Genomic DNA, 57,671 nt, shown 5'->3' on the forward strand with positions numbered 1-57,671 from the left:
ATCGATATTTGATTTTCAGGAGCATGCGAAAGATGAACCGATTCTCAAGCTTGTCGATGAAATTGAGGGACGGTTTGGCAAGGGGATTATAAAACGTGGTGTAGATTTAGGGAAACGTTCCTCCTATCAATCACAAACAAGCTTTAGTAAAGATTTTTTAGATGACCATGAATGAGAAAGAATGAAAGTAGGTGTATCTATGCAATACAAGGAGTATGGGGATGCTAACAATCCTTTCATGATGTTTATTCATGGAGGGGGCGTTGGAGGGTGGATGTGGGATCAGCAAGTTCACCATTTTTCCCATTATCACTGTGTTATACCTGAGCTAATGACACACCATCCATTTTCCATTGAACAAAGTGCGAAAGAGCTTCTTCTGCTTATTGAGAAAAAAGCCAAAGGGAAGCCTGTTATAGTAATTGGTTTCTCTTTAGGAGCGCAAATCGCTATTCAAATGCTAAGTCTACAGCCTAGTTTAATCGATTTTACGATCATCAATAGTGCGCTCGTGATACCCTCTCCTACTGTAGAAAGGATGCTTCAACCGTTTATTCGGCTGTCATTTCCGCTTATAAAAAATAAAACATTTGCGAAACTTCAAGCAAAAGCCCTGTACATTCAAGAAGATTATTTTGAGCGTTACTATCAAGAGAGTGCCACGATGAAAGTAGATACATTGATTCAAATTTTGCGAGAAAATATGTCGTTTTCCATCCCAGCTGACTTTAACAAAGCTCAAGGAAAGATCCTAATAACTGTGGGAGAAAAAGAGAAAAGCAACATGAGAAAATCTGCTAAAGCACTTGTGCGAAGTCATCCAAATAGCAAGGGTGTGTTATTGAAGAACATCGGTCACGGCGTCTCATTAGCCCAGCCTGCATTTTTTAATCGCTTTGTAGAGAATTGGATTAAGGATGGTCAATTACCTGAAGGGACAGTTATCTGGTAGGGGAACCCCATTACGAATCGTCATCCATAATGGAGTTGATGTATGGATCATTGAAAATAGTGAGGATATAAGTGTTTATGCTGCAATATCCATTGCTTCATCTCTATCATCATTTCTTCGTAGCTAGGGACAATAAATGAAAAGTCATTTCTTGTATTTATTAATGTTTTATTAATTTGAACAAGGTGATGAGGAAAAATTTTTATACTGTTGTTCAGGAAGTGCTTATTAAATAGATGCAGTAGATCGAGTTTAGAAATACTTGTCGTATTGACGAGATGATAGAGTCCTGTTAAATCTTGTTGTGCAACACGTTCAATGGCTTTAGCCAAAGTAAGTGTTGTCACTCCCGTCCAAATAGCACCCGAATAGCCATAGACGGGACTTTTTTGTTGCATAAACCAATTGAAGAGTCCGATGCCATCCTTTTTCAAATCAGGACCAATTATGGAATTACGAAATGTTATGTGCTTATCGTTATTCACTTCCCCTATACCTTTGGTGCGGTCATAAAAGGTTTCCCCGTCTAGTACACTATTTTCATAGTAGGGAGCACTTTTGCCTGAAAATACGCAGTCGGTACTTAGATGAATAAGCTTTGTGTGTCGATTTTCAAGGAGAGATACAATGGCATGCGGTAAATAGCTATTCAGTAAAACACTTTGGGCAGGATGAGCCTCACAAGCATTGTTTAAAACACCAATACAATTAATGACGACATCTACCTCATTGTCTAGTAGTAGCGACCTTAAAAAATGGGAGTCTGTCACATCACCTGTTCTATTATTGCCATAGGGAAAAGGGGTTCGAGAGTATGTTGTTACATCATGCCCTTGTTCACATAAATAGATGGCAATGGTATGACCAGCCATGCCTGTAGCACCGAGCACTAAAAATTTCATGGTTTTCCTCCTGTCCAATGAAGGAGCTCTTCTTGTATAAGAGGCAATGTTAATAGCTTTACTTTAATGTCAGCCACACTTAATTGTTGGGTATTGTTCGAGTTATATTCATCCGTTAATGTAATTTTGGGAGAGCCCTCATCGAGGTATTTTCCATAATTTAAATCCCGATTATCCGCGGGGATTCGATAGAAATGGCCCATATCAATAGCTTTTGCCGCTTCTTCTTTCGTACATAATACTTCATACATTTTTTCTCCGTGCCGTGTTCCGATAATTTGCATGGCGTTGTTCGCTTGAAAGATCTCAAGTAAAGCCTGTGCTAAATTTGCTATTGTGGCAGCAGGTGATTTTTGCACCATAATATCCCCGTTTTGAGCATGTGAGAATGCGTACAATACCAATTCTACCGCTTCCTCAAGGCTCATCATAAAACGTGTCATATGAGGGTCCGTAATCGTTAAAGGTTTCCCAGCCTTTATCTGTTCAATGAATAATGGGATAACCGAGCCTCGTGAAGCCATGACATTACCGTATCGAGTGCCACAAATTAGGGTATGGTGAGGGTCAACCATTCGTGACTTTGCAATAAACGTTTTTTCCATCATTGCCTTGGATATACCCATCGCATTGACAGGGTACGCGGCCTTATCTGTCGACAGGCAAATGATTTTCTTGACGCCAGCTTGAATGGCGGCTGTTAGTACGTGATCTGTTCCTAAAATATTGGTTTTCACAGCTTCTAAGGGAAAAAATTCGCAGGAGGGAACTTGCTTGAGAGCGGCGGCATGAAATACATAGTCAACATTATACATCGCATTGTGAATGCTTTGAATATCGCGGACATCCCCGATATAAAATTTAATTTTTGTATGCTGATAGTGTTTTCGCATATCATCTTGCTTTTTTTCATCCCTTGAAAAAATCCGAATTTCCTTGATATCTGTATTTAAGAATCGCTTTAATACGGCGTTCCCGAAAGAGCCCGTGCCTCCAGTAATCAATAATATTTTATCTGTAAACATTGTATAGTTCGTTACACCTCCTGCATGCTATTATTTCAATCCTCTTTGATGTAGGTCACATTCTGAGTTCTCCCTAGGGTAGTTGTACCAATAAGCAAATTCATTAGTATATTTACTTGTCGGATTTTTATCCATCAGGGCACAATTAAAATCCCAATCTCCTGCAATATCTTTGCGTATCGTAAATTTCGCATCTCCAATTAAACTTCTCCTGATAATCTTAAATTGCCCAGGTAAGGAATAGCGGTTGGATTCATCTTTAATAAAAGCAAAGCCATTTTTAATAATCATGTTGTAATAGTAAATATCAAATGTGCCATCCACCTGTGCTAGTACATTGCGAATAGCAGGTAAATAGTGGTCATCACTATCGATGATGGCTATATAATCTCCTGTCGCTTCTGCAATGCAGCGATTGTAGGCAACACTCGCACCTAAATTCGTTGGATGAACGATGATTTTTAAAGCTGCACAGTTTTTCTGATAATCCTGTAAAATGGCTAGCGTATTGTCTGTAGAGCCATCATCTACCACAATAATTTCATAGGCATATTCTTTAGGAATACTATCAAGCATCGTTACGATCCATTCTTCGCTATTAAATGCAGGTGATAAAAAACTAATCTTCATCTGATCCCTCCATTCTATGTTCATTAGTAGAGTTGTTCCATGTGACTGAGTAGATCCTTTAATACAATATGCGTAGACGTAGTGCTACTGTAGGCAATTGCTTATTTTAGGATGTTTTATAAGAGAGTGTTTTTAGATAGAATTTTTATGTTTACTAGAGATATGGCATAAGAAAGACGAAAATTTATTAACATAAGCACATTTAGCAAGAGAGGTCATAAACTAGCGAGAGCGCTTTTTTTAGAAAGAGGGATACGATGACAAAAAGAATAGCATTTATTTGTAGCGTGGAATCTTACAAACTTTCGGATGCCCATATTTTCAAAGATTTGTGTCTAGTGCCTATTTTATTGGGGGAACATTTAGGCTATGAGGTCACTATTGTCACGACAGAAATGAATGAAGCTCTACTTCAACAAGTCTTTCCCACTGTAAAATTTGAGTCTGTACCATTTGAAGATGATTATGTGGTGAATATGAATGCTTATTTAGCCCAGCATGCAAGGGACATCGACATTGCCTTTGCTATTGGATCCTATCCATCCTATTTAGCTATTTTGAAAACCTATAAGCATTTTAATCCAAATGGCAAAATTTATATGAAATTAGATGTTAATCGATTTTGGCTAAATCGATTAAAAACCTATCCCTATTTTTTAGAGTTGTTGCAGCTTTGTGATCTCCTTACCTCTGAATGCATATCTATTCAAACAGCAATCAAAGACTTTTCACAATTGGATGTGAAACATATACCCAATGGTTTTTATGAACATTTCCCCACAGAGCCAGTGCCGTTTCACGAGAAAGAAAATAGAATTCTAACAGTTGGGCGATTGGATGCACCAGAGAAGCAAACAATTTTGACAGTCAAGGCATTTTTAGCAGCACAACTGCCAGATTGGGAGCTTCGTTTAGTAGGGCCGATGTCAGTCTCATTTCAAGAAGAGCTGAGACTATTACTAGATAGTCATCCGCTTGCCGCTCAAGTAACGATGGTAGGACCTATTGTTGATAAGGTCCAGCTAGAAGAGGAGTATCGTAAGGCTAAAATTTTTTGCTTAACGTCTTTAGTCGAATGTTATGCCCATGTCTTTGCGGAGGCAGCTAAAAATGGTTGCTATATCGTGACAACAGATGTGGATGGTGCTGCTGATATTACACAACAACAGCGTTTTGGTACAATCCATCCTACACATGATTGGGAGGCGATAGGTCAGACATTGCAACAAGTTGCAGCACAGGAATCATTATTGGCAGATACTTGTGTCCAGCTTCAAGCATTTGCCCGCAAGGAATTAAATTGGAGGCAGATCGTCAAGAAGGTTGCCAATTATTTAGGTGAATAAAAGTGAATCTTTTCTGGATTGAGAGGAGTATTCTTTTCTTTATACCAGTATTTCCTATATAATAAAAACTAGTTTTATAAAGCTAGACAATCATGGGTAGACACAAGGGGAGACTAGAATGGAAATACGACAAGCAACAATGGATGAACTAGAGGACTTAGCAAAACTGTTTGATGAATATCGTCAATTTTATGGAATTGAGTCAGATATAAGCAGTGCCAAGGCATTTTTACAATTACGATTGGCCTTGAAAGAATCCGTCATTTTTATCGCGCTGATGGATGACAAGATAATTGGATTTACACAATTATATCCAACATTTTCGTCCATTGCTTTACAGCGAGCCTATATTTTAAATGATATTTATGTAACAGAAGATGCTAGAGGCCTAGGGGTGGGCAAGGCATTGATGGAAAAGGTATTTCATTATTGCGAGCAACAGTATGCTCGCTATGTCACGTTACAAACGGCGGCTGATAATGTAAATGCACGTAAGCTTTATGAAAAGCTACAAATGAAGCAAGATGAATATTGTAATTATGTTAAATATTTTATGTAAGCCGAAGTGGTGAATCTCATCGTTGGATGAAAATGCTTCTTTCAGATCATAAATATCCCCTAGATCGTTTTGATCTAGGGGATATTTTTAATTCTAACTATTTTATTTCAAGCGTATAGGGTTGTGTGCTAGCTTTGCCATCAAACTCACTTACTTCAATATAGTATTTGCCTGCATCAAGCTCCACCGTACCAACCTCGGCATCACCAACACCATAAAGATCGAATGTTTTGACGGTTTTTCCGTTTGCATCTAACACTCGAATAACACCATCCAACGCTTTTTCTGTTTGGAGTGAGAAGAAGACTTCGCGTTTCTGGTCGTTATTCCATTCAAAATAGTCTTTATCACCAAATGGTATACCTGCATTTAAATATTGCGTTGCAACCCATTTCTCATCCTTTTTCACAAGAACAGATGGCTTGCTAGGTACACCATTTACTAATTTTGAATCCGCATCTTCATCCACATGCTTATGATCAAACAATGTTAATGTATAAGGCTGAATCGATACTTGGCCAAGCCCCATACTGTTGACTAGAATAAAATAGCCTCGATCCTTCTTTGCCTTAAACGATGTATTTACATCGTTTGTACCCATCATTCCAAGTAACATTTCAAGAATATTATCACCTAAGCCAAATGGAATTTCTGTCTCCATTTCTTTGGCATCAATCTTCATATTGCCGTTCGTATCTTCGATAATAGCTCCTGCAAATTTCAAGTCCTTTTGCAGTTCTTTAGGTAGCTGAGCCAATTGTTCATTAGTAAAAGGAACTGAAGAAAGAAGCAGACTCATGACTTCATCATTGCCTTGTTGCTTATAGTAGTAATAATCTACATCATCTTGATAAATCAGGTGGTCTCTATAAGTAGTACCTGGTTGAATTTTTAGCGCTTTTGCTTCCTCATGATTGTTTGGATTGTACTCTGCTGGAATATCGCCTATTTTCTTTGTTTTCAATGTATAAGGCTCAGCAGACCGTTCTCCAGCATTGACAACGGCTACCACGTATGTTTTGTCCTTTTTCAATGGTATGACCTTTGCATCGTCTTCGTTACCAGCTGAACCAAGTAGTAGTGCCAGTATACCAAGGTCATTAGTTAAGGAAGAAACGGGAATTAATTCTTTTGTTTCTTCATCATATTCAAACACTGTACCTGTCGGCATTTGGTTCATGCCTTTCAAAAAGCTGAAGCTATAAAGGGCGTCTTCCTTCGCTTTAAATAAGAAATAATCCTCATCATAATCTGTTTGGAAATAAGCTTTTTGATCGTCACCTATTTCAAAGCGGATTGCCTGCTTAATGATAGGGTCAACATTTTCTAGGTTGCCTGAAGCCGTAGGATTCAATAACATACTCATCAGGCTGTCAATTTCATTACGTTTTTTTATGTTGTTTTCTATAAGCGGTAATTGGCTCTCTGGAACATTTTCTTCGATCATGGCTTCATCTACAGGTAGACCATCCTCATCAGGTGGGAGGGAAACTACTTCACCTTTTAATGTGTAAGGGATCATCGATTCGCTGATCGTTTCTTCTTTTTCGATGCCGCCACTAAAGAACATCTCCATAGAAAACTCGCTATTACTTTCATTAGATACACTTAAAACGTACTCTTGATCTGGAACAGCGTCGATAATCATACGAACCGGTTCACCTTTTGCTGTACCATAAGCGGTCTGCATTGGATAGGCTTCTTCTTCACCTTCATCATTTTCAGCTTGATCGATTTCTTCTGGTGGCACAGGATTAAAGTCATCTTTTAGATAAAGCTCCATAGAGGCAGTGACACCTGGAATTCCCGATAGATCAAATTGTAACGTCGTCGGTTTTTTGACAGAGAACGTGAAGTAATCTTGATCTTGTTGTTGATCTTTTGACAGTAATGTATAGTTTTTACCTGCTGTACTATATGGGAACTTTTTAATAGGCTCCATCGTAGACTTGTCTATTGTATCAATTGGCAAGTCCTTCGTCGTTTGTGCTGTAAAAATGTAAGTAGATTTGCCTTTTAAACTATAGCTTCCATTATGATCTTTGACACCAATGACAAGCGTTCCCTTTTGATCTGCTTTAAATAGATAACCTTCTTTTTTTCCTACGCGAACATCATTGACATGGATAGGCTCTACATCACCAATCCCGCTATTTGGGTAGAAATATAAATCAAAGGCATAGTCGTATTTGTCAGCGCCTTTTAATGTTAATTGAGCATATTCATTTTCTTCTAAATCGACTTTATACCATTTCTTTTCGTCTTGCTGTTCAAAAGCACCCTGTTCTGTATTTAGCTTATTTTTAGTAAGGATCTTGGCGTTCTTAATACGATCTTCCTTTGTCTCTGAATAATGCTTAGGCAATTTATTTAAATCAAATTGTAATGCTTTTACAGGATCAACTAATCCGTGACCATAAGTAAGATCATAGCCTTTCTCGCCCAAATCTTGTGCGGTCATTTCTAAAATCGCTTCTATTTGATGCGGTTTTAAAGATGGGTCTTTGGATTTAAGAAGAGAGGCGATACCTGCCACGACAGGAGAGGCCATGGATGTTCCACTAAACTTGACAAAAGATGATCCTTTCTTCGCATCATGAACGGTACTATAAATGTCTTCACCTGGTGCAACAATATCCACAGATGGTCCGTAATTGGAGTAGCTTGATAGTTTGTTACGTTCGTTTGTTGAACCAACACTAATGACACCTTCGAAAGAAGCGGGGAAGGAATATTCATCTGTCGATTCATTTCCTGCGGCCGCCACAATTGTAATCCCACTATCAATCGCTTTCTGAACGGCTTCCTTCATCAGGGGAGATTCACCATAGCCTCCTAGACTCATATTAATGACGTCAACGCCCTGCTCAATTGCATAAAGAATACCCTGTGCAATGATGAAATCATTAGCACCTTCTTTGCCGTTAAATACATCAATTGGCAGTAACTTTGCATTCGGATTAATCCCATGCCCACCTACGCCATTATCTTTTGCTGCGGCGATAATACCTGCCACATGTGTTCCGTGATCGCCTGAATAAGTAGTATTAGCAGGTGCTGCTGCATTATAGGGTGGAAGTACTTGTGACTTTAGATCGGGGTGTTTAAAATCTACACCAGAATCAATGACAGCAACTGTGACATCATGGTTGCCTGCTAATTCTAGTGCCTTATCCATTTGCAGTAAGTTTAAATGATACATCTCTTGTTTTTTAGGATCAGCTTCTTTATTAAAAGAATGATAGATGTAACTAGGAGATACACTTGATATTCCGTTTTGCTTTAAATAGTAAGAGACGGCTTTTTCGATCGATACGCCTTTATTTAGTTGTACAACATCATACCCTAATGAAGGAATGGAGCGGATGACCTTGGAGCCAATTTTTTTATGTACGTTTTTATCAAGACCTGAATGCTTGATAACAATTGTATCCTTACTCATCCATTTTTCTTCATTTTTCTCTGTTTGTTTCGCACTGTTTGCCAGCATGTTTTTCGCTTTATGCTGAGGTGCCTCAGCAAAGGCAGAAGCAGCAGGAACCATGAGTGCAGCAGATGCTACAACAGCGACTGATTTTTTATACCAACTTTTCAATTGTTATCTCTCCTTGGTGTTATAAATTAAATCTCGACTATATTAATACGGACAAAGATTAGAAAAGTTTCGTAATGGAGGAAAATTTTTCTTTGCTATTTTAATTTTTGGTAGGTATAACGAAAAAACCTAGCATTATTAAAAGCTTTAGATCTGTTCTATTAATTGTTGTAGCTCCTGCTTGGAACGAGGGATGTTGATATTTTCCTGCAATAGCTTCTTTTTTTGCAAAGCTATGACCATTTCAAAAATCCATGGACGTTCAAGATGCGCGCGATATAACAATTCGTCTTCATAAAACAAGGTGATTGGATCACCGTTATAAATAATTTTTCCAGCCTCCATAACAATGATTAGATCTGCCCATTCATAGGCGAGAGGTATGTCATGGGTTGCTAGTAAAATGGTTCTCTCACCATCATCTAATTTGGCTAAGTATTGTAATACTTGTGTAGCATAATAATTATCAAGACCTGCTGTTGGTTCATCTAACAAAAGGACAGAGGGCTCCATCGCTAAAACACCTGCCATTGCTACACGTTTTTTCTGACCTACGCTTAAAAAATGAATGGGTTTATCAAGCAAATCTTCCACTTCGGTTTGCGCAACGGCCCATGCTATTTTTTCTTCCGTTTTTTCAGTAGACCAGCCGAGATTCAATGGGCCAAATGCTATATCTTGCTTGACGGTCCCTGAAAAAAGCTGATGATCTGCATTCTGAAAAACAATGCCGACTTTTTGGCGTAGGGCCTTTAAAGCTTTTCGACTATATTCCAGATCGTTGCCTTCGAATACAATCGTTCCAGCTGTAGGTTTTAAAATACCGTTAAGATGCTGAAATAAAGTCGATTTTCCTGCGCCATTATGTCCGAGTATGGCGATTTTTTTACCTTTTGGAATGTCTAATGTAATATCTGACAACGCCTTCGTACCATCCGCATAGGCATAAGATAATTGGTTGAGTTCAAAATAAAATGCTGTCATGTAAAATACCCTCCATATACGATGAGGACTAGTAAAATAGCTGCCATGCCTAGCCAATTTTTCTTGCTATAAGAGCCCATCTCTTGCCAGTAGACGGCCTCGCCTCCACGTGATTGCATGGCATTGTTGAGCTCTCGGCTACGCTGAAACATTTCCACAAATAATGCCACAATAAGCATGGAGACAGAGCGTAGCCATTGCATCGGTGAATGATAGCCAAGACGTGCTTGCTGGGCGAGATGTATATTTTGCATGCTTTCTAAAAACATAAAAATAAAACGATAGATTAGTTCGACGAGCTCCACTAATAAAGAGGGGAGTCGCCATTGTCGTAGCACATAACATATTCCTTGTACGGAAGTGGTTAGAATTAAAAAGTATAAACAACTAATGCTACCAAGGACAATAAAGAACAGCTGTTGCGCTGCTAACACACTTGCATTCCCAATAAAGACAGTCCAATTCCTAAATGTAAACGACCAAATATGGGCAGGGAGTGTATTCGTTGATGATGTAAAGGAAAGTAAAATAGATACGAGACTTGTTAATAAGAAAAAGCTAGGTAGCAATAATAATTTGCCGTAGTATGCAAGCGGAATTTTTGCACCTAAAATGATAAAAGCACTCATTACAAAAAATGTAATGAGTGAAAGTCGTTCATCTCTCATGATGAGCGTTATGAGAAGTAGTCCAAGTGAAAATATCATTTTTTCTAGCGGATGAACGGACGCTAGCTTATTCAGATAGGCATACTTATCAATGAGTAACATAATGGTTAACCTTCTTTGTGTTTGCCACGCATATAGCCGATGAAGTAGCCAATAAAGCCAGCTCCTATAGCTGCCTGTAGCACGAATAATAAGCTTTCGATTTCACCACTTGGTGGCTCCCATAGACTTTCAAACCATGGTTCATATTCCGCATTAATTTCACCAATAGCTGCTTCTGCTTCTCCATCAGCACCACCAAATTCAGCACCTTTTTGTATGAATAAGGGAATGATGGCTAACAACACAACAATTGCTAATAACAATAAATTTTTTTCATTTGTTAATGTGCCTCCTTTGTTGAGAAAACACGTAACGTTTTTAATTCGCTAACATTGTATTTTTTCAAGAAATTCATCACAATGACCGTTAAAATTCCTTCACTCACTGCTAAAGGAATTTGAGTTAAGGCAAAAATACTTGCAAACTTTGTAAAGGATGCCATAAAGCCTCCAACCTCTGAAGGAAAGGCTAGTGCAAGTTGTACAGAAGTCACAATGTATGTACCTAAATCACCAAGCATAGCTGCAAAGAATATGGCTAGTGAAAATGACAACCCTACTTTTTGAGCCCCTTTAAAGACAAAGTAAGCAATAAAAGGACCAACAATAGCCATAGAAAAGGTATTAGCCCCTAAAGTTGTAATTCCTCCATGAGCTAATAATAAAGATTGAAATAATAAAACGATTGTTCCAATTACACTCATTGCTAGAGGGCCAAAGAGTACTGTCCCAAGTCCTACACCAGTTGGGTGAGAGCAACTACCTGTAACTGAAGGGATTTTTAGGGCGGATAGCACAAAGGCAAAGGCTCCTGAAAGCCCCAAAAGCATTTTTGTTTCAGGATTTTCATCAATGGTTTTTCGAATAGAACGCAATCCTAGAATGATAAATGGGATAGAGATCACCCACCAAAAAATAGCCCATTCGATTGGTAAAAAACCTTCCATGATATGCATGGCAAAGGCACGTTTTGGCACGATTAAAAAGGCCAGTAAAAAATAACTAAGTTTCCACCATGATAATTTCAAAAAGCTTTCCTCCTAACTAATTAATAGATTTTTAGAATATTGCGTGCGTAATTAAAAAAAGCACTTCTCCTTAGGTGGAAAAGTGCATAGCTAAAAAAGCAAATAACAGTCTCATCTGCTAAGCCGCACACCTATCCTCGTAGGTTGAAACGATCACTTATTTTTCGGCAGGTCTCCTGGCTCTAGTTCAATGCTTTATAGGTCTTCCCATCCGTTGGACAGTGACATATTCTATAAAGCTCCCTATTACAGTGGCGGGACCGCGCCGGGCTCAAACCGGCTTCCCTTTTAAGCAAAATGACAAGCACTTTGCACCGAAAAACATTCAAATTGTGAGATTTCACGACAAAGTGTAACATGAATTTCCATAAATATGCTATACCTTTTATGAAATTTTTTAAATTAAAGGTCAACAGTGAATATTCTGATAAAATTTTGTGCGCAAATTATATAGATTGTATAAATTTCATACCTAGTTCCATTCAAAATTGATAAATTTGTCATAAATTTTTAAAGAAATATTGAAATTTTAAAATAATAAGATATGATAAAGACAGTTTTCTATTTAAAATTCTAATAAAAATTTCATATAAAACGTCAATAAGTGCTCGAATAGCTCGAGATAATAGGGAAATTGGTGAAAATCCAATACAGCCCCCGCTACTGTAATAGCTGATGAAATCGCAAAGCCACTGGTACAAACTTGGGAAGGTGCGACAGTAAAATGAAGCTTAAGTCAGGAAACCTGCTTATTTGATTGTGCATGCAAACTTTTCGGAGGGAGAAGTTGAAGCGAAAGCGGGTACCTGTATTTCATTCTATTCGTTTTTATTTGGCTTCTACAAAACCTTTACTCTTCGTTATAGAGTAAAGGTTTTTCTTTTTCCAAAAAGCAAATGAGGGGAGACAGAAGATGACAACTTGGAATTTAGAGGGGATGAAAACACATCTCTTTATTTGCAATGGCAGTAGCTGCATGAAAAAGGATGGGGAGGAAATTACCTTAGCCATTCGAGATGAGATACAACGGCAAGCACTCGATCAGGAAATACATACGACAAGAACGCGCTGTAATGGACGCTGCAAGGATGCTTGTGTGGTAATCGCTTATCCTCAAGGAAACTGGTATCGTGTGCCATCAACAGAGCATGCTAGAACACTAGTACAAGATTTACATCATGAATCCTTATACAACGAACATGTCTTTACACTTCGTGAAGGTACATTACAGCGTACTGCTCAAACAACTGCCATTAAAGGGATCGAAAAGGTGAAAGAGGGGTAACAACATGGCGCAAAAAGGAAAAATTTTCGTAGTAGGCTTTGGACCTGGAGATTTTAAGCATATTACGACACGTGCAGTAGAGGCTTTACAACAAAGTGATATGATTATAGGCTATAAAACCTATGTAGAGCTGATTCAAGATTTAGTAAGTGCAAAATCGATTGTTAGTACAGGCATGACAGAAGAAGTGTCGCGTGCACAGGAAGCCGTTCGTCAAGCCGAAGCAGGGAGCATCGTCTCAGTAATTTCGAGTGGTGATGCAGGCGTCTATGGCATGGCAGGATTAGTCTATGAGGTGTTAATTGAGCTAGGCTGGACAGAAGCAACAGGAATTGAAGTTGAAATTGTTCCTGGGATTTCTGCGATTAATTCATGCGCTAGCATACTTGGTGCACCTATTATGCATGATGCTTGTACAATCAGTTTGAGTGACCATCTAACACCTTGGAATTTAATTGCAAAGCGTGTCGAGGCAGCTGCAATGGCGGACTTTGTCATTGCTTTATACAATCCTAAAAGTGGACGTCGAACAAGACAAATTGTCGAGGCTCAACGAATACTCTTAGAATATCGTTCGCCAGACACACCAGTTGGGCTTGTGAAAAGTGCCTATCGAGAACGTCAAGAAGTGACCATGACAACACTAGCAGAAATGCTAGAACATGATATTGGTATGTTGACAACTGTCATTATCGGGAATTCGTCAACATTTTTCTATGACAATAAGATGATTACGCCCCGCGGTTACCAACGTAAATATACCCTGGGTGAAGAGAAACAGCCATTACGTCCACATCAACGTTTACGCGAAGAAAATGAACCTTGGGCAATGAACCAAGAGACGGGAACAGCGCGAAATGACTTTACGGCTGACCCTAATGCAGGGCGCTTTAATAAACCCAGTATAGCCGCTACGCCAAAGCCGAAAAAAACAGCTCTTGAAATGGCTACAGCGGCACTTGCAATGGTAAAAGGGACAAGCGCAGTCAAAGTAACACCGAAGCTTGTACAGCAAAAAATAGAATCTATTTTTGAATTAGCAGTAAGTCCTGGTGTAGCCAATAAGTTTTTTACTCCCCAGCAAATGATGATGTTAGCGGAGGTCGTTGGGGATGAGGGGACGATGGAATACACACCAGATCATCAAATTCATTTGAAAATACCAACGACTGCCCCTGAACAGATCACAGAGAAATTACAGGAAGTAGGGTTTTTATTATCCCCGATTGGTGATGTGTTATCACTGAAGGCTTGTGATTTTTGCTACGGTGAAAAGGCTGATTCAATACCATATGCAGAGGAAATACAAGAAAAACTAGGCGGTATGTCCTTACCGAAGACATTAAATATTGGCTTTAATGGCTGTGGGATGGCCTGTTATCGGGCTGTATTTGATGATATTGGCATCGTCTACCGCAAAAGTAAATTTGATGTCTTTATTGGAGCAAAACCAGTCGGTCGTACAGCACACGCAGCACAGCCTGTTGTAGAAGGGCTGGAGCCTGAGCAGCTGATTCCACTCATTACAGATATTATTGAAGAATATAAAGCAAATGCTCATCCAAATGAACGCTTATTTAAATATTTTAAACGTGTGAAAAAAATACTGCATTTTACGTATCAAGATATGTCTTCCAAAATAAAAGTAGAGCCAGCTCCGTGCGGCGACTAGTAAGGAGTAGAGAGATGAAAGCTATTTTATTTGTCGGCCATGGGAGCCGTTTAGCAGCAGGAAATGATGAGGTTCGTACATTTATCGAACAAATGACACCGCGTATTGATGAACAATTTTTAGTGGAAACTTGTTTCCTTGAATTTGCTTCACCTAACATCGAAGAAGGTATTACAAACTGTGTGAAAAAGGGAGCTACAGAGGTACATGTAATTCCAATCATTTTACTGCATGCAGGCCATTCAAAACTGCATATTCCAGCGGAAATAGAGCATGCGCGTGAGCATTATCCAACAATTACCTTCACATATGGTCAAACAATTGGTATCCATGATGAAATCTTTGCCATTTTACAAGATCGCCTAGCTGAAATTGGCTTTAATTCAGAACAAGAGCAGGAAGACACAGCGATTTTATTGATTGCACGAGGTGGCAGTGATCCATCTGCTAATGGTGATTTTTATAAAATCACGCGACTTTTATGGGAAAAACTACCTGTGAAATACGTAGAAAGTGCTTTTATGGGTGTCACAGATCCACGAGTTGAAGAAGGAATTGAACGTTGTGTCAAACTAGGTGCAAAAAAAATCATCATGTTACCATACTTTTTATTCACAGGCATTTTGATGGAACGCATGCATGGCATGTGTGAGAAGTTTAATGAACTTTATCCAGATTGTGATATTCAAATTGCTAACTATTTTGGCTACCATGAACGGTTACAAAATGTTTTATTAGAGCGTATTGAACAGGCAATCAACGGTACATCAACAGGTATGCAAGATCTAGAAGATTATCGCGCCTATGCGGCAGTACATGGACATGCACATCACCATCACCATCATGATCACGATCATGGACATGCGCATCATCATCACGACCATCACGATCACGATCATGGTCATGACCATCATGACCATGACCATCATCATGAAGAGGAGCCGGTAAAATGATTTTCATGTTAGCAGGGACAAGTGATGCAAGGGATCTAGCCCTTGCATTACAAAGCGCAGGTTATGCGGTAACCGCTACGGTCGTCACTGAATCGGCAGCTTCTAGTCTTGCTGACGTTGGCCTGCCACATTTAATCGGTAGACTGACAGCTGAGGAAATGGCGACCATCATGACAGAGCAGGGCTATCAATTGGTGGTAGATGCTTCTCATCCATTTGCGGAGGAAGCCTCTAAAAATGCGATGGCAGCGGCAGAGCAGGCAAAGATTCCTTATATTCGCTATGAAAGAGCTCATGAACATTATGCCCATCCTTTGATTACTGTTGTAAAGGATTATGAGGAGGCAGCTCAGCTAGCTGCAGAAAAACGCGGTGTCATTATGCTAACGACAGGTAGTAAAACACTCGCTACCTTTACAAAGGTTTTACAGGGCTTAGAAAACACAAGAGTAATCGCTCGTATGCTTCCACGACTGGATAATATGGAAAAATGTGAGGCACTTGGCGTGGCGCAGCGAGATATTGTGGCTATTCAAGGTCCGTTTTCAAAGGAATTAAATGAAGCTCTATTTCGTCAATACGGAGTGACGTTGATGATTACCAAGGAAAGCGGTAAAGTGGGCTCAGTTGATGAGAAGCTAGAGGCAGCTCTCGCATGCCAGATTGAAACGATTCTTATTGCACGACCAAATATACAGTACGGCCAACAATATTCAACATTTGAAGAAGTATTACAGGCTGTTGAACATACAATTTAGGAGGCATTTTCCATGGATTTTAAAACAGATTTTAAACCATTAACGGTAGACCCAGATAAAATTTACGATTACAGTTTCTCTATTATTGCAGAGGAAATGGGCGAGCATGACTTCTCAGAAGATGAATGGAAAATTGTACGTCGCATTATCCATGCATCAGCTGATTTCGAGCTAGGTCGTAGTGTCATCATTACACCAGGTGCTATTGAAGCGGGTATCAAGTCTATTCTTGCAGGACGTCATGTCATTGCAGATGTGCAAATGATTGAAAGTGGCTCTGGTAAAAAGCGTTTCCAAAAACATGGTGGTGATTTGCATTGCTATATTGCGGATGAAGATGTATCAATAGAAGCGAAAAAACAAAATACAACACGTGCCATTATTTCGATGCAAAAGGCATCAAAATTACATGAAGGTGGTATTTATGCCATTGGTAATGCACCAACTGCATTGCTGGAATTGATTCGATTAATTAAAGAAGGGCTAGCAAAACCAGATTTAATTATCGGTATGCCTGTTGGTTTTGTGTCAGCAGCTGAGTCAAAAGAAGAGCTGCTTAAACTAGAAGGGATTCCGTACATTACAAATGTTGGTCGTAAAGGCGGTAGTACAGTGACGGTTGCTGCTTTAAATGCCATCTCACTTTTAGCGGACGAACAGGCGAAAAAATAATGGAGCGGAAGCCAAAAAAGGACCCCAAGGACATGCGTCACGGTTATACGACGGGAGCCTGTGCAACTGCTGTATCAAAGGCTGCACTGCTTGCCCTTATTACTAAGGAGGAGCAAGAGACAAGTACGATTCATTTACCTATTGGTCGAGATGCAACCTTTACAATTGAAAAATGCATATTTGAAGAAAATGCTGTCAGCTGTGAAACGATTAAAGATGCTGGTGATGATCCTGATGCGACCCATCAGGCACTCATCGTTGGCACAGTGAGCTGGGCAGATACACCTGGGATTCATTTAGATGGAGGTATTGGCGTCGGGCGTGTCACAAAGCCTGGCCTGCCAGTGCCTGTCGGAGAGGCAGCCATTAATCCTGTACCCCGTAAAATGATTTATAGCACGGTCCAAGGTGTGTTGGACGAATTTCACATTACTCGAGGCGTGAATGTGGTGATTTCTGTACCTAAGGGTGAGGAGATTGCTAAAAAAACGTTAAATGGACGACTCGGTATACTTGGGGGCATCTCAATCTTAGGCACAAGGGGAACCGTCGTGCCTTTTTCGAGTTCTGCTTATATGGCCAGTATTGTCCAAGCCATCAGTGTAGCGAAAGAGGCTGGCTGTGAGCATTTAGTGGTGACAACAGGTGGACGAAGTGAGAAGTTTGCGATGAAACAATACCCACATCTAGCAGAAGAAGCGTTTATTGAAATGGGTGACTTTGTAGGTTTTACATTAAAGCATTGTAAGCGTCTAGGCATCAAACAAGTTTCACTCGTTGGGATGATGGGGAAATTTTCTAAAGTCGCACAAGGAGTCATGATGGTGCATTCCAAAAGTGCACCAATCGATTTTAATTTTTTAGCACAACTGGCAGAGGATATAGGGGCAGATAGAGAAACGATAGCACAAGTTCTGGAGGCAAATACAGCTTCACAAGTGGGTGAGATGATGATGGAGAAGGGCTATGATGCGTTCTTCCATCGTTTATGTGAGGCCTGCTGCTATTCCTCTATCCATCATATTAAGGGCGGTTTAACGCTTTCCACATCGATCTATTCGATGCAGGGACAATTATTAGGAAGGGCTGATGACATTGCATCGATCGATGAAGTTGATTGGGATCGGGGATAACGGATTAGCAAGCTTATTACCCCAATACCTTCAGTGGATTGAAGACTGTGAGGTACTTGTTGGTGGTGAGCGAGTACTTGATTTTTTCCCAGACTTTAGGGGTGAAAAAATCTTGATAAAAGGAGGTCTTTCAACACTTGTTGAAAGATTGTCTGAAGAAACAAGAAATACCGTGATTCTTGCATCTGGAGATCCATTATTTTATGGCATCGGAGGCTACTTAGCCAAAAAGCTACAAATAGAGGTTTATCCATATATGAGCTCCGTCCAGCTTGCCTTTGCGAAAATGGGAGAGAGCTGGCAGGATGCTTACGTAACGAGTATTCATGGACGACCAATGAAGGGCCTGGCACAGCGAATTGATGGCAAAAAGAAAGTGGCACTTTTAACCGATGCAGAGAATAGTCCGAATGCTCTTGCTAAATATCTAAAGCATTTTGGTATGACGGAATATCGTGCGTTTGTCGCCGAAAATTTACAGGGCGACAACGAAAAAAGTGGCTGGTACTCGCTCGATGAAATGGAAGTTACTCATTTTTCTCCTTTAAATGTCGTGATTTTAAAACAAACAATAGCACCGAAACGCTACACGCTCGGGATTGATGATGAGGAATTTTCACAACGAAAGCCAGATAAAGGACTTATTACGAAGAAAGAAATTCGAGTTTTAAGTTTGCAAGCCATGCAGCTTCAACAGGATAGCATTATTTGGGATATTGGCACATGTACGGGATCAATGGCCATTGAGGCAGGTAAGCTTGCTCCTGAGGGACAAGTTTTTGCCGTAGAAAAAAATGCCCCTGATTTAGAAAACTGTCTTCAAAACCAACAAAAGTTTCGAGTCGATATAACTGCTATCCATAGTAAAGCACCAGAGGGTTTAGACAACTTTCCAGACCCTGATGCCATTTTCATCGGGGGCACTGGTGGTGAAATGGTTGAGTTACTGCAATTATGCTGTCAGCGTTTAAAGCAAAATGGGCGCATTGTCTTAAATGCGGCGACTATTGAAAATTTATATAAAGCTGTTGAGGCATTTAAAGCTTGTGGTTTTGCTGTTGACATTTTACAGGCTCAGCTGGCACGCAGTAAACCAATTTTAGATATGACACGCTTTGTTCCATTAAATCCAATATACATTATTTCCGCTTATCGAAAGGAAGAAAATCATGAGTAATCTAGGAATTTTATATGGCTTGGGCGTTGGTCCTGGCGATCCAGAATTAATTACAGTAAAGGCATTTCGAGTGATTCAGGAATCACCTGTTATTGCTTACCCAAAAAAGCTAAAAGGCAGTAAAAGCTATGCCCATCGTATTGTAGATGTGTATATTAATCCAGAAGAAAAAGATATGCTTGGTCTTGTATTCCCAATGACGAAAGATGAGGCTGTTCTAGAACGTGAATGGACAAAGTCAGTAGAACTTGTCTACGAAAAATTACAAGCAGGCAAAGATGTAGCCTTTGTTACAGAGGGCGATCCTTTATTGTATAGTACGTTTATTCATATGATGAAGCTAATGCAGGACAAGCATCCAGATGTCGAAATTCGCACGGTACCAGGAATTTCTTCGTTTAATGGCTCTGCATCACGCTTAGGCATTGCGTTAGCGGATGGTGATGATCGTGTTGCGATTATTCCTGCGTATGACAATTACGAAGCTATGCGTGAAGCGATTGAAACACATGATGCTGTTGTTTTTATTAAAGTGGCGAAAGTGATTGATTTAATGCTTGAAGTGCTACGCGATTTAGATTTATTAGATAAAGCATCCGTGGTGACAAAGGTAACATCTGATGAAGAAATCATTTGGGATGTGCGTGAGTTGGATGGTGTCGATTTAGAATATTTAACATTAATGGTGGTGCGTAAATAATGAAAAAAATCTATATTGTCGGCGCTGGTCCTGGTGATCCAGATTTAATTACAGTCAAAGGTTTACATATGTTACAAACAGCGGACGTTGTCATGTATACAGATTCTTTAGTGAGTGAGGACCTTATTGCGAAAGCTAGACCAGATGCGGAGGTCATTCGTACAGCTGGTATGCATTTGGAGGAAATGGTTGCTGTGATGGTGGACCGAGTCAATGCTGGTAAAACAGTGGCACGTATGCATACAGGTGATCCAGCGATGTATGGTGCCATTATGGAGCAAGTTGCGCTATTAAAAAAGGAAGGCATTGGGTATGAAGTTATTCCAGGAGTTAGCTCTGTATTTGCATCGGCCGCTGCAATCGGAGCTGAGCTAACAATTCCTGATCTAACACAAACCCTTATTCTAACACGTGCAGAGGGGCGCACACCTGTACCAGAATTTGAAAAGCTGCGTGATTTAGCGAGCCATCATTGTACAATTGCCTTATTCCTTAGTGCAACGCTGACGAAAAAAATTGTCAAAGAGCTACAAAGTGCTGGTTGGGCTGATGACACGCCTGTAGCAGTTATTCAACGAGCTTCATGGCCCGATCAAAAAATCGTACGAACAACTTTAATCGAATTAGATGAAGCGATGCGTGTGAATGGTATTCGTAAGCATGCGATGATTTTAGCGGGCTGGGCATTAGACCCGAACATTCATGATAAAGATCAATATCGTTCGAAGTTATATGATGCAAGCTTTACACATGGCTTTAGAAAAGGTGTGAAGACAAGTGATTGAGTTACAAGAGGGTGTGTTACCAGAGGTTGATCAACGTAATCCTTATGCCGTTGTAGCCATTACGAAGCATGGTGTCCAAATAGGACGTCGTCTGCAGCAAACCTTTGCAGCAAGCGATTTATATTATATGAGTAAATTTGAACAAGGCGATGAAGAAGAAAAGCATATTCAACTGTTTACAGGAACAGTGCGCCTGCTATTGCCAACACTTTTTAAGCAATATAAAGGGTTAATTTTAATTATTTCACTAGGGGCAGTTGTACGAATGATTGCGCCGATTTTAAAGGATAAAAAGACAGACCCTGGTGTTGTGGTGATTGATGATCGAGGGGAAAATGTTATTAGCGTATTATCAGGGCATTTAGGTGGTGCCAATGAGCTAACACACGAGGTGGCAGCTGCACTTGGTGCAAATCCGATTATTACAACGGCTTCTGATGTACAAAAGACGATTCCAGTTGATTTATTTGGAGCCCGCTTTGGCTGGGTATGGGATAGTGCGGATAAATTGACACCAGTTAGTGCATCTGTTGTAAATGAGGAACATGTAGCCATTGTACAGGAAACAGGCGAACGTGATTGGTGGATGCGTGAAACACCGATGCCAGAGCAAATTAAAATCTATCCATCAACACAGGCAGCCATCCAAGCAACTCCCCATGCCACATTATTAATAACAGATCGAATCATTGAACCTGAAGAAGAGGTTCTTCTAGAAAACGGTGTTATTTATCGCCCAAAATCCATTGTGCTAGGAATGGGCTGTAACCGTGGTACATCTTTAGAGGAAATTGAACAAGTAATCGATGAAACCTTGGCAGAGCTAAAGCTTTCGAAAAAAAGTGTGAAAGCCTTATGCACGATTGATTTGAAGAAAGATGAGCAATGTTTCTTAGAGATTACGAAGAAATATGATTGGGAGTTCGTTACGTATACACCGGATGAATTAAATGAAATCGAATTTCCATCACCCTCTGAAACAGTCTTTAAATATACAGGTGCATACGGAGTGAGTGAACCAGCAGCTATGCGCTATGCACAGGTTCCATCACTTCTATTAGAGAAGAAAAAATCGGGTAATGCTACGATTTCAGTTGCTAGATACCTATTTTAAGGAGGAAGTCCATGCAAACAAATCGCTTTGTACTAGCTGGTACGGGTAGTGGTGTAGGCAAAACTACTTTTACCATTGGACTGATGAAGGCACTTCAAAACAAAGGGAACGTGGTGCAGGGCTTTAAATGCGGTCCTGATTATATCGACCCAACCTATCATACAGCTGTAACGGGCAGAGTATCACGTAATATTGATAGCTGGATGTTTTCACACGAAGCAGTCCGTGATATTGTGGCACGTGCAAGTATAGATGCAGATGTATCTATTATTGAAGGTGTGATGGGTTTTTATGACGGTAAAAGCCCTTTATCTGACGCTGGGTCTGCTGCTGATATTAGCGTAGTGACAGAGAGTCCTGTTATTTTAATTGTCAATTGTGCTAGCATGGCACGTAGCGTAGCAGCAGTTGTGAAAGGCTTCCAATTACTATCAGATAAGCCGAATATCGTTGGTGTTATTGCGAACCAGGTTGGTAGTGTCGGTCATTACGAAATTGCGAAGGCAGCTATTGAACAAGAATGCGGCATACCTGTTATTGGCTACCTAAAGCGTGAGGAAGGGATCGATATCCCGAGTCGTCATTTAGGGTTAGTACCTGCTATTGAAAGAGGAGAGCTAGATTCATTTTTTGATAAACTAGGGAACCTGATGGCGGAAACGATTGATTTGGATCAATTAATACATTTAACAAAGGCTCCTATCTTGCAAGAATCAGGCCATTTATTTAGGGAGGAGCCTTCACGAAATATTTGTATAGCAGTTGCAAGAGATGCAGCTTTTAATTTTTATTATGAAGAAAACTTGGCTTTGTTACGTGCGAAAGGTGCGACACTACAGTTTTTCTCACCGCTTGCGAATGAGCCTGTACCAGCTGAAGCAGATGGCTTGTATATTGGTGGTGGCTTTCCTGAGGAATTTGCAGAGTCACTTGCTACCAATACAGTCGTTAAAGACTCTATTCGTCAAGTCATTGCTAAAGGTCTTCCAACATTAGCTGAGTGTGGGGGCTTTATGTATTTAACAGAGGCCATTACAAATAGCCATGGCGACCGCTATGACATGGTAGGGGTAATTCCTGGAGAAGTGGCGATGCAAACAAAACTAGCAGCACTTGGTTATCGTGAAATTTTTGGCACAGCCGATAATTTCTTAATTAGTGCTGAGGAACAAGCGAAGGGCCATGAGTTCCATTATTCCAAATATAGTGGTTCTCACAATACAGCAGCCTATGAAACGATTGGTCGTTTTGGCAAAAAGAAAGAAGGCTATCAAGAAGGAAATTTAGTGGCTGGCTATACTCATTTCCATTTTGTATCAAACCCAAAGCTAGTTGACAATTGGTTAACAGCTTGTAAGAAGGTGAAAAGTAATGACTAATTATTTTCCTATTCATATCAATCTAGAATATAAAACAGTTGTGATTGTAGGCGGGGGTCACGTGGCAACGCAGAAGGTAGCATCCCTGTTACCAGCAAAGGCAAACATTGTGATTGTCAGTCCAACCTTACATAACACATTACAGTCACTTGCAGAGTCAGGGCAAATTACTTGGAAGCAAAAGGAATTTGAACCTCGTGATTTAGATGACGCCATTCTCATTATCGCTGCAACGAATGTGACAGCAGTTAACGAAGCCGTTCAAGAAGCAGCACAGCATTGGCAATTAATCAACCGAACAGATAAACAAAGTGAAAGTGATTTTATTACGCCTGCTACTGTTCGCCGTGGTCCGTTGGTGGTAACTGTTTCGACATCGGGAGCAAGCCCAAGTCTAGCCCGCAAGATTAAAGCAGATTTAGAAGAGCAATTCGATGATGCTTATGATGACTATGTATGCTTTTTACAGCAAGCTCGATTAATGATTGCTGCTAAGTATGATAAAGGTCCACAAAGACGTGCGGCATTACAAGCATTGCTAGAGCCAAACATCCTTGAATGGACACGTCATGGTGAGATCGATCGACGAGAAGCATATTTACAACAACTATTGATGGGAGCAACGCAATGAAGGATGGAATCGTATATATCGTGGGAGCAGGTCCTGGCGATCCGAAGCTCATTACTGTGTATGGACTGGAATGTATTCAAAAGTCTGATGTAATTGCTTATGACCGTCTTGTAAATCCTAAATTGCTTGATTTTGCAAAAAAGGATGCGGAGCTAGTTTATTGTGGCAAATTACCTGGGAAGCATCATCTTATTCAAGAGGAAATAAATGCATTACTCGTTGAAAAAGCACAAGAAGGTAAAATTGTTACACGCCTAAAAGGTGGCGATCCCTTTGTTTTTGGACGTGGCGCGGAGGAAGCTGAAATATTAAAAAATCATGGCATTGCCTATGAAATCGTTCCGGGGATTACAGCAGGAATTGCAGCTCCTGCATACGCAGGAATTCCAGTTACACATAGGGACTTCGCGACAAGCTTTGCCCTTGTAACTGGACATGGTCGTGAAGAAAAAGGACAAGATTTTTTGAATTGGCCCGCTTTAGCTACGGGTATAGATACCGTTGCCTTTTATATGAGCGTTGGTAATATTGCCTACATTGCTCGCAAATTAATCGAAAATGGACGGAAGGCAACAACGCCAGTAGCGGTCATTGAGTGGGGAACAACTGCTCAGCAACGCACGATTACAGGGCCGCTAGATGAGATAGCCAGCATCATTGAGCGTGAAGGGTACCATAACCCTTCTATGATTGTTGTTGGCGAGGTTGTCAATGTACGGGAAAAAATTCAATGGTTTGAAGAGCAAGGTCTTACCTTTTCATAATCATTTCTTATAAGCGCACAAGGAGGAAGCACTATGACTGTCATTGAAGCATTAAAAAAACGTCGAGCAATTCGTAATTACACGACACAACCAGTAGAGAAAGAAAAAATTGAGCAAATTTTACAGGCAGCAACCTATGCACCAAATGACCGGATGCGTGAGCCCTGGCATTTTTATGTCATTCAAGATGAAGCCATGAAGCGTTATGAAGAAATGGCAAGTGCTTATTTACAAGAACGCTTTCCCACGAAGCCAAATTTAGTGGAAAGTTCATTAAAGGTTGTACAAACAACCCCTGTAGCCATTGTGGTGACAGCTGACATAGTAGAAGGGGACACAGATGCGACAGAAGATAATGTCTTTGCTGTATGTAGTGCCATTATGTCTATGTGGTTGACAGCAGAGGAGCTAGGTCTTGGCTTTGTTTGGCGTACACGTGGTGTTGGTCTCGTACATGATCCTCGTATGCATACGTTTATTGGTGCAAGCGACGCTCAAAAAGTAGTTGGTACAATATTTATTGGCTACCCACAGGAGCAAGAACAAACCGACAAGAAACGAACACCGTTTGCAGAAAAGACAACATGGCTGTAAGGAGGCTATCAGCATGGCAAGAAAAGGCTTGTTTTTAGTATATACAGGTGAGGGTAAGGGCAAAACGACAGCATCTCTTGGCGTTACATTGCGTGCAGTTGGTCGAGGCTTAAATGTGCGTTATCTGCAGTTTATCAAATCCCCAGAACGTACTTATGGAGAGCAAATTGCCCTTCGTAAGCTAGGCGTAGAAATGGAACAAATGGGCATAGGTTTTACATGGACAAAAACACCTGAGGAGCATCGAGCTGCATTAGCCAAGGCTTGGAAAAAAACGAAGGCAGCTCTACAGGATGACAGCATTGATTTATTGGTCCTAGATGAACTCAACAATGCCCTAGCGATCACCAAGTTTCCAATCGATGATGTCCTTCCCCTAGCAGAAGTCATCGAGGCAATCCAACACCGCCCTTCTACAATGCATTTGGTTGTCACAGGACGAAGTGCGAATCCAGCATTACTAGCAATGGCTGATTTAGTGTCAACCATTGAGGCGACAAAGCATTACTATGATGAAGGGATTCCAGCGGTGAAAGGGCTCGAATTTTAAAGCCCTTTACAATTGCTGGAGGGAATACACACGAAGCGAAAACGAATACATGCGTTCTGCCATAGAATAATTACGGAGGAGAGTGACTATGCCAGCAAAATCAATCATGATTCAAGGAACAGCTTCCGATGTTGGAAAAAGTATGATTTGTACTGCACTATGTCGTATATTTTCAGATGATGGACTGAAGGTAGTCCCATTTAAATCACAAAATATGGCTCTTAATTCATTTGTTACAAAGGATGGCGGTGAAATCGGCCGCGCACAAGGGGTACAGGCAGAGGCGGCTCGTGTTGTTGCAACGACAGATATGAACCCTATCTTGCTGAAACCGAAGCAAGATATGATGTCAGAGGTTATCGTTCATGGTAAGCATTTTTTAAATATGGATGCCAAAAGTTACCGCAATAATTTTGTGCAAGAAGCGATGCCAATCGTAGAAAAATCAGTTCGCACGCTTCAACATACATATGATGTTATTGTCCTAGAGGGCGCTGGTAGCCCAGCAGAAATTAACTTAAAGGATCGCGATATTGCGAATATGCGAATGGCTCATTTAGCAGATGCAGCGGTAGTCCTCGTTGCTGATATTGATCGTGGCGGTGTCTTTGCCTCGATTGTTGGTACACTGGCATTGTTAGATGAGGAAGAACGAGCACGTGTTAAGGGATTAATTATCAATAAGTTTAGAGGCATGCGTGAATTACTGGATGATGGTTTGGCATGGGTGGAGCGCGAAACTGGTATTCCGGTACTTGGTGTGATTCCTTATGTCGATGTCAATATTGAAGCAGAGGATTCTCTTGCATTATCGTCACTACGTTTTAAAAAACCAAAGCCAGGCGAATTTGCTGTAGATGTAGCCATGATTCGTTTACCTCGTATTTCAAACTTCACCGATATTGATCCATTTTTCGATGAGCCTGAGGTGGGTGTACGTTTAATTGGTCATGTCAATGAATTAGGTACTCCAGATTTACTCATTCTGCCAGGAACGAAAAGTACAATGGATGATTTAGCTTGGCTAAAAGCACAGGGCTTCGATCAAGCCATCACACATTTACGTGAGTACGGTACTAAAATTATTGGCATTTGTGGCGGTTTCCAAATGCTTGGTGAAACATTACTTGATCCAGAAGCAGTGGAGGGGAATGGTGAATCTGCAGATGGTCTTGGGCTATTACCGATGGAAACCATTTTTGTAGGCAATAAAAAAACGGTGCAAATGACAGGCGTAAGAGGGCAGGACACATTGACAGGCTATGAAATCCATCTAGGGCGTACAAAAATTTTACGTGGTGCGGTATCACCGTTTTTACTATTAGAGGATGGAAGAGAAGATGGTGCGGTTAGTCAAGATGAGCAAGTGATTGGCACATATTTCCACGGCTTGTTCCATAATCGTCCCTTTACCCGCCAACTCGTCAATGAAATACGAGTGAAAAAAGGGCTAGCAGCTTTACCAAGTGATGTGAAAAGTGACGCAGAACGAAGAGAAGATGCCTATAATATGTTAGCCGACCACGTTCGAGCAAATCTTGATATGAAAAAAATATATGAAATATTATCGTTAGAGGTATCTATATGACGAGAAAAGGACCGTTAGCCATTAACTATGAGGCATTATGGCAGGAAGGCATGAAGGACTGGCATGGCAATATGCCTGAACGAATGGTGAATGATCAGCTAGAGGAGCAATTTTGGGCCCAATCGGTGGCACGTAAAAAAGTGGGACAAACAGATCCTTATGCTGCATTGATTTTTCAGGAGCTTCAAAAAAAGATTGAACCTCAGCATTCTGTATTAGAAATTGGTCCTGGGTGGGGCAATTATACATTTCCATTAGCTGATAAAGTAAGGAAGCTCACATGTGTGGATAGCTCTGAAAGCATTTTGCATTACTTACAGCAGTGTATGCCGCAGGAGGAGCACGTTTCCTATATTCATGCAAAGTGGGAAAGTTTAGAGCATGATGAGATTGAACCACATGATATCGTCTTGGGCGTGAATTGTTTTTACCGAATGTATGAAATAAAAGCGGCTTTATATCACATGAATCGGCTGGCGAGAAAGCGTGCTATCATTGGGATGACGACAGGTCCCATTCAGCCACACTATGAACAGTTATATGAAAAGTATGGTTATGACATTAAATTTCCGCGCAGAGATTATATCGAGTTTTTGAATCTACTCTATGAAATGGATATTTACGCGGATTGTCAGATTATCCCGCTCGAACGTGTCTATGAATATGAAAGCTATGAACAGCTTGTGACAACGCAGAGTAAAAAAATATTAACGACGAATTTTCAGCGAGCCCATGTAGAAGAATCACTGCTACCTTTTATCGAAGAAAAGGATGGACGTTATTATTATCGTCATGATTTCCATGCAGCGCTTGTTTCATGGCAACCAAAATAATCAAGAAACCTTTGGAGAAACTGTACACCAAAGGTTTTTCTTATGGGAATGGATAAGGTACAATAAAACGATATAAATAAGAAGTGAGGTGGCTTATGTTGCAGCTACATTTTCTAGGGACAGGCGCAGGCATGCCTTCAAAAGAACGAAATACAAGTGCTCTGATGGTAAAGCTATTAGACGAAGTGAGTGAAATGTGGCTATTTGACTGTGGGGAGGCGACACAGCATCAAATCCTTCATACGTCGTTAAAGCCACGGAAAGTGACGAAAATATTTATAACACATTTACATGGGGATCATATTTTTGGACTTCCAGGCTTTTTAAGCTCGCGTTCCTTTCAAGGTGGGGATGAGCCGCTAACGATCTTCGGACCATCTGGCTTACAACAGTGGATTGAACAAACATTGGCCCTATCAAAAACCCATTTAACATATCCTTTACGCTTTGTAGAAGTACAAAAAGGCATTATTTTTGAGGATGCTCATTTTATAATTCATGCTAAGGAATTACGCCATGTTGTACCTTGCTATGGGTATCGTATCGAACAAAAGGATTTACCAGGCGAATTATTAATCGACAAAGCACAGGCACTTGGTGTTCCAAAGGGACCTTTACTAGGCCAATTAAAAAATGGCCACGATATTGTACTTGAAAATGGTGATGTGGTACTTGCGAAAGACGTGGTGGCACCAGCCAAAAAGGGCTTTACATTGTCAGTCTTAGGCGACACGAAATATTGTGAAGAAGCAATCCAATTATCAATGGGAGCTGATATCATTGTCCATGAAGCAACTTTTGATGGTACAACAACAGATTTAGCAGCAAGCTACGGTCATGCAACAAATGTGGAGGCAGCAAAAGTCGCACAGCAAGCTGGAGCACACTATTTATTATTAAATCATTTAAGCGCACGTTTTCTTCCATATGACTTACCTCAATTTTTAGCTGAAGCACAGGGGATTTTTCCGAATACATTCCTAACAGCTGATCAAGCCGTATATACATGGCAACATAATAAATTATTTTGATATAGTTAATAAGTAAGAAACATCTATTAGAGGAGATTCTTCTAATAGATGTTTTTAGTTTATAGTCCTAAAGGTGTGTAGATAATTTTGTTTAAATATTACTGTTTAATCATGAGAATGATCCTTTTTTGCATGCCTCTACTAGTACAAAATAGTTAGATTTATCCTCCTTGCTTATCTATTTCGGAATTTTTACAAATTAATGACAATTTAAACTTCTTCAAAAATTATTATTTTATATTTAATAAATTGTTAATGAAATATATGGAAGTAATATTGTATGATGAAGTGGAAATAATCGTAATTTTTAGGGGGATCTCATCATGAGAAAGTCAATGAAATGGAAAATGCTTCTGGAGATTATGGGCATTGTGGTGTTCATTATAGCGGCATTTTCTATTTATGTTTATCAAGCTACATATAAAAGTGAAAAAAGCAATGGAGAAGCAATCGCCAACTCCATTGTCATGGGGTTGGAAGGAGCGATTCAATCTAGAGAAAAAGCAGAAGAAATTATGGAAAAAGAAATGATTGCCGAATCTGTAATGGCTTCTTACATCATTGACAAAGGTGCTACATATGAGGATTTAAGGGCCATTGCTGAGCGTGGTGGCATCGATGAGATTTGGAGTACAGATAATAAAGGGAATACAACGGTGACATCAGTAGCTCCAACTGTTGATTTTAACTTTGGCGCTGATCCAAACGGACAAGCTGCCGAATATATGCAACTTTTAGATGGAAGAGCGAAAGAAATTGTCCAAAAAGCACAAATTCGCGATGTCGATGATCAATTTTTCAAATTTGTCGGGGTAGGTAGCTGGAATCCAGCAACTCCACAAATTGTACAGGTGGCTCGCCATGGACAGCAGCTACTAGATTTAGAAGCAAGTATCGGCAGTGAATCTTATATCGATCAACTGAACAACTATTTATCCTCAACCGTATTATTCGCCGCTATTGTAGATGAAAAAGGCCAAGCCATTGCCGCTACAGCAAAACAAAATTTAGCGGATATTGGTTTTGAGCCAGCCCAATTTTCAGCACAAAAGTCGACTGAATTTTCAGGGCGCTACGATGGCACACGTGTCACGCAATATGTAAAGCCATTATCAAACGGTACATACTTAGCTATTATTGTATCCAATGCTATCCTCTCACAAATTTTGGTAGGCACAATTGTAGCTTCATTGATCGTTGTCTGTGTGATTTTCTTCACTACGGGCCTGTCTATTTCAAAACAAGTATCGCGTATTTTAAGTGTGCGCAATTCCTTAGAGGAAATTAGTAAAGGAGAAGCAGATTTAACCAAGCGTATTCCAATCCATGCAAAGGATGAGATTGGCCAATTAGTGACATCATTTAATGGGATGATGGATAATTTCCAACAAATTATGTGTGAGATAAAGCAAGGGGCCAATCAAATAAAAGAGGCTACCTATACAATACAAGAAAATGCTCATGAAACACTTGAATCAGCCGCAATTATCCAAGGAGAATCTAGTCAGGTAGCTCAGGCCTCCTTTGCACAACAGAATAATACGGCAGACAGTGCGCATTCAATGGAGGAATTGGCGCGCAGCATTCAATATATTTCGGAATCCATAGCAGAAATTTCTAGTATTTCACGTAATACCGAGGAAAACGCAGATAATGGATTACAAATTATGCAGTCCTTACAAAAGCAATTAGTGACTGTTCATGAGAAAACGAATTTTGCGGTGATTGGAACACAGGAGCTTGAAAAACTATCTACAATGATCGGGGAATTTACCAATGTGATTACGGGAATTTCTGATCAAACGAATTTACTGGCATTAAATGCATCTATTGAAGCGGCTCGTGCTGGTGAAGCGGGGAAAGGCTTTGCCGTTGTAGCTGAAGAAGTTCGGAAATTAGCTGAAGATTCTAAGAGTGCGGCGGATAGAATCACTCAGGTGGTGATGAATGTCCAAAAGGAAACAGCCAATATTGTGGCAACCATCCAAGCAACAGCAGATGTCTTACATACAGGACGTGCTATCGTACAAGAAGCACAGCAATCGTTTGAAGGAATTCATAATGATGTACAGGTCTTAGCAACACAAGTGGATTTAGTATCAAGCTCCACTGAGGAAATTGCTGCTAGTACAGAGGAAGTAACAGCTACCATGGAAGATGTTTCGCTCTTGGCTAAGCAGACATCGCAAAGTGTTGATGCCGTTGCTCAAAAGGCTAAACATCAAGCGGAAAATATGGAGAGCATGACCGCATTTATCGACCAATTAAATACAACAGCGGAAAACCTCCAACTATCAGCAGGCAAATATAAAGTATAAAAGGAAAAATATAGTACGATAAATCACTAGATTCCCGTATAATTGAAAAAAGGGGTGTGGTTTAAATGAATCAACAAAAGATGCCGCCAGCATTATTACGATTAATCGTCATTTTTCCCAATGTGCTGAGCTATTTACTATTATTCGGTCTAATTATTTTTGTCATGACAAATTATGAAACATTAAAAGCAACCAATAATTTAACTGTGTGGATTATTTTTATTGTCGTATTAGCACCCGCTGCTGCCTACACGACTTTCAGCATCGTAAAGAAAATCCGAGCAGGGCATATGTAAGGATATTAACGACTTCCTATTCAACATTGTAGGAGGTCGTTTTACTTAAAGGAGAATAAAAAACATATAGAGAGAAAAACTATCGTAAACAGTGATGAAATGAAGAGGTGTGTATCATATGGATCCAACAAATTGTGATTTTTCACCAATGAAAGAAACTTTAAAAGATGAGCTTCTCGAAGTGATCATGTCCTTACAGCAGAGTGTGCAGGAAATGGATACAGATGCAAATTGTCTCCTCGGTAATTTTGAGAAAATTAAAGAGAAGTTTATGACAATTGAAATGAAAGCTGCAACGTTCTATTTAAATTGTTATCTTTCCCCGTTTACTGAAAAGTATCCAGAGCTATCATACAGTGTGCAAAATATGTCTTTGAGAAGGCATGGTGGTTTAATTGTTATTCAAAGACAGGATGCTTTAGAGAATTTAATTCAGCCTGGTATTCATATTGGTGCAGATTTAACCCATTCTTTATTAGAATCTATTTTCTTCCCTGGTAATCCACTTCACGATGGAGCGGTACTTGTCCATCAAAATCAAATTGAGTCAGCTGCCAATGTACTGCCATTGTCAGAGCGGTATACAGGGGAAAAGAAATTAGGAACAAGACATCGTGCAGCGCTGGGATTGAGTGAGCAAAGTGATGCACTTGTAATGGTTGTATCAGAAGAAACGGGTAGAATTTCTTTTGCTCTTAAGGGCAATTTATATCCTGTTACAACACCTGGCATCATATAGGGGGTTTCCCTATGTTAAAAAATATCTTGAATTCGAGATATTTTTCTTGCGGAAGTATCACTTGCGTGGTAAAGTGATAACTGAAGGGAGGGTGAAGTCATGAGAAATCATACACTAGGCACCTTAACGTGGATTCGGATGATGCGCTTTACAACGCAAAGTAATCAGTTATCGAATGAATTTTTAAAACGTTTCGACTTAACGACAGCACAATTTGATGTGTTAATCCAGATTAAAACATATGCCCCGATTACACAGTCTCAATTAGCAGAAAAAGTAACTGTAACACAAGGTGGCATGTCTCGCATGCTTGCCCGACTAGAAAAAGAGGGACTAATCGAGCGTAAACAAAATTGGAAGACGAAAACCATCTCATTGACATCAAAAGGGGAGCAAATGATTGATGCAGCAACACCTAGTCAACTTCACTTCCAGTCTTCGTTTTTTGAAGAAGTATTAACAGCTGAAGAAATTAAATCTTTATATATTGCGATGACAAAGCTTGAAAAACATAGTCGAGAAAAAAAATTGCCACCCGTGTAATTTTTTTGTAAAATCACTTGCTTAGTCAAGTGAAAATAATGAGGAGGAACAATTAGGATGAACAAATTAAGCGGACACCATCATATATCAATGCTAACGAAAAATGGTAAACAGAATAATCACTTCTACACAACTATTTTAGGGTTACGACGTGTGAAAAAAACGGTGAATCAAGACTCACCTTCCATGTATCATTTATTTTATGGAGACTTAACAGGCGCAGCAGGTACAGAATTAACATTTTTTGAAATGCCTGTTGCAGGACGTACAGTGCGAGGGACGAATGCTATTACACGTATTGGCTTACTTGTACCTAGCTTCGAAAGCCTACTATATTGGAAAGAACGCTTTCAGCAGCTAGAGGTTAAACATAGCGATATCACTACTTATGCAGGCAAAGAGGCTTTATTTTTTGAAGATCATGAAGGTTTACGGATGGTATTGTTAAACCACCAAGGACAAGAAACGCCTGCTCAATGGCAACCATGGGATGGAAATGATATACCGCAGGAACATCGTATTTTAGGCATGGGGACTATTGAAATCACTGTGCGATATTTATCAAGAACGGTCAATTTATTACAAGATTTATTTCACTATACAGTTATTGCAGAAAAGGACAAAGAAACGATTCTACAATCGATAGAAGGGGAAGTGCTTGGCGAGATTGTTGTCAAAGAATTAGAAGGACCAAGCGAGAAACCTGGTAAAGGCAGTATTCACCATCTTGCGTTACGTGTTGCAACCGTTGAAGAATTACAGCAATGGGATACCAAAATTAAGGAGCTTGGATTGGATAGTACTGGTGTGGTTGATCGTTATTATTTCCAAAGTCTATATTTTAGAGATCGTAACGGTATTTTATTTGAAATGGCGACAGATGGGCCAGGGTTTACGGTAGATTCAGCAGTCGAAGAACTTGGCAAAGAGTTAGACCTCCCGCCATTTTTAGAAGAGAGACGTTCAGAAATTGAAGCTATTTTAGAACCGCTAGAATAAGGAGAGATAACACATGATGGAAAAATATCGTATTGATCAAGCACAAGGACTCGAATTCGGACTGTACTCTTTAGGTGATCATATCCCTAATCCACTAACAGGCGAGCGTATTTCTGCTCAACAACGACTAAAAGAGCTAGTCGAGGCAAGTCAATTAGCAGAGCAAGCTGGAATTGATGTATTTGGCATAGGTGAAAGTCATCAGTCTTATTTTACAACACAGGCACATACGGTCGTGTTAGGTGCTATCGCACAAGCAACTTCGACTATTAAATTGTCTAGCTCCGCAACCGTATTAAGTGTTTCAGACCCTGTACGAGTATATGAGGATTTTGCCACAATTGATTTATTATCAAATGGTCGTGCAGAAATAGTAGCGGGACGTGGTTCACGTGTAGGTGCTTATCACTTACTAGGTGTTGATTTACAAGATTATGAAGAAATCTTTGAGGAAAAATTAGAGCTTCTTATGAAAATCAATGACGAGGAGCTTGTGACTTGGGAAGGGCAATTTAGAGCACCTCTCCACCATGCACAAATTTTACCGCAGCCAAAAAACGGCTCGTTGCTAATATGGCGTGCGGTGGGTGGACCACCTGCCAGCGCCATTAAAGCAGGCTATATGGGCATTCCGATGATGCTTACAACATTAGGTGGACCTGCTATCAACTTTAAACCATCAGTGGATGCCTATCGCGAAGCGGCAGAGCGCAAAGGCTTTGACCCAAATGAATTACCTATTGCCACAACAAGCTTGTTTTATGTAGCAGACACAACAAAAGAGGCATTACAGGGCATGTATCCACATTTAAACGGTGGTTTCCAAGCTATTCGTGGTGGGGGCTATCCAAAGCAACAATTTGCACAAGCGCCTGATACACGTGATGCTTTAATGGTGGGCAGTAAAGAGCAAATTATTGAAAAACTACTTTATCAATACGAACTATATGGCATGCAACGCTTTATGGCACAAATCGATTTTGGTGGCGTACCCTTCGAAAAATTGATGAAAAATATTGAAATCATTGGTAATGATATAATTCCAGCGATAAAAAAACACACAGCAAAATAAGGAGTGGCTCATTATGAAAATTGTCGCACTTGCGGGTTCTATTGTCGGCTCAAAGACAAGAACAGCTACACAAAAGTTAGTCGAGATGTTACAAGAAAAATACCCACAGCATGAAGTAACATTACTAGATCTTGCTGACTATCAGCTAGTTTTTAGTGATGGACGTAATTACTTTGAATATGAAGGCGATACAAAATATGTGACGGAAACCATTATGGCTGCAGATGCAATCGTTATTGGGACGCCAACATTCCAAGCATCTATACCAGCTACATTAAAAAACATCTTTGACCTTTTACCTGTCAATGCCTTCCGCGATAAAGTCGTCAGTGTTATTGTTACAGCAGGTACATCCAAGCATTATTTAATGGTGGAACAGCAACTAAAGCCGATCCTTGCTTATATGAAAGCGCACATCGTACCGACCTATGTATTTATAGAAGAAAAGGATTTTTTACGTAAAGAAATTGTCAATGATGATGTCCTTTTTCGTTTAGAACGGTTAGCAGAGGATACCGTGATGGTTACAGAGGCTTTTGCAGAAATTCGAGCCAAAAAAGATGCTGAATATGATTTTTAAAGATTAATAGAAGAAACGCTGTGAAGTAGTCTGACACAGCGTTTCTTTTTGTGTCAAGGCTAGCTATAAGTTCGTGACAATCATGATAAAAATAAAACCCAAATCACTTTGAGTTTTTAATAAAGGTGGTTAAGGGTAAATAGAGGATAGAACTGGTTCTTCTGTAACTAACAAAGCCGTATACTGTCCATATGGAGAAATGGATATAGAAACTTCTAGTAGTTCCCAACGTTTTAAAATTAAAGAGTATGTGTAGGAAACTTGAGATTTGAATATTGTTAGGGGCGATATAGAATCCCTACTAAAGTAATTAGATAGTGTAGTATACTTCAATGCAAATGATAGGAGAGATGGAAATGGAAAACGATTGGGATAAAGCTATAGGTTCTCTTTCTAAAATAAACGTTTATTCAAATCCAAATAACGAGCCTGTTACCATAAGTGGTGAAGCTGATGATTTGAAATGTATAGGTGTTGGGACAGATGCGGCTGTTTTTCAAGCTCTTTGCGCCCCAGCGTATGCATTTAAAGTATATGCCAAAGACAAAGTGCACAAAGTAAAAGTTGAAGCAAATGTGTATCAAATACTTGGAGATTCACCTTTCTTTTCAACATGCTTTGCTTCACATGACGAATACCTTGTTTTAAGTTACGAAGAAGGAAAAACGCTTTTTGATTGCATTCTACAAGGTATTCATATTCCAAAACAGGTTATAAATGAAGTGGAGGATGCAAGAGAATATGTTCGGAAGAAGGGCCTTAACCCTCGTGATATTCATTTGAAAAATATTTTGCTACAGAATGGAAGGGCAAAAATAATTGATGTCTCTGAGTACACACTACAGGGTAATGATCATCGATGGGAGCATTTAAAAAAAGGATATGAGCAATACTATCATTTAATTGATGGAAATTCTGTGCCGTTTTGGTTAGTAGAAACAATACGAAAGTGGTATAACCAACGTGGAAAGAATACTTCATACGAAGAGTTTACAAAAAATATTTTAAAGTTTCTATTAAAAAATAATTGAACTTACGGGAGCTACCTTTTACGAGATGCTTTAATAGAAATAAAGAAAACAGACAACAAAATTTCATTGACTGTTTTAAAAACTACTTATTCGCCTATAATAGTGGGTTTATCGAATGAGACAATATCAATAATATGGTCTAAACAAACAATCTGATAATGGAATAGCTCCTTGTAGGAATAGATATCGAGAGCTATAGTTCCTTTACTTATAAAATCTAAATAAGTTGATTTTGTAAAAAGACGTACTGAGTTACCCAAGAAATCATCTTCTTGATTGACAAAATGAAATGATTCGTCAAAAACAGTATAGGCTACATATGAATCGAATTCTATATGTATGACCGGTAATGTCTTATCAATTTCAATAGGATAGACATCATTTATAGTATATTCCTCAAAACTTATATCCTCGCTTTCGGCGCTGACGGAAGCTCTAGAAATAGAAACTCTCAAAGAGTTTGTCCCTGGCTCTACTATATTATCTAAAAACAAATAACCTTTCCATTGCATTAAATCTTCATAGTTCATACAAATCACCCTTCCATATTATCACTTGAGATTATGGTCATTTTATAGTTAGAATTTCAAAATGTCAATTTTGAGATTGGTTGAATTAGAATAAAAATTTATTGTTTATCAATAATAAATGATTGACTTAGAATATATTTTGGATTTATGATTGTTACAGCGAGTTGTAGAAAGCTGCCGTGTAGGAATTAAACATAAAAATATTTAGGAGAGAAGAAAAAGTTATGAAAAAATATATTTTTGCATTAATGCCAATCATATTAGGCGTACTTAGCTTTTTAATCTTTATGGTGAAAGGGAGTAATGTAGCACCTGATGGTACATTAGAAGAACCATTCTTTCTTATTCCAATAGGATTTTTATTGTTATTTATTGGATTTATATGTGTAGTAGGGGTGGCGTTAAAATCGATTATTAAAAAGACTCAATACGTTAAATAATAGATAAAACAACCAGGTCATACATAAGAGACTTGGTTGTTTTTAATATTTACTTAATAAAAAGCACTACATTTGTGTGGGAGTTTTGTTTACACGATCTATGGAGTAGACTGATGATTTGATTGAACAACATAAATAGCTATTTTAGTTGACTGCAAAATTGTACTTGAAGGTTTTGCATGATAAGTTTGTAACTACCTTTTTTCAAAGCAGTCATCTTCGTTTAATGGTTGTACATTAATTTCATAAGAAAAACTTATGTTGATTGAGCTGAAAGATTAATAGTATTTTATGATAATCATTTTGCTTAACGCTACAGTTTTCATGAAGTTTATGGAATTGTGGTATGATTATTTTTAGAGAGTAGGGGGTCAATAAACATGGTATTTTCTCTTTTTAAAAAAAAGAAGGAACCACAGCAGCTAAAAAATAGAGTGGAGTTTTGTATCACTAATTTAGCACTTGGTGCGGCAGATGCGTATGATGTATTAGTAGAACGAGAAGATATTGAGATAGAGGAATCTGGTTGTACATCCCATTGTGAAATCTGTGAGCAAGGTATTTTTGCGATAGTAAATGGGGAAGTTGTGACAGCAGATGACGCGGAGACATTGGTACAGGCTATTGATGAAGAATTAAAACAAAATCCACTTTTCTAATGAAAAAACAGCTTGCTGGAGCACAAGCTGTTTTTTGATGGAAATGTAATTACCAACCACGGACGTATTGTACGGGAGGCTGCACGTCTTCTCCTAGCTCTTTAGCTGCATGTAGTGCCCAGTAAGGGTCTCGTAATAAAACACGCGCTAAGAATATTAAATCTGCACGATTATTTTGGAGTATCTCTTCGGCTTGAATGGCTGTGGTAATAAGACCAACTGCACCAGTAGGAATATCAGCCCCATGCTTAATCGCTTCTGCATGTGGTACCTGATAGCCTGGAAAGACATTGATGGCTGCTGGTACAACGCCCCCTGTTGACACATCAACTAAATCAACACCTTGAGATTTCATCCAGCGGCTAAAAACAATAAAGTCATCCATTGTTGTACCATCTTCCGCATAATCTTCCGCAGAGACACGTACCAATAAAGGACCATCCCATACACTGCGAACAGCATCGATGACTTGACGTAGAATGCGATATCGATTTTCCTGTGAGCCCCCATATTGATCTTGACGTTTATTCGTAGCAGGTGATAAAAACTCGCTAATTAAATAGCCATGTGCGCCATGAATTTCTAGTACATCAAAGCCAGCCTTTGCGGCACGAATAGCTGCTTGTTTAAATGCCTCGATGACATAGTGAATGTCCTCTTCTGTCATTTTTGTTGGTGTTTTATAGTCTGAACTAAAGGCAATAGCTGATGGAGCAAAAATTTCGCCATCTACTGTTGCTTTGCGACCAGCATGTGCAAGCTGGATGCCTGTTTTAGCGCCGTACGCTTTCATCCCCTCAACTAATTGACTTAATCCTTCAATATGTGCATCATCCCAAATCCCTAAATCCTTATTTGAGATACGACCTTCTGGCACAACACCAGTAGCTTCTAAAATGATTAAGCCTACTTGACCAGCTGCACGTGTTGCATAATGGACGAAATGAAAGGGTGTTACCATGCCATCGTCTTGTGCTGAGTACATGCACATAGGTGCCATCACAACACGGTTTTTTAAGGTGATAGATTGCAATGTATAGGGTTCGAATAATTTACTCAAAATAAAGCCTCCTAATTCCTAGTGATACACTCTATTTTGCACATAATGCTACCCATTTGCAAGTGAACGAGATCGTGCCTCTGCTTCTTTAATGCAGGCTTCGATGGCTTCATTAAATTGATATTGCTCTAATGCCTGTATCCCTGCCTCCGTCGTGCCACCAGGACTCGTCACCTTTTTGCGTAAGACATCTGGTTCATCTAATGACTGCTTGAGCATCTCAGCTGTCCCCGCAAGTGTTTGAGTCATTAGCAAGCGCACCGTATCTTTCGATAAGCCTACCTTCGTCCCTACTCGTTCAAAAGCTTCCATTAAATAATAGATATAGGCAGGGCCGCTACCTGAAAGGGCTGTGACTGCATGTAACTGATCTTCATCGACTTCAATAACGGAGCCAACAGCCTCTAATAACTGGAGGAATAGGATACGCTGGTCTGCAGATACCTCGTTATTGAATGCAATGCCACTTGCTGACATGCCGATTGTAGCGGAAGTATTCGGCATCACCCTTGCTACTGGGCGACTCCCTAAAAATTCTGTAATTGTATCAATCGCAATGCCTGCTAAAATAGATAGTACAGCAGTGTGTGCCGTAAGTTTAGGCTTTAAATCACACATAGCAGCAATAGCATCTTTCGGCTTCATCGCTAAGATAATCAGATCTGCCTGTTGAAAAATCGCAGGATCAAACACACAATGGACACCATATGTTTCATGTAGGAAATGTAAGCGTTCCTTGTCTGAGCGATTGGTGACGTAAATTTCCTGTGGTGTGAACACCTTTTGTTTAATCCAGCCTTGCATCAATGCTTCCGCCATTGAGCCTGCACCGATAAATAAAATTTTTTTCATGAACAAAACCTCCAGTTCAAAATAAAAAAGCGCTCTCGTCCTTATCTAGAAGGACGAAAACGCTCTCGTTTCCGCGGTACCACCTTTGTTTGCCAATTGTTGGCACAACTCTTAGCCCTCTTATCGCAAGGGAAACGGTTATGTTTGCATAACTGCTCAGAAGTAGGTTCGGTAATGGGAGCGGGTGATGTTACTCTCAGCAAATGTAACACTCTCTAACACCTTCACCAGATACGTACTCGTCTTCTTCAACGCACATAAATAATTAGATTATTCAAAATTATAGTGAGGAATAGGCAACCTGTCAACAGGAGGATGACGAAAACAGAAAAAACTTGTAAAATAGAATGAATCAGTATTCACAAGTGCGTGAAAAGGGGGAGACAACTTTGTCTATATACAAAATAGAAATACCAACACCCTATGCAGTAGGAGATGTCAATGCATTTATTGTAAAAGGCGATGCACTTAGCATTTTTGATGTTGGCCCAAAAACAATGGAAGCCTATGATGCTTTAAAATGGGGGATTCGAGCAGCAGGCTTTGACATGCAAGATATTGAACAGGTTGTGTTAACCCATCATCATCCAGATCATGCGGGATGGGTCGATGCTTTTCCATATGCAGAAATTTTAGGGCATGCCTATAATGACAAATGGCTTCGTCATGATGAAGACTTTTTACGCTATCATGAACAATTTTACAGTGAACGTTTATTGGAGCATGGGGTACCACAAGAATATATTGCAAAAAGTGTCCATGTTCGTCGTGAATTGGAGCTTGTAGGGGAACGACCATTAACGCAAATTTTGGAAGATGGAGATGAAGTTCCTGGGCATCCAGGATTAAAGGCAATCGAAACATTAGGTCACGCACAAAGTCACTTCATTTTTTGGGATGAAAAAACTCATCAAGTGATTGGTGGAGATTTATTGCTTGAAAAAATAACGCCCAATCCATTAATAGAGCCACCATTGGATCGTACTGTAGGACGTACAAAATCTTTACTACAATATAATGCATCCCTTGAAATTCTACGTCAATTACCTGTCAAAATGATGCATACAGGGCATGGAGCAGAGCTAGAGGATATTCCGTTGTTAATTGATAAACGATTAGAGCGACAGCACCAACAATCAATGAAAGTTTTTGAATTATTAGGCGATGATCAATTAACAGTTGTCCAAGTAACAAAACGCTTGTATCCGGCTATCTTCCAGCATCAGCTTGGTTTAACTTTATCTAAAACACTTGGTCATTTAGATTACCTAGAGGCCAATGAGTATATTACGTCAACAAAGACAGAAGCAGGTATCTATTTATTTCAAAGGAAGTAGGTTTATACATGAAACATCCTAACAAAACAATCTTTGTGACAGGAGCTACAAGTGGGGTTGGCTTAAAAATCACTGAATTACTAGTAGCTCAAGGGCATATCGTTTATGCCACAGGTCGCAATGCCGTTGCACTAAAGGTGCTAGAGCGTTTAGGTGCTCAAGTGATCCAAGCGGATTTAACCAATCTACATACACTTGATGATGTTTGTGCGCAGCTACCACCGATTGATGTAGCGATTCTTTCAGCAGGTGTAGGGAAGTTTGCTGTAGCCCCTGCTTTACAGGATGAGGATATTGCGCAAATGATCGAATTAAATGTTAGCGTACCCATTTATCTTGCCAAACGATTAGCCTCTAAGATGATAGAGCGCAAACAGGGCCATTTAATATTCATTGGTTCTCAGGCTGGGAAGGTGGCCACACCAAAAGCGAGTGTCTATGCTGCGACGAAACATGCTATTGTCGGTTTTACCAATGGATTGCGTATGGAATTAGCTCCTTACAATGTAAAAGTGACAGCCATCCATCCTGGTCCCATTGATACACCATTTTTAGATAAAGCCAATGATACAAGTGGCTACCGAGAATCCTTAGGGCGCTTTTTATTGTCAGCGGAGGAAGTAGCTCAAGAGACAGTGAAAACGATTGATCGTCCTGTTCGTGAGATTAATCTACCTAGAATTATGGGATTGTCGAGTAAATTGTATGCATTAGCCCCTGCAACCATTGAATGGCTAGGCAAATCATTTTTCCATAAGAAATAACAACATTTGAAACTGTAAACATGCTTCACGTGCATGTCTACGGTTTTTTCATATTTACATATAATTGTAGCTATAGTAGTAAAAAGGAAGAGTTGAAAAGGAGACATAGATGTATACAATTGGTCAAGTTGCAAAATTTTTAGGAGTTTCTAGAGATACCTTAAAATTTTATGAAGAAAAGGGATTAGTAAAGCCCCAGCAAAATAGTGAAAATGGGTATAGAACATACAATCATTTTGATATATACGATATCACAACAATCAATTTTTATAGAGAAATTGATTTTGAAATCAAAAAGATTCAGGAATTGAGAAAAGGCAAGAGTATAGAGGGCATCCAATCATTGTTAGTAGAAAAAGAACAAGTAATGTTAGAGGAAATAGCTTATAAAAAGCTACAATTAAAAAAGCTCCAGCTTGTAAAAGAGGATTGTCAAAAAATTAGCCAATATCTAGGCACATATACTATAAAGGAAATGAAACCATTAGAAATAATGGGCGTAATAGAACATTATACAGCCTATGATGAATATGATTCGTTAAAAGAAAATGCAGACAGTATAAAGAAAGCGGTAATTCTTACTTCTTTAAGAAGAGTTATTAGATTCGATGATAGCGGAATGCTCGAAAATAAATTTATGGTTGTCAGGAAAGTAGAAAATAGCGATCATCCAATTAAAGGTGAAATTTTAGCGCATCCCAAATGTCTTTATACAGTTATTGAAGATGGGCGCTGGTCAACAGGTGGCAAAAATACAGACAATAAAGTAGAGGCTAGTATAAGAAAAGTAGCTAAGGAAAATGGCTATGAGCTTTTAGGGCTTGTTTATATCAACTTATTGCTTACCACTTATGAAGAAGGGCTTGAACGTATTTTTTTAGAAATGTATGTACCGATAAAATAAAGGCAAAATGGGTTTGACCTGTGAGCAACCCCTAGGTTTATGCTGAAGATATTCAGATGAAATGGGGGATCTACTTGCGTAGAAAAAAGAAATTAAAAAAACCAGTAGCAAGCTTTATTATTTTAACCAATATTATTTTTTGGCCACTTTTCTGTGTTGTAGGAGCCGTCAAGCTATTAGGCTATCCTACTTGGCTATTTGATACCGTACGCTGTCTATCGGCTTGGTCATCCACCTTTGCCTTTGCGTTACTATTTCCAAGAATCTATCCTGGGCAACGTTTTATCCACTTTGTCAAGCAAAAATTCAAAAACAAATTGTCACTTTCAGTAATTGTTTTAATCGTGATGATACAAACAGCTATCTTTATCATGATCTTGTTTCAAATCATGAATAATTATGAAGAAAACTCTATTTTTACGCTGTCTTCATGGGGCATGCTCAGTTTTTATTTTGTTAAAACGCTTTTGTCAGGACCACTGGGTGAGGAGTTAGGATGGAGGGGCTTTGCACTGCTGGAGCTGCAAAAGAAGTATTCGCCATTAATAGCTTCAATTATCATAGGCTTTTGGTGGGGAATGTGGCATTTACCGATATGGCTTACAACAGGGTTTATGGGAATGGATTTGATCAAATATAGCTTCTTCTTTATGTTAACGATTATAGCTACAACCATCATCATGACAGTATTTTATACGATCAATCAGAATTTAATCATTCCTATTATTATTCATCAGCTCTTTAATTTTTTTATCGGCTCCATTAATGGAAACCTAATTGATTTAATTATGTATAATGCCATTTTATATTCGGCGGTGGCCGTTCTACTTATTTTGATTAATCCTAAAAAAGTATTGTATAAGATACAATCAGCCAAGTAACTAAAAAGAATCCAGTTTGTATCATGGATTCTTTTTTTCGTCCGTTGCTAAATTTATATAGTATACATTTATATATATAGTAAAAAAACGTTTTTTTGAGTGAATTGCCATGGATTTCTTGTCAACCTTATACAAGGAACGACTTACTTTTGACAATAAAAATAAAAGTCTATGAATTTATAAAAATACACTTGTATTTATTTTTATAACATGATACTATTCGTGTATAAACTTTTAAATGAATGTATAAACATACATATCGATAGAGCAATGGAGGCGCATTTTTAATGGCAAATAAAAAAGTGGTATTAGCTTATTCAGGTGGACTTGATACTTCGGTAGCAATTCCATGGTTAAAAGAACAAGGTTGGGACGTAATTGCAGTATGTCTTGACGTTGGCGAAGGGAAAGATCTTGAATTCGTGAAAAATAAAGCTCTTCAAGTAGGAGCGATTGAATCTTATATGGTAGATGCGAAAGACGAATTTGCTGAAGGGTATGCATTAATTTCTTTACAAGCACATACTTGGTATGAGCAAAAGTATCCATTAGTATCAGCACTTTCCCGTCCACTTATCTCGAAAAAACTAGTAGAGATTGCTAATCAAGTAGGCGCAGATGCTGTTGCGCATGGTTGCACAGGTAAAGGGAATGACCAAGTTCGTTTTGAAGTATCGATTAAAGCATTAAATCCAGATTTAGAGGTATTAGCACCAGTACGTGAGTGGGGCTGGAGCCGTGATGAGGAAATCGAATATGCAATGAAGCATAATGTACCGATTCCTGCAACATTGGATTCACCATTCTCAATCGACCAAAACCTATGGGGCCGTGCGAATGAAGCTGGCATTATGGAAGACCCATGGGTGTCACCACCAGAAGAAGCTTATGGCTTAACTGTTTCTGTTGAAAATGCACCGAATGAAGCAGAGTATGTGGAAATCGAGTTTGTAGCTGGTAAACCAGTAGCATTAAATGGAAAAGAAATGAAGCTTGCTGATTTAATTCAAGAATTAAATGCAGTAGCAGGTGCTCATGGTGTAGGACGTATCGATCACGTTGAAAATCGTTTAGTTGGTATTAAATCTCGTGAGGTTTATGAAATTCCAGGTGCAAAAGTGCTGTTAACAGCGCATAAAGAGCTTGAGGACTTAACGCTTGTAAAAGAATTAGCACACTTCAAGCCAGTAATCGAGAAAAAACTATCCGAATTAATTTACGACGGTCTATGGTTCTCACCATTACGTGATGCTCTGGAAGCATTCCTTGCGCAAACACAACAATATGTGAATGGTACAGTACGTGTGAAACTATTTAAAGGACATGCGATTGTAGAAGGACGTAAATCACCAAATTCATTATACAGTGAAAAGCTAGCAACATACTCGAAGGAAGATCAATTCAATCATGCTTCCGCTGTAGGCTTTATCGAGTTATGGGGGCTACCAACTGTAGTGAACTCATCTGTGAATAAAAAGTAATGTTGAACAAGCAAGGTGTGGTGAGGCATTTGTGCTTTTACTACACCTTTTGATAAGTAATCGAGGAAAAGGTGAGCTGACATGACAAAACTTTGGGGTGGACGTTTCCAAAAATCAGCAGAAGCATGGGTAGACGAATTTGGCGCATCCATTGGCTTTGACCAGCAACTTGTGCTAGAGGACCTTGAAGGTAGTGTTGCACATGTCACAATGCTTGGTGCTACAGGAATTTTACCAGCAGCTGATGTAGAGGCCATACTAGGTGGTCTTGCCCAATTAAAAGATAAGGCAATCGCAGGTGAGCTTGAATTTAGCGTTGCCAATGAAGATATACACTTAAATTTAGAAAAAATGTTAATTGATTTAATAGGTCCTGTCGGCGGCAAACTACATACAGGACGTAGCCGAAATGACCAAGTAGCAACGGATATGCATCTTTTCTTGAAAAAGCGTGTGCAGGAAGCAATTGATTTAATTGTGACGTTCCAACAAACACTATTAGACAAAGCACAAGAGCATATTGAAACGATTGCACCAGGTTATACGCATCTACAACGTGCACAGCCAATCTCCTTTGCACACCATTTAATGGCTTATTTTTGGATGCTAGAGCGTGATAAACAACGTTTTACAGAATCCATAAAACGTATTGATATTTTACCTTTAGGTGCTGGGGCAATGGCAGGGACAACTTTCCCGATTGACCGTTTAAAATCAGCAGAGCTATTAGGGTTTAGCGAGGTTTACGCAAACTCCATGGATGCTGTAAGTGATCGTGATTTTATTGTGGAATTTTTAAGTCATTCCTCCTTACTTATGGCGCATTTATCACGCTTTGCTGAGGAAATTATTATCTGGTCTACAGATGAATTTAAATTTATCGAACTGGATGATGCCTTCTCAACAGGTTCTTCGATTATGCCACAAAAGAAAAACCCAGATATGGCAGAGCTTATTCGTGGTAAAACAGGGCGTGTTTATGGGAATCTAATGGGCTTATTAACGGTGTTAAAAGGCACACCATTAACATATAACAAAGATATGCAGGAGGACAAAGAGGGAATGTTTGACACTGTTCATACGATTCTTGGTTCACTTAAAATCTTTGAAGGTATGGTTCGTACAATGACTGTCAACACGGAACGCTTACATCAGGCTGTTCACGCTGATTTTTCAAATGCAACGGAGCTAGCAGATTACCTTGCTACAAAGGGGATGCCATTCCGTGAGGCACATGAGGTGACTGGTAAGCTTGTCTTTACATGTATTCAAAAGGGCATTTATTTATTAGACTTGCCATTGGAAGAAATGCAGCAAGAAAGTACGTTAATTGAAGCGGATATTTATGATGTACTAGCGCCAGAAGCTGCTGTTCGCCGCCGCCATTCCTTAGGTGGTACTGGCTTTGAACAAGTAAAAATCCAAATTGAAAAAGCGAAAGCCTGTCTTGTAGCCATTTAATTTTTGCGTGCATGTCCTTGTGACTTTTTGCATAGATATTCATTAAAGCTGTCCTGTGAGGCACTATGAAAACCTTTATCCTTTTTCACTGAGCCAGAGGGTGACGTGAAGAAGAGAACCTTACATATGTGAAGGACAATCCCCAATTCTGGAGACGCGGAATTGGGGTTTTTGTATAAGTAAATGTAGGAGGGATGAAGAAATGAATGAACGTTTTACAAAGGGGCTCGAAACAATTAAACAATATGTGACAGAAGAAGAAGCAGCACGGATGATTGAATCCGATGCATTAGCCGATATAGCACCCGATTTACGCAAAATGATTATTGAATTTGCTTACGGTGATGTCTATGCACGGCCTGGGCTGGATGCAAAGAGTCGAGCACTCGTCGTGATAACAGCGGTAGTTACACAAGGTGCTGCACCACAAACCAAAACGCATATTCAGCGTGGATTACATGCAGGCTTGACACAGACAGAAGTGGTCGAGGCACTTTTACAATTAGCACCCTACATCGGTTTTCCAAGAGTGCAAAATGCTTTAACGATAGCCCAACAAGTCTTTGCAGAAAAAAGCTAAAGCATGTATAAAAAATAGAAGAAGGTTCATAATAAGAGAGGAACCACTTATTAATCTAATCTGATGGGGAGGATGCAGAATGAGTAGTAATAGTCAAACACCCAAAGACCAAGAATCTCAGGAAAGTCCGCCACAACTGTTGAAGGTTGAAGCTTCATAAATCTTAAGCCTAAAGGTGAAACAGAACATTCTGTTTTGCTATAGATTAAGAAGAAGTGTAAACCATATCAGTTAAAAATCAAATAGAAGCAATAAGTGTCCATGGATCCAGAATTATTCTGGGTCCTTTTTGTTTCTTATTTGGGGTCTAAAGTACTCAAGATCCGCTCTAAATGAAATTTAAAGCGCTCCTAAGGAAGGAGAACCCGCTCTAAATGAAGTTCAAAGCACTACTAAGGGAAGGCTCCCGCTCTTATTGTGAAAAAACCTCTACTCAACACCATGAAAAATTCCTTCATTTGACATTAAAGAAAATCTGTATTACTCTATACATAACAGATTTCTGTTTGGTTACAAGCAATACAGATTGGAGGGTTATTATGCAAATACAATTAGATCCAAACAGTGAATTGCAGCTATATAAACAATTGGCCAATCAAATAATAGAATGCATTGCGCAAGGTGAGCTGAAAAATGGTGATACTTTACCGTCTGTACGTTCGATGGCTACAGATCTAGGCATCAATGTTAGCACGGTCAGTAAAAGTTATCATGAGCTTGAAGAGAAGGGCTTAATTGAATTGAAGCCGAAAGCAAAAGCGGTCATTATTGGTGGTCAAAAGAGAGCGCTGGAAGAAACGGAGGTTGAAAAAGTCGAAAATGCCTTGAAGCCTATCATGGCGGAGGCTTTTGCGCGTGGCCTCGAGAAAGAGCAAATGACAAGTTTGTTCCAGCGAATTTTAAAACAATGGAAGTAGGGGTAGTATGCTTATAATTGTAGGCATCTTTATCATTGTCGGAATTATGGAAATGATGACACCACATTTAACAAGAAAAACACTTGTTTTTGGTGTTTCCATACCCGAACCTTATGTCAAACATCCACAATTAAAGCTGTGGAAGAAGCATTATAGCCAAATCATCGCAGGGGTTGCTGGCTTATTCTTAGTAGGTCAAATCGCTCTCTATCTTTCACCTATACAAGAGGAGAAGGTATCTTTAATTTCCTTTATCCTTTTGTATGTCATGCTCCTTTTATCATCAGGTCTCTACATGAGTTATCATGCTAAAACGAAAAAATTAAAGGTGCAGGAGCAGTGGGAGGCACAAATAAAAACAGTATATGTGACAGATTTGTCTATCCGTCAGAAAGAGGAAACATTATCACCTATATTTTTTAGTGTACCCATTATCATCACACTTGCATTAATCGCTTTTACGTACATGAACTATGAGTCAATCCCTGAGGTTTTCGCAACACATTGGAATGGGGCAGGAGAGGTCGATGGTTGGACTCAAAAATCGCGGCTCTCAGTCATCAGTATGCCACTTATATTATTGGCAATACAAATTAGTTTTTTCATGATGAGTCAAGGCATGAAAAGTGCCAAAATTCAATTAAGTGCACAGGCCAAAGAAGCATCCATTCATCGGGAGTTAACTCAGCGGAAATACGGAAGCTGGTACCTGGCAGCCATTAATTTTAGTATGACAATTCTATTTGTTGTTTTACACTATACAACTGTTATTTTACAAGACCAAACGGCTCCCTACTTCTTCCCACTTTTTCTTGTCTTTAATGTCGTTACGTTGGGTGGTTTACTAGTGTTCATTTGGAAGCTCAGTAAAAGTAATGAACGTTTTGATGAGGTACATACAAATGAAACAGCTGCCACAGATGATCAATACTGGAAATGGGGTATTTTTTATTGCAATAAAAATGATCCATCCTTATTAGTGCCTAAAAAGTTCGGGATTGGTTGGACTGTAAATTTCGCGAACAAATGGTGTTACATCTTAATAGCGATTACGTTACTGCCAATTTTATTGGTGATTTTCATATAGAAAGGAAGATTAGATGAAAAAATGGTTATTGATTTGCTGTACAATTTTACTTTTAGCTGCCTGTGGGCAAAAAGAGGTCACTGCACAACATCAAGGATCAAAGGGGACAAATGCAATGAATGAACAGTTTATTGGAAAATGGGAAGGAACTATTGAAACGCCAAATGGACCATTACCGATTATTATCGATTTAAAGAAGGAAAGTGGTACATTATCCGTGCCAGCACAGGGCTTATCTAATTTTCCATTTCAAAGTGTGACGTATACAGGTGATAAAGTAAAAGTGTCCATAAATTTAAACGGCTCTGCTATTGCCATTAATGGCACAATCAAAAATGAACAAATAGAGGCTACATTTCAACAAAATGGTGGGAAATTTCCTTTAATACTAAAGGCTTATAAAGAGCAACCTGTTACCTATGACACATTAAAAATTCCCGTTCAAAACGGTAACTTAACGGTAGCTGTACAAAAGGCTTCTCCATCTCCATCACCAGTGGCATTGATAATAGCAGGATCGGGGCCAACTGATAAAGATGGTAATTCCGCTTTGGCTGGAAAAAATAATAGCTTGAAAATGTTGGCGGAAGGTTTAGCACAACAGGGCATTGCGACGGTGCGTTATGATAAGCGAGGACTTGGTGACAATCAAGCGCTCTTAACAAAGGAAGAGGATGGAACGTTTGACCAATACGTTGATGATGCTGTACAAATTATCCAAACATTGATGGCTGATAAAGCCTACACAAGTGTCCATGTGATTGGTCATAGCGAAGGCTCACTCATTGGTTTGCTCGCGGCTCAAAAGACAGGCGTAGCATCCTTTGTCTCCATTGCCGGTGCAGGTAGATCGTTAGATGAAGTGCTTTTAGAGCAATTAAAAGGTCAATTAGCACCAAAGCTTTTTAATGAATCCACGAATATTTTGACAGCTTTAAAGCAAGGGGAGCAAGTGAAAAATATTTCGCCAGAGCTACAGGCCCTTTTCCGTCCATCTGTACAGCCTTTCCTGATTTCCTTGCTAAAATATCAACCTGCTAATGAGCTTTCAAAAGTAAAAAGCCGTGTATTGCTAGTACAAGGAACAACGGATTTACAAGTGAAGGAAGCCGATACTGAGGCATTGAAGAAAGGCAAACAAGACTCAAAATTACTTTATCTAGCGGGTATGAATCACGTATTGAAAAAGGCACCGGCAGATCGCGCCAAAAACTTAGCAACCTATGCAGACCCTTCGCTGCCACTGCATGAAGAATTACTACCAGCAATTGAGCAATTTATTAAAAATGAAAAGTAGGATGATTAACCTTGGGAGTACTTGTCTATTTAATAATCATGCTGCCGTTTCTCATCTTCGCCATTGTTCTATCGCAAGGTAAAGGAGCTTTTCTACTTGAAGGCTTTCATACGATGGCACAGGAAGATAAAGAACAATATGATGAAAAGGCACTGGCAAGATTTATGGGAAAAATGATGTATGGCTACTGTTTTTGTGTCCTTTTATGGATACTAAACGAATTTTTCCATACACAATGGTTATTTCATGTAGGTCTTGTACTTTTTGTCGCCCTTACGATATTTTTATTGATCTATGCGAACACAGGTAATCGTTTCAAAAAATAGCATGTAAGAAAAAGTAGAACCATTTTATAATGGTTCTACTTTTTTGTAAGCGCTTTATGAAAATTCTTTAAAATCTAAATATTTGGAAAACCGTAATTTTAGTGTCACGAATATGCTTGTTCATGCGCTGTTTTTCTTCTTTTCTGTAAAAATAGAATTTTAAGAATAATTAGTATTATTATAGATGACATTAAAAAATTACTAAGTTAGGAGAATTCTTTGATATGTCGCAAATGTTAGCACTGACGATAGTACTTGCTATTCTTTACATCGGAGATATCGTAGCAACAAGAACGAAGGCGTGGATTCCATCTGTGTTCGTCTGTGCGGTATTATTTTTAATTGGCTATTGGACATTCTTCCCGAAAGATATTGTTAGTATTGCCGGGATTGGTCCAGTCGTTGCCACGATGTTAATGTATTTATTAATTACGAATATGGGTACACTTCTGTCCCTTAAGGAATTGAAAAACCAGTGGAAAGCCATCGTTATTTCTTTAGCTGGTATTGTAGGCATCATCGCCATATTATTTACAATTGGTGCCTTGCTATTTGATTTAAAAACGATGATAGTTGCAGTTCCACCATTAGTCGGTGGTGTTGTGGCAGCGCTAGTGATGTCAGAAGGCGCTTCTGCAGCTGGCTTAGAGGATTTAGCCGTCTTTGCCATTGTAATTTATGTTATTCAAGGTTTTGCAGGATATCCCATCACGTCCATTGTATTGAAGCGTGAAGCAAAACGTTTATTAAAAGAACATCAGCAAGGGAATATACAATCGGTAACACAGGTAGAGGAAGATGTTGAACAGGCATCTGAGCAACCAAAATTATTTAGGAAAATTCCTACCAAGTACAATACAGAATACTTTAAATTTTTCCGTTTAGCGCTTGTTGGATTATTAGCGTATGGTACATCTACAGCATTAGCACCTGTTGTGACAGTCAATGCGTTAGTGCTATGCCTAGTGTTTGGTGTCCTTGCATCGACATTTGGTTTTTTAGAAAGACAACCATTGCAAAAAGCAAATGGCTTCGGTTTTGCCATTATGGGGTTAATGCTCTTTATATTTGATGGCTTAAAACAGGCTTCCCCTGAAATGCTGATGCGTATTATTGTGCCATTAGTAGTGTCTATTGTCTTAGCAGTCATTGGTATGTATATTTTCTCTTTCATCGCAGGAAAAGTTTTAAAGGTCAGCCCGAATTTAGCGTTTGCTGTATCCTTAACAGCGCTCTATGGGTTCCCAGCAGATTATATTTTAACGAATGAAGTAGTGAAATCGTCCACAGCCGATCAAAAAGAACGAGAAATGCTGTTAAGTCATATGTTACCACCGATGCTTGTGGGAGGTTTCATTAGTGTAACGATAACATCTGTGATTTTAGCGGGTATTTTTGTCAATTGGCTATAAAGAAGGAGAGAGTCAGCATGAATAAAATGAAAGAAATTATTGCGGAATTAAATAGTGAGCTTGTGGCAATTCGTCAAAAATTGCACAGTGAGCCAGAGCTTTCTTGGGAAGAATATGAAACAACGAATTATGTAGCAGCATATTTAGAGAACCTTGGTATTCCGTATAGACGAACAGAGCCAACAGGCATTATTGCGGAGTTAAAAGGGGGCAAGGAAGGAAAAACCGTTGCCTTACGTGCAGATATGGATGCATTATCAGTTTATGAAATACGAGAAGATATTCCGTATCGCTCTAAAACGGATGGTAAGATGCATGCCTGTGGTCATGATGCGCATACAGCCATGTTGCTGATTGCAGCTAAGACATTACATACGGTACAAGAAGAAATTGAGGGAACAGTTCGTTTTATTTTCCAGCCAGCGGAAGAAGTAGCTACAGGCGCAAAAGCGATGGTAGAGCAAGGAGCAATGAAAGGTGTAGATAACGTCTTTGGTATTCATATTTGGTCACAAATTGACACAGGGAAAATTCAGTGTAATAAAGGTCCTGCCTTTGCCTCTGCTGATATTTTCAAAGTGCGCTTTAAAGGGCAGGGCGGTCATGCCGCAGTCCCACATGATGCCATTGATGCCGTGATGATTGCTTCAACGTTTGCTTTGAATGTCCAAACAGTTGTGGCACGTACAGTCAATCCACTTCAATCTGCCGTTCTTACAATTGGAAAAATGGAGGTTGGCACACGCTTTAATGTAATTGCAGAAGATGCCATTTTAGAAGGGACTGTGCGTTGTTTTGATAAAGAGGTTCGTTCACATATCGAAACGCAAATTCGTCATTATGCTGACCAGATTGCCTCACTTTATGGTGGCACAGCAGAGGTCGTTTATGAATATGGTACACAAGCCGTCAACAATGATGTGGCGAGTGCCAGCTTAGTCGAGCGCCTTGCAGCTGAACATTTTGGCGCGGATGCTTATCATATTGATGATCCGACAATGGGTGGAGAAGACTTTAGCTTTTACTTAGATGAAGTACCTGGCTGTTTTGCTCTAGTAGGCTCAGGCAATACAGAAAAGGATACACGCTGGGCACATCATAACGGCCATTTTAATATCGATGAAGATGGTTTGCGCGTTGGAGCCGAATTATATGTACAATATGCGTTAACTTGGTTAAGCGAAAACTAATAAAGTGAAGTAACTAAGCTTCTTATGAAATTAGTATAAATTCACCTTAGCTGGTCATAATAAAGAAGATTTCACTTATGAAATCTATAATGATGAGGAGGATGAAAAATGAGTAGGTTCGAACAACTAGACCCCAAATCTCAAAAAATCCACCGCAACTGGTCAAGGATTAAGCGATCAAAATCGCAAGTAAATGGTGAAACGGAGATTACTCTCCATAACCGTCTCTTGCGAAGTGAAGCAAAGGCCCGTCAGTTTTAATCATGCTAGAAAAGTAAGTGTCATCAAGCCCAGAAAAAATTCTGGGTTTTTCTTTATGACTAAGAAAGATGTATTATATTGTAAGGAAGTAATTTCTAACAGAAAAGGAGAGCAAAGCTATGATTAATCCTATTCCCATTTATCTACAGCAATTTGCAGGAAACGTCCAAATTATAGATGACGTTGAATCCCAGTTTCAGCTTCATTCTAGTGCAGGCAATGAACAATTTGAAATTTGGTATTACGGTGATTTGCTAATGATTGAAGGGGAGGAAATGCCTTATATTACAGGCTCAACCGCTAGAATCGTTGCTAAAGATCCTTTATCTGCCGAGGAAATTTTGCTCTTTGATGCAACTCTACATGGTTATAATGCGCTATTTTGTGAGGCGTATACAGAGAATCACCGTGACAACCGTCCACTAGAAAAATATAATTTACCCGAAACAGAAGTCGTATTATCATTTTTCTATAACATCGACTATGATGGAGAAATAGACGACTATGAGGTAGATGAACAAGAAAATGTTCAACTTATAAATGGAGAAAACACTAACTGGGAAACGATTAAAAGAAATGGCTATGATGCATTTGCTTTTTATTTTAAAAAAGAAGATGGAACACTTTTAGCATTTGCTGAAGAAGAACTAGCCTAATAGGAAGGGATTTTCGCGAAATGCAACTCATACAATTTACACAAGATTTAGCAAATCCAATTCATCAATACCAATCCATTGATACATTTTATAGAAAAATCACGAAAATGGAAGTACCTACGACGATTGGTTTCATCTATATTGAGCCAGGCGGTGTGGTTGGTTTGCATGACGCCCCCATTCCACAGCTATTTATCGTTATTAATGGAGAGGGATGGATTAGTGGTGAAGATGGTGAAAAAATCACGATAAAAACAGGACAGGGAGTACTATGGCATCAAGGACAGGCGCATGAATCTGGTAGTATAACTGGCTTAACAGCACTAGTTATCCAAGCGGAGCAGATAAATCTTACATAAATAAAAGTGTAACGGTAGTTGCAAGAACCGTTACACTTTTTCATATTGTTTAACCAATTTAACTGTTTTAAGTAGATGGCCATCAAATTGTTCATCAAATTCTTCTATTGCTATAAATCCCTTTGCTTGATAAAAATGCATACCAAGTTTATTTTCTTTCTCTACACAAACAAATAAAGACGATAGATTTGGGAGCATACGTAGTCCTTCCTGTAAAAGTGCAGTACCCACGCCCTTACCATGCATATCAGGATGTAAATAAATCGCATGTAGCTCCGCCTCACCTTGTGTTACATTTGAAAAATTAGCAAAGCCTACTAGCCATTCATCAAAAATTGCAACGAGAAACGGACTATTGATAAGACGTTCGATTAATCGTTCTCGACTATAAGCTAGTTGTAAAAAACGATCTTGAATGTCACGTGGAATGATTCCTTCGTATGTATGATGCCAGCTTATTCTAGCAATTTCTTGTACAAAAGTAATGTCATTTTCTTGCATCTGTCGTATAATAAGTGTCAACACTTTTCACCTGCTATTCCAATTTTTCTCTTTATTGTAACATTCAATCATTCAAAGGGGGTCACTTTCATGCAAGTAATTGAAAAAGCTTTTGGCTATATCACGAGAACGCATGAGGATCAATTACAGGTACTCGTATTTGAACAGAATTCAGTTGGGGCAGGTATCCAGGTGCCCAAAGGTACGGTTGAGGAAGGGGAAACACCTTTAGATGCTGTGAAACGTGAAATGCTAGAAGAAACAGGTCTAACCACACTTGTCGTTCAAGCGCTAATAGCACAGGACTATTTTAATCATCCATCAGGTGTTTTACAGAAACGGTATTTTTATCATTTAACATCCGATGAAACACGGGATGCATGGCAACATCATCCAACAGGCTTAAACGAAGGGGATTTAATCTTTTCATTCTATTGGATTTCAGCTGAGCAAGATGCCCTGCTAGCAAAGGGGCATGGCGATTATTTATACCGATTGTTAGCAAAGGTAAGAAATTGAACCTATTATAATAAAACCGCGTCAATTGGACGCGGTTTTTATGTTGATTCAATTAAGCCTTGGCAGCAATCTCTAGGGCTTGTGCAAAATCAGCAATTAAATCATCAACATGCTCAAGTCCTACAGAAAAACGTAGAAGACCATCTGTGATGTCTCGTTTAGCACGCTCTTCAGGCTCCATAGCAGCATGACTCATTTTTGCAGGGTAAGAAAGAATAGATTCTACTCCTCCAAGAGAGACCGCAAATACTGGAATTGTCATCGCCTCAACCAATGCCTTTGCAGCTGTATAGCTTGGTAGTCGGAAGGATAAAACGGCCCCAGGACTTGTGCTTTGACGTTGATGAATAGCGTAGCCAGGGTGTGTAGCAAGCCCCGGATAGTAGACCTGCTCAACTAGTGGATTGCTAGCCAAATACACAGCAATTTTTTGTGCAGATTCAGCAGAACGACTAAAACGTACATCTGTTGTTTTGATGTTTTGTAGTAGTGTGAATGAATCCTGTACACCTAAAATATTACCGAATGAATTTTGGATAAAGTAGAGATCCTGACCTAGCTTTTCATCGGCAGTAACCGTTAAGCCAGCAATAATATCAGAATGTCCAGATAAAAACTTCGTTGCACTATGAATGACGACATCTACACCAAGTTCTAGTGGGCGTTGGTGTAACGGTGTCATAAAAGTATTATCCAAGAATGTAAGGCAGTGGTGTTGCTTGGCAAGCGCCACTACACCACGAATATCTGTAATGCCTAACGTTGGATTTGATGGTGTTTCCATATAAAGTAGTTTTGTAGCTGGCGTGATTGCTGCTTCTACAGCTGCTAGATCCGTAAAATCTACAAATGTATGGGAAATCCCAAAGCGCGGCAACACCTTTGTTACAAAACGATAGGTTCCACCATAAACATCCTCAGTCATGACGATATGATCTCCCTGCGATAACAGCATTAATGCTGCTGATACGGCAGCGATACCAGATGAAAATGCATGGGCACGAACGCCACCCTCAAGCTCTGCTACAGCTTTTTCTAACGCATCACTTGTAGGGTTGCCTGAACGAGCATAATCATATTCTCCAAATTCATCTATACTTTCTTGATGGAAAGTAGAGGACAGATACATCGGGACGTTAACAGCCCCTTTTTTATTACTATAGCCATCACGAACACCTGCGTGAATGAGGCTTGTTTCAATACGTTGCTT

62 protein-coding genes and 2 riboswitches (2 of these 64 only partly in view) are annotated in these 57,671 nt (G+C 39.4%); of the genes, 49 read left to right on the forward strand and 13 right to left on the reverse strand.

The genetic code is table 11. The features are described 5' to 3' along the window. Window positions 1-175 carry the 3' portion of a DNA polymerase IV gene (locus tag HXV90_RS01650; RefSeq protein WP_048392334.1) on the forward strand. 1,064 nt of this gene lie to the left of the window's left edge, so the window shows 175 of its 1,239 coding nt (coding positions 1,065-1,239); the start codon falls outside the window, past its left edge; it ends in the stop codon at window positions 173-175. Window positions 176-199: 24 nt separating this feature from the next. Beyond that, window positions 200-952 carry an alpha/beta fold hydrolase gene (locus HXV90_RS01655; protein WP_269898217.1) on the forward strand — a complete coding sequence of 251 codons (753 nt, stop codon included), beginning with the start codon at window positions 200-202 and terminating at the stop codon, window positions 950-952. 47 nt (window positions 953-999) lie between these two features. On the opposite strand, the gene HXV90_RS01660 is transcribed toward HXV90_RS01655, so the two are convergent. The 3 genes from HXV90_RS01660 to HXV90_RS01670 are packed head-to-tail and all read right to left on the reverse strand — an operon-like array spanning window position 1,000 to window position 3,509. Next, entirely contained in the window at window positions 1,000-1,854 is an 855-nt protein-coding gene (locus HXV90_RS01660; protein WP_269898218.1) for an SDR family oxidoreductase, read from the reverse strand. Further along, complete coding sequence (locus HXV90_RS01665) at window positions 1,851-2,879, reverse strand: polysaccharide biosynthesis protein (RefSeq protein ID WP_054549192.1); 1,029 nt, start codon at window positions 2,877-2,879, stop codon at window positions 1,851-1,853. Before HXV90_RS01665 ends, HXV90_RS01660 begins: the two co-directional genes overlap by 4 nt. A gap of 30 nt (window positions 2,880-2,909) precedes the next feature. Further along, entirely contained in the window at window positions 2,910-3,509 is a 600-nt protein-coding gene (locus HXV90_RS01670; protein WP_016993848.1) for a glycosyltransferase family 2 protein, read from the reverse strand. 257 nt (window positions 3,510-3,766) lie between these two features. Here HXV90_RS01670 and HXV90_RS01675 point away from each other — a divergent pair, with 257 nt between their 5' ends. Next, a complete protein-coding gene (locus tag HXV90_RS01675) occupies window positions 3,767-4,855 on the forward strand; it encodes a glycosyltransferase (protein ID WP_269898219.1) in 1,089 nt (362 codons plus the stop codon). Window positions 4,856-4,973: 118 nt separating this feature from the next. Continuing rightward, complete coding sequence (locus tag HXV90_RS01680) at window positions 4,974-5,414, forward strand: GNAT family N-acetyltransferase (RefSeq protein WP_269898220.1); 441 nt, start codon at window positions 4,974-4,976, stop codon at window positions 5,412-5,414. Window positions 5,415-5,511: 97 nt separating this feature from the next. Here HXV90_RS01680 and HXV90_RS01685 read toward each other — a convergent pair whose 3' ends face one another. From HXV90_RS01685 to HXV90_RS01705, 5 genes are all read right to left on the reverse strand, one after another. Further along, window positions 5,512-9,009: a S8 family serine peptidase gene (locus HXV90_RS01685; protein WP_269898221.1), complete on the reverse strand. Its 3,498-nt coding sequence runs from the start codon at window positions 9,007-9,009 to the stop codon at window positions 5,512-5,514. A 147-nt stretch (window positions 9,010-9,156) separates the two neighbouring features. Further along, window positions 9,157-9,993: an energy-coupling factor ABC transporter ATP-binding protein gene (locus tag HXV90_RS01690; RefSeq protein WP_269898222.1), complete on the reverse strand. Its 837-nt coding sequence runs from the start codon at window positions 9,991-9,993 to the stop codon at window positions 9,157-9,159. Next, entirely contained in the window at window positions 9,990-10,763 is a 774-nt protein-coding gene (cbiQ, locus tag HXV90_RS01695) for a cobalt ECF transporter T component CbiQ (protein ID WP_054549197.1), read from the reverse strand. Before cbiQ ends, HXV90_RS01690 begins: the two co-directional genes overlap by 4 nt. Before the next feature lie 5 nt (window positions 10,764-10,768). Next, entirely contained in the window at window positions 10,769-11,026 is a 258-nt protein-coding gene (locus HXV90_RS01700; protein ID WP_004231291.1) for an energy-coupling factor ABC transporter substrate-binding protein, read from the reverse strand. A 17-nt stretch (window positions 11,027-11,043) separates the two neighbouring features. After that, complete coding sequence (locus HXV90_RS01705) at window positions 11,044-11,790, reverse strand: energy-coupling factor ABC transporter permease (RefSeq protein ID WP_269898223.1); 747 nt, start codon at window positions 11,788-11,790, stop codon at window positions 11,044-11,046. Window positions 11,791-11,939: 149 nt separating this feature from the next. Continuing rightward, window positions 11,940-12,124: riboswitch (cobalamin riboswitch) on the reverse strand. A 251-nt stretch (window positions 12,125-12,375) separates the two neighbouring features. Further along, a riboswitch (cobalamin riboswitch) is annotated at window positions 12,376-12,557 on the forward strand. A 146-nt stretch (window positions 12,558-12,703) separates the two neighbouring features. On the opposite strand from HXV90_RS01705, the gene HXV90_RS01710 reads away from it, so the two are divergent. The 26 genes from HXV90_RS01710 (at window position 12,704) to HXV90_RS01835 (ending at window position 36,987) form a co-directional block, all read left to right on the forward strand. After that, on the forward strand, window positions 12,704-13,075 hold the full coding sequence (locus HXV90_RS01710) for a (2Fe-2S) ferredoxin domain-containing protein (RefSeq protein WP_004231296.1): 372 nt from the start codon (window positions 12,704-12,706) through the stop codon (window positions 13,073-13,075). A 4-nt stretch (window positions 13,076-13,079) separates the two neighbouring features. Then, window positions 13,080-14,747 (forward strand): precorrin-3B C(17)-methyltransferase, encoded by a 1,668-nt coding sequence (gene cobJ, locus HXV90_RS01715; protein WP_054549198.1) that lies wholly within the window; start codon window positions 13,080-13,082, stop codon window positions 14,745-14,747. Window positions 14,748-14,761: 14 nt separating this feature from the next. After that, window positions 14,762-15,700: a sirohydrochlorin chelatase gene (locus tag HXV90_RS01720; RefSeq protein WP_269898224.1), complete on the forward strand. Its 939-nt coding sequence runs from the start codon at window positions 14,762-14,764 to the stop codon at window positions 15,698-15,700. After that, window positions 15,697-16,458 (forward strand): precorrin-6A reductase, encoded by a 762-nt coding sequence (gene cobK / locus HXV90_RS01725; RefSeq protein WP_054549200.1) that lies wholly within the window; start codon window positions 15,697-15,699, stop codon window positions 16,456-16,458. Before HXV90_RS01720 ends, cobK begins: the two co-directional genes overlap by 4 nt. 12 nt (window positions 16,459-16,470) lie before the next feature. Continuing rightward, window positions 16,471-17,130, forward strand: a complete 660-nt coding sequence (locus HXV90_RS01730) for a precorrin-8X methylmutase (RefSeq protein ID WP_269898225.1) — start codon at window positions 16,471-16,473, stop codon at window positions 17,128-17,130. Next, a complete protein-coding gene (locus HXV90_RS01735) occupies window positions 17,130-18,263 on the forward strand; it encodes a cobalt-precorrin-5B (C(1))-methyltransferase (RefSeq protein WP_004231305.1) in 1,134 nt (377 codons plus the stop codon). Before HXV90_RS01730 ends, HXV90_RS01735 begins: the two co-directional genes overlap by 1 nt. After that, on the forward strand, window positions 18,220-19,440 hold the full coding sequence (cbiE, locus tag HXV90_RS01740) for a precorrin-6y C5,15-methyltransferase (decarboxylating) subunit CbiE (RefSeq protein ID WP_269898226.1): 1,221 nt from the start codon (window positions 18,220-18,222) through the stop codon (window positions 19,438-19,440). The genes HXV90_RS01735 and cbiE overlap by 44 nt, the downstream gene beginning before the upstream one ends. Continuing rightward, a complete protein-coding gene (gene cobI / locus HXV90_RS01745) occupies window positions 19,433-20,140 on the forward strand; it encodes a precorrin-2 C(20)-methyltransferase (protein WP_004231310.1) in 708 nt (235 codons plus the stop codon). The genes cbiE and cobI overlap by 8 nt, the downstream gene beginning before the upstream one ends. Continuing rightward, entirely contained in the window at window positions 20,140-20,925 is a 786-nt protein-coding gene (gene cobM, locus HXV90_RS01750) for a precorrin-4 C(11)-methyltransferase (protein ID WP_004231312.1), read from the forward strand. The genes cobI and cobM overlap by 1 nt, the downstream gene beginning before the upstream one ends. Further along, entirely contained in the window at window positions 20,918-22,039 is a 1,122-nt protein-coding gene (locus HXV90_RS01755) for a cobalt-precorrin 5A hydrolase (protein ID WP_259419665.1), read from the forward strand. The genes cobM and HXV90_RS01755 overlap by 8 nt, the downstream gene beginning before the upstream one ends. Window positions 22,040-22,050: 11 nt before the next feature. Further along, window positions 22,051-23,418 (forward strand): cobyrinic acid a,c-diamide synthase CobB, encoded by a 1,368-nt coding sequence (locus HXV90_RS01760; protein ID WP_269898227.1) that lies wholly within the window; start codon window positions 22,051-22,053, stop codon window positions 23,416-23,418. Next, on the forward strand, window positions 23,411-24,049 hold the full coding sequence (locus tag HXV90_RS01765; protein WP_009370253.1) for a precorrin-2 dehydrogenase/sirohydrochlorin ferrochelatase family protein: 639 nt from the start codon (window positions 23,411-23,413) through the stop codon (window positions 24,047-24,049). Before HXV90_RS01760 ends, HXV90_RS01765 begins: the two co-directional genes overlap by 8 nt. Beyond that, window positions 24,046-24,813, forward strand: a complete 768-nt coding sequence (gene cobA / locus HXV90_RS01770; RefSeq protein WP_054549204.1) for a uroporphyrinogen-III C-methyltransferase — start codon at window positions 24,046-24,048, stop codon at window positions 24,811-24,813. Before HXV90_RS01765 ends, cobA begins: the two co-directional genes overlap by 4 nt. Window positions 24,814-24,846: 33 nt before the next feature. Further along, a complete protein-coding gene (locus HXV90_RS01775) occupies window positions 24,847-25,407 on the forward strand; it encodes a nitroreductase family protein (RefSeq protein WP_048392353.1) in 561 nt (186 codons plus the stop codon). Between the two features lie 13 nt (window positions 25,408-25,420). Next, window positions 25,421-25,957, forward strand: coding sequence for a cob(I)yrinic acid a,c-diamide adenosyltransferase (locus tag HXV90_RS01780; protein ID WP_048392354.1), 537 nt, complete (start codon window positions 25,421-25,423; stop codon window positions 25,955-25,957). Between the two features lie 88 nt (window positions 25,958-26,045). Beyond that, window positions 26,046-27,545 carry a cobyric acid synthase gene (locus tag HXV90_RS01785; protein WP_066036245.1) on the forward strand — a complete coding sequence of 500 codons (1,500 nt, stop codon included), beginning with the start codon at window positions 26,046-26,048 and terminating at the stop codon, window positions 27,543-27,545. Continuing rightward, window positions 27,542-28,378 carry a class I SAM-dependent methyltransferase gene (locus HXV90_RS01790; RefSeq protein WP_269898228.1) on the forward strand — a complete coding sequence of 279 codons (837 nt, stop codon included), beginning with the start codon at window positions 27,542-27,544 and terminating at the stop codon, window positions 28,376-28,378. Before HXV90_RS01785 ends, HXV90_RS01790 begins: the two co-directional genes overlap by 4 nt. Window positions 28,379-28,476: 98 nt before the next feature. Continuing rightward, entirely contained in the window at window positions 28,477-29,409 is a 933-nt protein-coding gene (gene rnz / locus HXV90_RS01795; protein WP_269899010.1) for a ribonuclease Z, read from the forward strand. Between the two features lie 323 nt (window positions 29,410-29,732). After that, the gene (locus HXV90_RS01800) at window positions 29,733-31,727 is read left to right on the forward strand and encodes a methyl-accepting chemotaxis protein (protein ID WP_269898229.1); all 1,995 of its coding nucleotides are present in this window, start codon (window positions 29,733-29,735) and stop codon (window positions 31,725-31,727) included. A 65-nt stretch (window positions 31,728-31,792) separates the two neighbouring features. Continuing rightward, window positions 31,793-32,023 (forward strand): hypothetical protein, encoded by a 231-nt coding sequence (locus HXV90_RS01805; protein WP_009370265.1) that lies wholly within the window; start codon window positions 31,793-31,795, stop codon window positions 32,021-32,023. 118 nt (window positions 32,024-32,141) lie between these two features. Next, complete coding sequence (gene cdaS, locus HXV90_RS01810) at window positions 32,142-32,762, forward strand: sporulation-specific diadenylate cyclase CdaS (RefSeq protein WP_269898230.1); 621 nt, start codon at window positions 32,142-32,144, stop codon at window positions 32,760-32,762. A 99-nt stretch (window positions 32,763-32,861) separates the two neighbouring features. Continuing rightward, window positions 32,862-33,305, forward strand: coding sequence for a MarR family winged helix-turn-helix transcriptional regulator (locus tag HXV90_RS01815; protein WP_004231341.1), 444 nt, complete (start codon window positions 32,862-32,864; stop codon window positions 33,303-33,305). A 57-nt stretch (window positions 33,306-33,362) separates the two neighbouring features. Next, on the forward strand, window positions 33,363-34,304 hold the full coding sequence (locus HXV90_RS01820) for a ring-cleaving dioxygenase (RefSeq protein WP_112118364.1): 942 nt from the start codon (window positions 33,363-33,365) through the stop codon (window positions 34,302-34,304). Between the two features lie 16 nt (window positions 34,305-34,320). Beyond that, complete coding sequence (locus tag HXV90_RS01825; RefSeq protein ID WP_269899011.1) at window positions 34,321-35,376, forward strand: LLM class flavin-dependent oxidoreductase; 1,056 nt, start codon at window positions 34,321-34,323, stop codon at window positions 35,374-35,376. 13 nt (window positions 35,377-35,389) lie between these two features. Then, complete coding sequence (locus tag HXV90_RS01830) at window positions 35,390-35,956, forward strand: NADPH-dependent FMN reductase (protein ID WP_269898231.1); 567 nt, start codon at window positions 35,390-35,392, stop codon at window positions 35,954-35,956. Between the two features lie 356 nt (window positions 35,957-36,312). Continuing rightward, the gene (locus HXV90_RS01835) at window positions 36,313-36,987 is read left to right on the forward strand and encodes a serine/threonine protein kinase (protein WP_269898232.1); all 675 of its coding nucleotides are present in this window, start codon (window positions 36,313-36,315) and stop codon (window positions 36,985-36,987) included. An 86-nt stretch (window positions 36,988-37,073) separates the two neighbouring features. On the opposite strand, the gene HXV90_RS01840 is transcribed toward HXV90_RS01835, so the two are convergent. Further along, window positions 37,074-37,517: a hypothetical protein gene (locus HXV90_RS01840; protein ID WP_115673350.1), complete on the reverse strand. Its 444-nt coding sequence runs from the start codon at window positions 37,515-37,517 to the stop codon at window positions 37,074-37,076. Between the two features lie 224 nt (window positions 37,518-37,741). Here HXV90_RS01840 and HXV90_RS01845 point away from each other — a divergent pair, with 224 nt between their 5' ends. Beyond that, window positions 37,742-37,957 (forward strand): DUF3955 domain-containing protein, encoded by a 216-nt coding sequence (locus HXV90_RS01845; protein WP_269898233.1) that lies wholly within the window; start codon window positions 37,742-37,744, stop codon window positions 37,955-37,957. A 380-nt stretch (window positions 37,958-38,337) separates the two neighbouring features. Continuing rightward, window positions 38,338-38,616 carry a YuzB family protein gene (locus HXV90_RS01850; RefSeq protein WP_004231354.1) on the forward strand — a complete coding sequence of 93 codons (279 nt, stop codon included), beginning with the start codon at window positions 38,338-38,340 and terminating at the stop codon, window positions 38,614-38,616. Between the two features lie 49 nt (window positions 38,617-38,665). Here HXV90_RS01850 and namA read toward each other — a convergent pair whose 3' ends face one another. Both namA and proC read right to left on the reverse strand, forming a co-directional pair. Continuing rightward, entirely contained in the window at window positions 38,666-39,676 is a 1,011-nt protein-coding gene (gene namA / locus HXV90_RS01855) for an NADPH dehydrogenase NamA (protein WP_269898234.1), read from the reverse strand. 48 nt (window positions 39,677-39,724) lie between these two features. Next, window positions 39,725-40,528: a pyrroline-5-carboxylate reductase gene (gene proC / locus HXV90_RS01860; RefSeq protein ID WP_004231357.1), complete on the reverse strand. Its 804-nt coding sequence runs from the start codon at window positions 40,526-40,528 to the stop codon at window positions 39,725-39,727. Window positions 40,529-40,875: 347 nt separating this feature from the next. On the opposite strand from proC, the gene HXV90_RS01865 reads away from it, so the two are divergent. From HXV90_RS01865 to HXV90_RS01940, 16 genes are all read left to right on the forward strand, one after another. After that, the gene (locus HXV90_RS01865; RefSeq protein ID WP_269898235.1) at window positions 40,876-41,865 is read left to right on the forward strand and encodes an MBL fold metallo-hydrolase; all 990 of its coding nucleotides are present in this window, start codon (window positions 40,876-40,878) and stop codon (window positions 41,863-41,865) included. Window positions 41,866-41,873: 8 nt separating this feature from the next. Next, on the forward strand, window positions 41,874-42,629 hold the full coding sequence (locus tag HXV90_RS01870) for an SDR family NAD(P)-dependent oxidoreductase (protein WP_048392368.1): 756 nt from the start codon (window positions 41,874-41,876) through the stop codon (window positions 42,627-42,629). A gap of 109 nt (window positions 42,630-42,738) precedes the next feature. Further along, on the forward strand, window positions 42,739-43,533 hold the full coding sequence (locus HXV90_RS01875; RefSeq protein WP_048392369.1) for a MerR family transcriptional regulator: 795 nt from the start codon (window positions 42,739-42,741) through the stop codon (window positions 43,531-43,533). 74 nt (window positions 43,534-43,607) lie between these two features. Beyond that, window positions 43,608-44,414: a CPBP family intramembrane glutamic endopeptidase gene (locus tag HXV90_RS01880; RefSeq protein ID WP_115673347.1), complete on the forward strand. Its 807-nt coding sequence runs from the start codon at window positions 43,608-43,610 to the stop codon at window positions 44,412-44,414. Window positions 44,415-44,701: 287 nt separating this feature from the next. Further along, a complete protein-coding gene (locus HXV90_RS01885; protein ID WP_004231366.1) occupies window positions 44,702-45,895 on the forward strand; it encodes an argininosuccinate synthase in 1,194 nt (397 codons plus the stop codon). Window positions 45,896-45,976: 81 nt separating this feature from the next. Continuing rightward, entirely contained in the window at window positions 45,977-47,356 is a 1,380-nt protein-coding gene (argH, locus tag HXV90_RS01890; RefSeq protein WP_009370279.1) for an argininosuccinate lyase, read from the forward strand. 202 nt (window positions 47,357-47,558) lie between these two features. Continuing rightward, the gene (locus HXV90_RS01895) at window positions 47,559-47,936 is read left to right on the forward strand and encodes a carboxymuconolactone decarboxylase family protein (RefSeq protein WP_112118372.1); all 378 of its coding nucleotides are present in this window, start codon (window positions 47,559-47,561) and stop codon (window positions 47,934-47,936) included. A 539-nt stretch (window positions 47,937-48,475) separates the two neighbouring features. After that, complete coding sequence (locus HXV90_RS01900; RefSeq protein WP_054549216.1) at window positions 48,476-48,853, forward strand: GntR family transcriptional regulator; 378 nt, start codon at window positions 48,476-48,478, stop codon at window positions 48,851-48,853. Between the two features lie 7 nt (window positions 48,854-48,860). Further along, on the forward strand, window positions 48,861-49,940 hold the full coding sequence (locus HXV90_RS01905; RefSeq protein ID WP_269898236.1) for a DUF1648 domain-containing protein: 1,080 nt from the start codon (window positions 48,861-48,863) through the stop codon (window positions 49,938-49,940). Window positions 49,941-49,953: 13 nt separating this feature from the next. Beyond that, window positions 49,954-51,237 (forward strand): alpha/beta hydrolase, encoded by a 1,284-nt coding sequence (locus HXV90_RS01910; RefSeq protein ID WP_269898237.1) that lies wholly within the window; start codon window positions 49,954-49,956, stop codon window positions 51,235-51,237. Window positions 51,238-51,248: 11 nt separating this feature from the next. Beyond that, on the forward strand, window positions 51,249-51,563 hold the full coding sequence (locus HXV90_RS01915; RefSeq protein ID WP_054549218.1) for a DUF3784 domain-containing protein: 315 nt from the start codon (window positions 51,249-51,251) through the stop codon (window positions 51,561-51,563). 224 nt (window positions 51,564-51,787) lie between these two features. Continuing rightward, on the forward strand, window positions 51,788-52,975 hold the full coding sequence (locus tag HXV90_RS01920; protein WP_048392374.1) for a membrane protein: 1,188 nt from the start codon (window positions 51,788-51,790) through the stop codon (window positions 52,973-52,975). A 17-nt stretch (window positions 52,976-52,992) separates the two neighbouring features. Beyond that, a complete protein-coding gene (locus HXV90_RS01925; protein WP_269898238.1) occupies window positions 52,993-54,165 on the forward strand; it encodes an amidohydrolase in 1,173 nt (390 codons plus the stop codon). A gap of 108 nt (window positions 54,166-54,273) precedes the next feature. After that, window positions 54,274-54,426 (forward strand): YpzG family protein, encoded by a 153-nt coding sequence (locus tag HXV90_RS01930; RefSeq protein WP_004231380.1) that lies wholly within the window; start codon window positions 54,274-54,276, stop codon window positions 54,424-54,426. A gap of 119 nt (window positions 54,427-54,545) precedes the next feature. Continuing rightward, window positions 54,546-55,082 (forward strand): hypothetical protein, encoded by a 537-nt coding sequence (locus tag HXV90_RS01935; protein WP_048392376.1) that lies wholly within the window; start codon window positions 54,546-54,548, stop codon window positions 55,080-55,082. Window positions 55,083-55,102: 20 nt separating this feature from the next. After that, window positions 55,103-55,441, forward strand: a complete 339-nt coding sequence (locus tag HXV90_RS01940) for a cupin domain-containing protein (RefSeq protein ID WP_269898239.1) — start codon at window positions 55,103-55,105, stop codon at window positions 55,439-55,441. Window positions 55,442-55,471: 30 nt separating this feature from the next. On the opposite strand, the gene HXV90_RS01945 is transcribed toward HXV90_RS01940, so the two are convergent. Further along, window positions 55,472-55,963: a GNAT family N-acetyltransferase gene (locus tag HXV90_RS01945; protein ID WP_269898240.1), complete on the reverse strand. Its 492-nt coding sequence runs from the start codon at window positions 55,961-55,963 to the stop codon at window positions 55,472-55,474. A 69-nt stretch (window positions 55,964-56,032) separates the two neighbouring features. On the opposite strand from HXV90_RS01945, the gene HXV90_RS01950 reads away from it, so the two are divergent. Then, complete coding sequence (locus HXV90_RS01950) at window positions 56,033-56,461, forward strand: NUDIX hydrolase (RefSeq protein ID WP_004231389.1); 429 nt, start codon at window positions 56,033-56,035, stop codon at window positions 56,459-56,461. 52 nt (window positions 56,462-56,513) lie between these two features. Here HXV90_RS01950 and HXV90_RS01955 read toward each other — a convergent pair whose 3' ends face one another. Continuing rightward, window positions 56,514-57,671, reverse strand: partial view of an aminotransferase class I/II-fold pyridoxal phosphate-dependent enzyme gene (locus tag HXV90_RS01955; RefSeq protein WP_269898241.1) — the 3' portion only. The gene runs 3 nt beyond the window's last position; the window shows 1,158 of its 1,161 coding nt (coding positions 4-1,161); the start codon falls outside the window, past its right edge — the gene reads right to left on this strand; the stop codon is at window positions 56,514-56,516.

Origin of the sequence: Lysinibacillus sp. JK80 (genome assembly GCF_027557635.1) — a bacterium.
Classification (GTDB): Bacteria; Bacillota; Bacilli; order Bacillales_A; family Planococcaceae; genus Lysinibacillus; species Lysinibacillus capsici.

Excerpts from the sequence above, each read along its gene's own strand:
- HXV90_RS01655 (WP_269898217.1), top strand. The coding sequence starts at position 200 with ATGCAATACAAGGAGTATGGGGATGCTAACAATCCTTTCATGATGTTT.
- HXV90_RS01660 (WP_269898218.1), bottom strand. The coding sequence starts at position 1,854 with ATGAAATTTTTAGTGCTCGGTGCTACAGGCATGGCTGGTCATACCATT.
- HXV90_RS01665 (WP_054549192.1), bottom strand. The coding sequence starts at position 2,879 with ATGTTTACAGATAAAATATTATTGATTACTGGAGGCACGGGCTCTTTC.
- HXV90_RS01670 (WP_016993848.1), bottom strand. The coding sequence starts at position 3,509 with ATGAAGATTAGTTTTTTATCACCTGCATTTAATAGCGAAGAATGGATC.
- HXV90_RS01675 (WP_269898219.1), top strand. The coding sequence starts at position 3,767 with ATGACAAAAAGAATAGCATTTATTTGTAGCGTGGAATCTTACAAACTT.
- HXV90_RS01680 (WP_269898220.1), top strand. The coding sequence starts at position 4,974 with ATGGAAATACGACAAGCAACAATGGATGAACTAGAGGACTTAGCAAAA.
- HXV90_RS01690 (WP_269898222.1), bottom strand. The coding sequence starts at position 9,993 with ATGACAGCATTTTATTTTGAACTCAACCAATTATCTTATGCCTATGCG.
- cbiQ (WP_054549197.1), bottom strand. The coding sequence starts at position 10,763 with ATGTTACTCATTGATAAGTATGCCTATCTGAATAAGCTAGCGTCCGTT.
- HXV90_RS01710 (WP_004231296.1), top strand. The coding sequence starts at position 12,704 with ATGACAACTTGGAATTTAGAGGGGATGAAAACACATCTCTTTATTTGC.
- cobJ (WP_054549198.1), top strand. The coding sequence starts at position 13,080 with ATGGCGCAAAAAGGAAAAATTTTCGTAGTAGGCTTTGGACCTGGAGAT.
- HXV90_RS01720 (WP_269898224.1), top strand. The coding sequence starts at position 14,762 with ATGAAAGCTATTTTATTTGTCGGCCATGGGAGCCGTTTAGCAGCAGGA.
- cobK (WP_054549200.1), top strand. The coding sequence starts at position 15,697 with ATGATTTTCATGTTAGCAGGGACAAGTGATGCAAGGGATCTAGCCCTT.
- HXV90_RS01730 (WP_269898225.1), top strand. The coding sequence starts at position 16,471 with ATGGATTTTAAAACAGATTTTAAACCATTAACGGTAGACCCAGATAAA.
- HXV90_RS01735 (WP_004231305.1), top strand. The coding sequence starts at position 17,130 with ATGGAGCGGAAGCCAAAAAAGGACCCCAAGGACATGCGTCACGGTTAT.
- cbiE (WP_269898226.1), top strand. The coding sequence starts at position 18,220 with ATGACATTGCATCGATCGATGAAGTTGATTGGGATCGGGGATAACGGA.
- cobI (WP_004231310.1), top strand. The coding sequence starts at position 19,433 with ATGAGTAATCTAGGAATTTTATATGGCTTGGGCGTTGGTCCTGGCGAT.
- cobM (WP_004231312.1), top strand. The coding sequence starts at position 20,140 with ATGAAAAAAATCTATATTGTCGGCGCTGGTCCTGGTGATCCAGATTTA.
- HXV90_RS01760 (WP_269898227.1), top strand. The coding sequence starts at position 22,051 with ATGCAAACAAATCGCTTTGTACTAGCTGGTACGGGTAGTGGTGTAGGC.
- HXV90_RS01765 (WP_009370253.1), top strand. The coding sequence starts at position 23,411 with ATGACTAATTATTTTCCTATTCATATCAATCTAGAATATAAAACAGTT.
- cobA (WP_054549204.1), top strand. The coding sequence starts at position 24,046 with ATGAAGGATGGAATCGTATATATCGTGGGAGCAGGTCCTGGCGATCCG.
- HXV90_RS01775 (WP_048392353.1), top strand. The coding sequence starts at position 24,847 with ATGACTGTCATTGAAGCATTAAAAAAACGTCGAGCAATTCGTAATTAC.
- HXV90_RS01780 (WP_048392354.1), top strand. The coding sequence starts at position 25,421 with ATGGCAAGAAAAGGCTTGTTTTTAGTATATACAGGTGAGGGTAAGGGC.
- HXV90_RS01785 (WP_066036245.1), top strand. The coding sequence starts at position 26,046 with ATGCCAGCAAAATCAATCATGATTCAAGGAACAGCTTCCGATGTTGGA.
- HXV90_RS01790 (WP_269898228.1), top strand. The coding sequence starts at position 27,542 with ATGACGAGAAAAGGACCGTTAGCCATTAACTATGAGGCATTATGGCAG.
- HXV90_RS01800 (WP_269898229.1), top strand. The coding sequence starts at position 29,733 with ATGAGAAAGTCAATGAAATGGAAAATGCTTCTGGAGATTATGGGCATT.
- HXV90_RS01805 (WP_009370265.1), top strand. The coding sequence starts at position 31,793 with ATGAATCAACAAAAGATGCCGCCAGCATTATTACGATTAATCGTCATT.
- cdaS (WP_269898230.1), top strand. The coding sequence starts at position 32,142 with ATGGATCCAACAAATTGTGATTTTTCACCAATGAAAGAAACTTTAAAA.
- HXV90_RS01815 (WP_004231341.1), top strand. The coding sequence starts at position 32,862 with ATGAGAAATCATACACTAGGCACCTTAACGTGGATTCGGATGATGCGC.
- HXV90_RS01820 (WP_112118364.1), top strand. The coding sequence starts at position 33,363 with ATGAACAAATTAAGCGGACACCATCATATATCAATGCTAACGAAAAAT.
- HXV90_RS01825 (WP_269899011.1), top strand. The coding sequence starts at position 34,321 with ATGGAAAAATATCGTATTGATCAAGCACAAGGACTCGAATTCGGACTG.
- HXV90_RS01830 (WP_269898231.1), top strand. The coding sequence starts at position 35,390 with ATGAAAATTGTCGCACTTGCGGGTTCTATTGTCGGCTCAAAGACAAGA.
- HXV90_RS01835 (WP_269898232.1), top strand. The coding sequence starts at position 36,313 with ATGGAAAACGATTGGGATAAAGCTATAGGTTCTCTTTCTAAAATAAAC.
- HXV90_RS01840 (WP_115673350.1), bottom strand. The coding sequence starts at position 37,517 with ATGAACTATGAAGATTTAATGCAATGGAAAGGTTATTTGTTTTTAGAT.
- HXV90_RS01845 (WP_269898233.1), top strand. The coding sequence starts at position 37,742 with ATGAAAAAATATATTTTTGCATTAATGCCAATCATATTAGGCGTACTT.
- HXV90_RS01850 (WP_004231354.1), top strand. The coding sequence starts at position 38,338 with ATGGTATTTTCTCTTTTTAAAAAAAAGAAGGAACCACAGCAGCTAAAA.
- proC (WP_004231357.1), bottom strand. The coding sequence starts at position 40,528 with ATGAAAAAAATTTTATTTATCGGTGCAGGCTCAATGGCGGAAGCATTG.
- HXV90_RS01865 (WP_269898235.1), top strand. The coding sequence starts at position 40,876 with ATGAATCAGTATTCACAAGTGCGTGAAAAGGGGGAGACAACTTTGTCT.
- HXV90_RS01870 (WP_048392368.1), top strand. The coding sequence starts at position 41,874 with ATGAAACATCCTAACAAAACAATCTTTGTGACAGGAGCTACAAGTGGG.
- HXV90_RS01875 (WP_048392369.1), top strand. The coding sequence starts at position 42,739 with ATGTATACAATTGGTCAAGTTGCAAAATTTTTAGGAGTTTCTAGAGAT.
- HXV90_RS01885 (WP_004231366.1), top strand. The coding sequence starts at position 44,702 with ATGGCAAATAAAAAAGTGGTATTAGCTTATTCAGGTGGACTTGATACT.
- argH (WP_009370279.1), top strand. The coding sequence starts at position 45,977 with ATGACAAAACTTTGGGGTGGACGTTTCCAAAAATCAGCAGAAGCATGG.
- HXV90_RS01895 (WP_112118372.1), top strand. The coding sequence starts at position 47,559 with ATGAATGAACGTTTTACAAAGGGGCTCGAAACAATTAAACAATATGTG.
- HXV90_RS01900 (WP_054549216.1), top strand. The coding sequence starts at position 48,476 with ATGCAAATACAATTAGATCCAAACAGTGAATTGCAGCTATATAAACAA.
- HXV90_RS01905 (WP_269898236.1), top strand. The coding sequence starts at position 48,861 with ATGCTTATAATTGTAGGCATCTTTATCATTGTCGGAATTATGGAAATG.
- HXV90_RS01910 (WP_269898237.1), top strand. The coding sequence starts at position 49,954 with ATGAAAAAATGGTTATTGATTTGCTGTACAATTTTACTTTTAGCTGCC.
- HXV90_RS01920 (WP_048392374.1), top strand. The coding sequence starts at position 51,788 with ATGTCGCAAATGTTAGCACTGACGATAGTACTTGCTATTCTTTACATC.
- HXV90_RS01925 (WP_269898238.1), top strand. The coding sequence starts at position 52,993 with ATGAATAAAATGAAAGAAATTATTGCGGAATTAAATAGTGAGCTTGTG.
- HXV90_RS01930 (WP_004231380.1), top strand. The coding sequence starts at position 54,274 with ATGAGTAGGTTCGAACAACTAGACCCCAAATCTCAAAAAATCCACCGC.
- HXV90_RS01935 (WP_048392376.1), top strand. The coding sequence starts at position 54,546 with ATGATTAATCCTATTCCCATTTATCTACAGCAATTTGCAGGAAACGTC.
- HXV90_RS01940 (WP_269898239.1), top strand. The coding sequence starts at position 55,103 with ATGCAACTCATACAATTTACACAAGATTTAGCAAATCCAATTCATCAA.
- HXV90_RS01950 (WP_004231389.1), top strand. The coding sequence starts at position 56,033 with ATGCAAGTAATTGAAAAAGCTTTTGGCTATATCACGAGAACGCATGAG.